This window comes from Massilia sp. Bi118, from assembly GCF_918697865.1.
GTDB lineage: Bacteria > Pseudomonadota > Gammaproteobacteria > Burkholderiales > Burkholderiaceae_D > Telluria.
Genome location: NZ_CAKKMV010000002.1, coordinates 394,317 through 449,641, shown reverse-complemented (window position 1 = coordinate 449,641; position 55,325 = coordinate 394,317). Strand labels below are relative to the sequence as shown.

The window sequence follows — 55,325 nt, the reverse complement described above, 5'->3', positions numbered from 1 at the left end:
GGCCGAAGGCGTGGTCGCGCTGCGCGTCGGCCTGTCGGCCCTGCTGCTGGCGGCCTTCACCCGGCCCTGGCGCACCCTGCCCTCGCGCGCCGACCTGCCCTGGCTGCTGCTCTACGGCCTGGCGCTGGGCAGCATGAACCTGCTGATCTATCGCGCCTTCGCGCGCATCCCGATCGGCATCGCGGTATCGATCGAGGTCATGGGACCGCTGGCCGTGGTGCTGCTGTCCTCGCGCCGCGCGCGCGACTTCGTGTGGGTGGCCTGCGCGGCTTTTGGCCTGTGGCTGCTGCTGCCGCTCAAATCCGGGACCGGCGCGCTCGACCCGCTGGGTGTCGCCTGCGCCGCCGGCGCCGCCCTGTGCTGGGCGCTGTACATCGTGTTCGGCAAGCGCGCATCGACGGCGGCGGGTTCCGGCACCGTGGCCTGGGGCATGCTGGCGGCCAGCGTCTTCATCGTGCCGATCGGCGCCCGCTACGCCGGCGGCGCCCTGCTCTCGCCCGCCGTGCTGGCGGCCGGCCTGGCGGTGGCCATCCTGTCCTCGGCCGCGCCCTACACGCTGGAGATGATCGCCCTGCGCAAGCTGCCGCGGCGGGTGTTCGGCATCCTGGTCAGCGCCTCGCCGGCAGTGGCGGCCCTGGCCGGCTTCATGGTGCTGGGCGAACGTCTGTCAGGGGTGCAGTGGCTGGGGATCGCGCTGGTGATCCTGGCCTGCGGGGCGACCGCGGCGAGCGCCGGAAGCGCGGAATAAAAGCGCAGAATAAAAAAAACGCCGCCCGAGGGCGGCGTTCTCATTTCACACAGTACGCGATCAGAACTCGTAACGGGCCGTGAAGCGCACCGAACGCGGGGTCTGGAAGCCGGTCGGCTTCTGGTAGTTCGCGTTCAGGGTACCTTCGGAAACGGTGTCACGCGAATAGTCGCGCTGCTCGTTCCACTCCGTGACTTGCTGGCGGTTGAACACGTTGAACACGTCGGCCTGGAGCGTCAGCTTGCCGCGGGCGATCTTCGGGATGTAGGCCACCTGCAGGTCCAGCGAGTGGGTCCACGGCGTGCGGCCGGCGGTGCCGCGGTTGTGCAGTTCCGACTGGCCCTTGTCGTTCAGGCAGTAGAACGCCGATGCCGTGGTGTAGTTGGCGGCGTCGGACGCGTCCTTGGCCCAGTCCGGCACAAAGCCGATGCAGCTGGTCGGGCGGCCAGATGCCAGGATGCCATTGAAGCCGAGGCGCCATTCGTCGGTCAGGGCGTAATTACCGTACAGCTTGAACACATGGCGGCGGTCGTTCGACAGGTAGCCGTCGTTACCGTCGGTCAGCGCGGCGAAGTCGAAGTCCTGGGTAACGCCTGCGTCTTCCTGGTTGATCACCGAGTTGACGTAGCCTTCGCCGGTGCCCTTCAGCGCCGACAGGACGTAGGATGCGCTCAGGCCCCATTTGCCGTCCCATGGACGGTCGAGGGTGAACTCGAGCGCCTTGTAGGTGCGGGTGTACTTGCTCAGGCCCAGGTAGCTGTTCGGAACGGTGGCTTTCTGGAGGGTGCCGTCATTATTCAGATCCATCATCAGCGTGATGTCGTTGCCCGGGTTGAGCAGCATGCAGCCCGCCATCGTGCTGGAATCGAAGTTCGGGTGATTGTTGTCGGCTGCCCAGCGCTCGAACGCGAGGTGCGAGCAGTAGTCGTCCATGCCGTTGTTGAGCTTGCGGTAGGTCGCCTTCATTCCCACGGTCCAGCGCGATGCCAGCGCCTTCTGGAAGCCGAGGATGACTTCATCCTGCGACATCGGCTTGAGATTCATGTCCGAGATCGTCGCCGGATTCGCCAGGCTGCCGTCGCTGACGATCTGCGGCGTGCCGATGTCCTTGGCGGACAGACCGAGCGGGCCCTGAGTGCGCGGATCGCGGCCGGTGAAGGTAAAGAAGCGCTGCTCGTAGAGTTCGCCCTGGGTGGCGCGGATATTGGTATTCGACGCCACCGGGATGTAGTAGCGGCCGACGTTGGCGAAGGCCTTGAGCGAGGAGTCGCCCATCACGTCCCACGACACGCCCAGGCGCGGCGCGACCAGGTTGTCGGCCTTGACGAAGCTGACGCCGTCGCCATTGCGGTTGTCGAAGGATTCCGAACGCAGGCCCGCGTACAGCAGCACGTTCTTGACGATCTTCCAGTTGTCTTCGATGTAGTAGGCCTTGTTCTCGACTTCGAAAGCGCCGCCGGTCGAGGTCGTTTCGCGCCGGCGGACGTACTGGCCGCCCGGCGCCACCGCATTCGGCACGCCGTTCACGGTGCCGGTCGGGCTGATGAAATAGCGATAGTAGTAGCCGCCCGAGTAGCTCGAGCTGCCGGCCTGCACCGAAGTGAACTTCTGGTTGTCCATACCGCCGCGCAGCGTGTGGCTGCCCAGCACATAGTCGATGTCGAAACGGTAGGCTTTGCGCTTGTCCTCGTCATCCGGCGCGTTCAGCGCACGCACGGAAGGTCCAGGGAAAGGCTTGGCCCAGCAGCCGATTTCGCTCGCACCATCGGTTTCGAGGACGACCGGGCAATCGAGGCCTGCCTGGCGCGCGCCTTCGGTCCTCGTCAGCTTGTCGCTCACCTTGCCGGCCAGGGCCGACAAGGTCAGGCTGTCGGTCACGTAGGCGGTGTACTTACCGATCAGCACATTGCCGCCCGAGGTCTGGGTGCTGTAGGCCGGGCTGCCCTTGTGCCAGGTCAGGTTCTTGTCTTCCGGATGCACGGACAGATCCTGGGTCCAGTCGGTGATCTCCGTTTCCTGTCGATTGTCGATCGCCGTGAACTCGAGGCGATGCATGTCGCTCGGCGTGAAGTCGACCTTGATCATGCCGTTCGGCTTGCGCGAGCGGGTGCGGACGCTGCCGGCTTCCGAGAAGCTGTCGACGGTGTCGTGGCGGCCTTCTAGGATACCGAACACGAACAGCTTGTCCTGGATGATCGGGCCGCCGGCGAACACGTCGTAGGACAGGTCGCTCGACTTGCGCGGCGCGTTGAACACGGTGTAGTTGCCGGTCGGTTTGCCGTCCACCAGGTTCAGGTCGGCCACGTTCTTGCCGGTCGAACGCAGCGACTGCGGTTCGTAGAACATCGCGCCGCCCGCCTTCCAGGTATTGGTGCCGCGCTTGGTCGCGATACTGATCACGCCGCCGAGCGAGCGGCCGTATTCGGCGCCGTAGCCGCCGCTCTTCATCTGCTGCGCGCCGATGGCGTCGAAGGGCAGGTTCGCGTACGACAGGAAGTTACGGATGTTGGTGACGTCGAAGCCGTTGATGTAGTAACCGTTCTCGGCCACCGACGCGCCGCTGAAGGACGGCAGGTTGCCGGAGCCCAGATCGGGGTCGCCGCGCACGACGCCCGGCGCCAGCTGGGCGACCATGTTGATGTCGCGCGCCACCGGCAGCGCAGCCATCTGGTCGGCGGTAAACACCGTGCTCGACTCGACGCTGGCGACGTCGATGGTGGAACGTGCGCCGCGGACGACCACGCGTGCCGTGTCCTGGACCAGGTCGACGGTACTGCCGGAACCGATGGCGACGCTCACGTCGTGCCTGACGCCGGCCGATTCGACCGTATAGGCGCCCGGCGGCAGCTTGTTGGCGGTGTACTCGCCACGCGAATCGACCGTGACCTGGCGGCTCGAGCCGTTTTCGGTGCTGGTGATGGTGACCTTCTCGCCCGGTTTGCCACGGCCGTGGATCGAACCTTCGGAACTTTGCGCATAAGCGAATGACGCGATCAGCATGCCAATCGCCGCAGTGGCGGCACGGCGCTGGAAGCGCGCGGACTGCAATTTCATACTTCCCCCTGTCGATATCGATTTGTTGTGAGGTCGTCATTGCAATTTAGCAATTCGACGGCGTACACTGGAACATATGCATATTCGGGGTGTCAATATATATTTACATCAAACCAATTGTTTATTAGTAATTGTTGCAAATTGGCCATGACAGGGACGGGTGCGCAAAATAAAAAACCCGCCGCGTTTGTACGCAGCGGGTTTTGGCGTTTACGCGCTTACCGGTATCAGAACTGGTAGCTCGCGCTCACGTAGCCGGTCTGGCCGCGCGGGTCGTACCAGGTCGGATCGTAGCCCGTCTGGAAGTAGGAACCGCCGGTGATGACTTCGGTCGGCTTGCGGTTGAACAGGTTCTTGACGCCCGCGGTCAGGGTCAGGTTCTTGAAGCCGCTGTAGGTGCCCTGCAGGTCCCAGGTCGAGAAGGCGCCGACGTGCTGGGCGATCGGCTCTTCCGCATCCGCGCGGTAGGCATCCCAATAGCCCGACTGGAAGTTGTTGGTCAGCGAGGCGCCGAACTTCTTGTACTTCCAGTCCAGGGTCAGCTGATCCTTCCAGCGGAAGATGATGCCGCCGTTGGAGACCGCGCTCAGCACGTTGCCGTCCTTGTCGATGGTCGCGGCGACGCTGCGCTGCACCGTGCCGTCGGCCAGGGTCAGGTCATACTTCGAGGTGTAGGTACCGTTCAGGCGCAGGTTGAAGTTGCCGTAGGTCGGCGACTTCAGCAGGGCCCAGCGCACGTCCAGGTCCACGCCTTCGGTCTTCACGCTGCCGGCATTGATGTTGGTGCCGACGATGTTGGTGATGTTGCCTGCCGAATCGCGGGTCACCAGGCCGGTATAGGCCGGGTTGCCGGCGGCTGCCTGGCCCAGGGTGAACGACGGCGACAGCGTGGTTACCAGGTTGTTCACGTTGATCTTCCACCAGTCGACGGCGATCGACAGGCCCTTGACCGGATCGACCACCAGGCCCAGGGAGGACTGTTCCGACTTCTCCGGCTGCAGGTTCGGGTTGCCGCCGTAGGTCTGGTTGAACTGGCCGAACTGGCCGGTGACCGGGTCGGTCAGGTTGGCGCTGGTGCCAATGGTCTGCTGGTTCATCAGCTCAGGCAGCGAAGGCTCGCGGAAGCCCTTGCCGTAGGAGCCGCGCAGCAGCACCTGCGAAACCGGCTGCCAGCGCAGGCTGACCTTCGGGTTGGTGGCGCTGGCGTTCGGGTAGCGGTCGTGACGGACGGCCAGGTCGGCTTCCAGGTGCTTCACGATCGGCACGATGGCTTCGGCGAACACCGCCGACGAATTGCGCGAGGCCGACAGCGGCAGCTGGGCGCCGCCGTAGCCGGATACGTCGCCGCTCTGGTAGGCCGCGCTCGGGTTGACCGACAGGTTCTCGTCGCTCATCGAGGCGCCGACGGCGAACTTCACCATGCCGGCCGGCAGCTGGTACAGGTCGCCCGAGATGCGTGCGTTGATGGCGTCGTTGCGCAGCACCGCGTTCATGACCGGACCGACGTAGTTGGTGCCGTAGATCTGGCGCGCCAGATCGGCCGACTGGTACTGGGCCAGCGGGTTGAAGGCGTTGTTGTTGCTCAGCAGTTTGACCAGCGCGGTCTGGTTCTGGTAACCCTGGATCGCGCGCTCGGTGACGTCGCTCGAGTTGTGGGTGTAGGCGACGTCGTAGTCATAACCCTTGACGGTGCCGCGGAAGCCCAGCGCCAGGTGCGATGCGATCGCGGTGTCCCTGGCGATGCGGTCGCCGCCGTCGAAGGCGCGGTAGCTGACGGTCAGCGGCTGGCCGGCCACGCCGTTGGCGGCTGCCAGGGCGGTCGGGTAGTAAGGGCTGGTCGGGGAAACGACGATGGCCGGGTACAGGTTCTGGGTGGCGAAGGCCGGGTCGGTCGACAGGAAGGACGCGCTGTACGGCGAAGCCTGCGCGTGCTGGGTGGTCTCGTTGCGCGAGACGAAGCCTTCCATGAACAGCTCGGTGCTGTCGTTCAGCTTGAAGCGGAAGCTGCCGCCCACGTTGGCGCGCTTGGCTTCCGGCACCAGGTTGACGTAGGGCGAGCTGTCGAAGCGGCAGGTACCCAGGTTGGCGTCCCATGCGCTGCCGTTGGCGGCGCAGTTGGCTTGCGTCAGGCCGTTGCCGATGCCGGTGCCGATCGAGTTCAGCGCATTCGGGATCACGCCGCCGGCGTTGGCGGTGGTGACCGGGTCGAAGGTGCTGTAGTTGCCGCTCGGGGTCGCGCTCGAATCGCGGAAGCCGTTGTTGTTCCAGCCGTTCTTCGCGTAGTCGCGCTGGCGGCCGAAGATGGCCTTGTCCTTGCTGACGTCGGCCGACAGCGTGATGTTGTAGCGGTCCGCATCGAAATCGCCCCAGCCGGCCAGGATGCTGGCCTTGTTGGCCTGGCCGCCGCCGCCGCGGCTGACGCTGGTGTAGCCGTTCAGTTCCACGCCCTGGTAGTTCTGGCGGGTGATGAAGTTGATGACGCCGCCGATCGCATCGGAGCCGTACACGCCGGAGGCGCCGTCCTTCAGCACTTCCACGTGGTCGATCGAAGCCAGCGGGATCGAGTTGACGTCGACGGCGGTGCCGTCGGTGGCGTAGTTGCCGAGGCGGCGGCCGTTGACCAGCACCAGGGTCTTGCTCGAGCCCAGGCCGCGCAGGCTGGCGCTGGACAGGCCATAGGTCGACAGGCCCGCGCCTTCAGCCTGGTTGCTGGCGCCGGCCATGGCGTTCGCGGTCAGGGTGGTCAGCAGTTCGGCGGTGTTGGTGGCGCCGCTGCGCTTGATGTCCGCGGCGCTGACCATCTGCACCGGCAGTGCGCCTTCGATGTCGGCGCGCTTGATCGAGGAGCCGGTCACTTCGACGCGGGCAATCGGCTTGTCCGATTCCTGCGCCAGGGCCTGGCCCATCAGGCCGACGCCCACGGCGCCGGCGAACATGACGCGCACGGCGCGCGACAAGGTTTTTTCTTTGAACATGAATTTTCCCAAACGATAATGTTGTCGCTGGCTTGGGAAGATCGGGTCGCCCAAGTCGGCGGGCTGAATAATGATCGCCGGGTTGAGCATTGGTCAATATTTACACCGTGAAAATCTCGTTTACGCAACATAACATTTCGTAACAAATCATAATTTGCTGAACAAGCGACGGCGCGATCTATTTGCTGCAATGCAATATAAAAAAAGCACGCCAAAGCGTGCTTTGTCTATGAAGAGGACGCCGTCTACAGCCAGCCGGCCTTGCGGAATTTCCGATACAAATAGAAACACACTGCAAACATGGCGCCAATGGCCATCGGATAGCCCCACTTCCAGTCCAGCTCCGGCATGTACTTGAAGTTCATGCCCCACACCCCGGCGAAGGCAGTGAACACGGCGAAGATCGCGGCCCAGGCGGCCAGCTGCTTGTTCACTTCGCTCTCGTCGATCGAGACCATCGCCAGGTTCACCTGGATCGCGGTGGCGATGGTGTCGCGGATGGTATCGAGGCGGCCGCCGATGCGGATCAGGTGGTCGTGCACGTCGCGAAAATAGTCCTGCACCCCGGTCGCCATGGTCGGCGCGCGGCCGCCCAGCAGGCGCCCGACGGCGTCCATCAGCGGAATCACCGCGTGGCGCAGCTCTAGGCCCTTGCGCTTGAGCTGGTACAGGCGCTCGACGTTCTGGCGCTGGGCGCCGTGGGTGAAGATGCGGTCCTCGATGGTTTCCAGCTCGGATTCGAGCTTGTCGACGATGGGGAAATAGCGGTCGACCACGGCGTCCATCAGCGCGTACATCACGAAGGACGAGCCCATGCTGAGCAGGTGCGGCTCGCGCTCGGCGCGGGCGCGCACGCCCAGGAAACCCTTGGCGGCATCGCGCCGCACCGACAGCACGTAATTGGGGCCGGCAAAGATCGCGAGTTCGCCGGTGGCCAGCGCATCGCCTTCGAGATCGACGGTGTGCACGACGGTGAACAGGCAGTCGCCGTATTCCTCGATCTTCGGCCGCTGGTGGCCGCGCGCGGCATCCTCGACCGCCAGTTCGTGCAGGTTGAACTCTTCCTGCATCTGGCGCATCTCGGCATCGGTGGCATCGCGCAGCGCGACCCAGACGAAGCAGCCGGGACGTTCGAGATAGTCGCTGATGTCCTCGACGGGGATGTCGGAGAGTTTTTTACCTTCCTGGTAGGCGACGCAGTTGATTAGCATGGCGAAAGTCTACACTACCGCGTCATCCCCGCGCACGCGGGAATCCATGCTGAGCGTTGGGACTCGGAAAGTACGCTGAAACGCTGACCCGACTGACTTCGGCACTTCAGCATGGGTTCCCGCTTTCGCGGGAACGACGGGGTGTGGCGGGAACGACGGGGTGCGGCGGGAACGACGTGGCGCTTATTCGTCCTTTGCTCCGTCGATTCCCAATTCCGCAATCTTCCGCGTAATCGTATTCCGCCCTATCCCCAGCCTGATCGCCGCATCGTTCTTGCGCCCATGCGTATGCTTGAGCGCCGTGCGGATCAGGGCCGTTTCGAACTGCTTGCCCAGCACGTCCATCACCTCGACCTGGCCGTCCGACAGCATGCGCGCGGCCTGCAGTTCGAGCAGGCCGATCCAGCCGTCGGCGCCCGTCGGCACGGCCGCGCTCATAGCCGGCAGCGCGCCGGCGGCGTCGAGACCGCCCTGCAGCGGTCCGGCGGCCGGCGCCGGCATCGCCACCGGCGCGGTGACGGGCGGGGCGGCGAAGGCGAACGCGGGCTGGGCCTGGGTCAGCTCGCGCGGCAGGTCCTTGACCTCGACGGTCTGGCCCGGCGCCATTACGGTGATCCAGTTGCACAGGTTTTCCAGCTGGCGCACATTGCCCGGCAGGTCGAGGGCCGCAAGGCAGCGCTGCGCCTCCTCGCTCAGCCGCTTGGGCTCGACGCCCAACTGGCGTGCGCTCTGCACCAGGAAGTGGCGCACCAGGAGGGGGATGTCCTCGCGCCGCTCGCGCAAGGAAGGCAGGCGCAGCCGGATCACGTTCAGGCGGTGATACAGGTCTTCGCGGAACAGGCCGTCGCGCACGCGCTGTTCCAGGTTCTGGTGGGTGGCGGCGATCACGCGCACATTGGCCTTCACGGGCTGGTGCCCGCCCACGCGGTAGAAGTGGCCGTCGGACAGCACCCGCAGCAACCTCGTCTGCAAGTCGAACGGCATGTCGCCGATCTCGTCGAGGAAGAGCGTGCCGTTCTCGGCCTGCTCGAAGCGGCCGCGCCGCATCGCCTGGGCGCCGGTGAAGGCGCCGCGCTCGTGGCCGAACAGTTCGGATTCCAGCAGGTCCTTCGGGATCGCCGCCGTGTTCAGCGCGATGAAAGGCTGCGCGGCGCGCGGGCTGTGCTTGTGCAGGGCGCGCGCCACCAACTCCTTGCCGGTGCCGCTCTCCCCCGTGATCAGGACCGTCACATTGGATTGCGACAGGCGGCCGATGGCGCGGAAGACTTCCTGCATGGCCGGCGCCTGGCCCAGGATCTCGGGCGCTTCAAGGGGGGCGGTCTCGACGCTGGCCTCGCGCAGGCTCTCTTCCAGCGCGCGCCGGATCAGCGCCACCGCCTTGTCGATGTCGAAGGGCTTGGCCAGGTATTCGAAGGCGCCGCCCTGGAAGGAGGCGACGGCCGAATCGAGGTCGGAGAAGGCGGTGATGACGATGACCGGCAGGCCGGGATGCTTTTCCTTGACGGCCGCCAGCAGGTCCAGGCCGGACTCGCCCGGCATGCGGATGTCCGAGACCAGCACCTGCGGGCTGTCGTTCTCGAAGGCGGCCAGCGCCTCGCGTCCGCTGGCGAAGCTCCGGGTTGCCAGGTTCTCGCGCGCCAGGGCCTTTTCCAGCACCCAGCGGATCGATGCATCGTCGTCGACAATCCAGATTGGTTTCATTAGTTCAGTGCTTCCCGCGATGGTTCAATGTTTGGACCGCGGCCGCACCGTCCCGGCGCTTATGGCAGCGGGATCAGGATGCGGAAATCCGTCAGTCCAGGCCGGCTTTCGCACTCGATCAGCCCCAGGTGCTGCTGCACGAAGGTCTGCGCCAGCGTCAGCCCGAGTCCGCTGCCGCCCTCCCGTCCGGAGACGAGCGGATAGAAGATGCGGTCGCGGATATCGGGGGCGATGCCCGGTCCATTGTCGATGATATGCAAGTCTAATGCCAGCCCGTAACGCACCTTGGCCAGGGTGACCTGGCGCGCCACCCGGGTGCGCAGGACGATCTCGGCTTCGCCCGCGGCAATGCGCGCGCGCAGGGCCTGGGCGGCATTGTGGACGATGTTCAGCACGGCCTGGATCAGCTGTTCCTTGTCGCCGCGGAATTCGGGAATCGAGGCGTCGTAGTCGCGTTTGATGCGCAAGCCGGACGGGAATTCGGCCAGCACCAGGCTGCGCACGCGCTCGCAGACTTCGTGGATGTTGACGTCGCCGACAATGTGCGGGCGGCGGTGCGGCGCCAGCAGGCGGTCGACCAGGGTCTGCAGGCGGTCGGCTTCCTTGATGATCACCTGGGTGTACTCGCGCAGGGACGCATCCGGCAGCTCGAGCTCCAGCAGCTGCGCCGCGCCGCGGATGCCGCCCAGCGGGTTCTTGATTTCGTGCGCCAGGTTGCGGACCAGCTCCTTGTTGGCCTGGCTCTGGTCGAGGATGCGCTCCTCGCGATCCAGCTTCAACTGCTGCACGTTCTCGCGCAGCTCGACTACCACCTCGTCCTCGCCGGCCGCGCTGACCATGACGTGCACGTGCAGCGGCTCGCGGCCCGGGCGCTGCAGGGTCAGGTCCTGGCGCAGGTCGGCATAGCGGTGCGCCAGCGCCTGCGCGCACAGGGCGCCCAGCTCCTCGCCGTTGGCGAACAGGCCGGCCAGCTTCTGGCGCGACAGCGACTTGACCGACACCTCGAGCAGGTGCTCGGCGGCCGGATTCGCATAGCGCACCAGGCCGGCGGCATCGGCCACCAGCACGCTGGCGGCCAGCAGGTCCAGGCCGGCAAAGCGCTCGCGGGGCAGGCTCTCGGTTGGGATCATGTCAGCGGATATTCGCGATCTCGCGCTTGAGCGCTTCGACGTTCTTCTCGGCGCGGCCGATGTCCTCGCGGCTGCCGGCGTCGCGCCGCAGGTCGGCCAGCTTCTTCTCTTCGGCGCGCAGTTCCTCGTCGAGGATGGCGCGGCGGTCGTCGTCGCGGGCGCGCTGGGCGGCGCCGTCCACGCGCGGGAAACTGGCGGGGCTGGGCACCGGGCTGGCGGCCGGACGCGCCCCGCCCTGGCGCATGCTGACGGCAGGCCGGCGGCTGGAGGCAGGCGGCGCCGAGATGGCGCCGGAATTGCCCGCATCGATCATCTTGCAGTTGCCCGCGTTCGTATCGGTGTAGAGCACGCGGCCTTCCTTGTCCACGCAGCGGTAGACGGCCTGGGCGGAAGCCGGCGCGGCCAGCGCGACAGCCACGGACATGGCGGCCAGGTGCAAAGCGGTGCTTGTCATTCGCATCAGCTTGGTCGGCACGATGTGCCTGGTTGGGGAATCCAAGGAATATACCCCATCCGAATTCGAAAAAAGAAAAACGCGGGGCAGCCGGCTGGCTTTCCCCGCGTTTTGTTACCGCACGGCTACACTTACGACGAATAGTACATGTCGAATTCGGCCGGGTGCGGGGTCATGCGCAGACGCTGCACTTCACCCATCTTCAGCTCGATGTAGGCGTCGATCATGCTGTCGCTGAACACGCCGCCGCGGGTCAGGAAGTCGCGGTCCTTGTTCAGGGCTTCCAGCGCTTCTTCCAGCGATGCGCACACCGTCGGAATCAGTTTGTCTTCTTCCGGCGGCAGGTGGTACAGGTCCTTGGTCGCGGCTTCGCCCGGGTGGATCTTGTTCTGGATGCCGTCCAGGCCGGCCATCAGCAGCGCGGCAAAGCACAGGTAGACGTTGGCCAGCGGATCCGGGAAGCGGGTCTCGATGCGGCGGCCTTTCGGGTTCGCCACGTGCGGGATGCGGATCGATGCCGAACGGTTCTTGGCCGAGTAGGCCAGCTTGACCGGGGCTTCGTAGCCCGGCACCAGGCGCTTGTACGAGTTGGTGCCCGGGTTGGTGATCGCGTTCAGGGCCTTGGCGTGCTTGATGATGCCGCCGATGTAGTACAGGGCGGTTTCCGACAGGCCGGCATAGCCGTCGCCGGCGAACAGGTTCTTGCCATCCTTCCAGATCGACTGGTGCACGTGCATGCCCGAGCCGTTGTCGCCGTTCATCGGCTTCGGCATGAAGGTCGCGGTCTTGCCGTAGCTGTGGGCGACATTCCAGATCACGTACTTCATGTTCTGGGTCCAGTCGGCGCGCTCGACCAGGGTCGAGAACTTGGTGCCGATTTCGTTCTGGCCGGCGCCGGCCACTTCATGGTGGTGCACTTCGACCGGGATGCCCAGGGCTTCGAGGATCAGGCACATTTCCGAACGCATGTCCTGGAAGCTGTCGACCGGCGGGACCGGGAAGTAGCCGCCCTTGACGGTCGGACGGTGGCCGCTGTTGCCGCCTTCGAATTCCTTGTCGGTCGACCAGGAAGCTTCTTCCGAGCTGATCTTGACCATCGAGCCGGACATGTCGATTTTCCAGTGGACCGAGTCGAAGATGAAGAATTCCGGCTCCGGGCCGAAGAAGGCGGTGTCGCCGATGCCCGAGGATTTCAGGTAGGCTTCGGCGCGCTTGGCGATCGAGCGCGGGTCGCGGTCATAGCCCTTGCCGTCCGACGGTTCGATCACGTCGCACTGCATGAACATGGTGGTCTCTTCCATGAACGGGTCGATGTTCGCGGTGTTCGGGTCCGGGATCAGCAGCATGTCGGATGCTTCGATGCCTTTCCAGCCGGCGATCGAGGAGCCGTCGAAGGCGTGGCCGGATTCGAACTTGTCTTCGTCAAAGTGCGAGATAGGAACGGTCACGTGCTGCTCTTTGCCGCGGGTATCGGCGAAACGCAAATCGACGAACTTGACTTCGTTATCCTTCAGCAACTGCATCACATCTGCGGCGGTCCTTGCCATTCGAATTCTCCTGAGTGAAAAAAATGCACACTTCACTTAAAGCAGAAACTGTGCCAGCACTTGACTATGAGCAAATAAACAATCTGTCCTTGGAGTGCTTGCCTTCTGCCCCTTAAAATCGGTCACACGGTGCGGTGCACAAGTTTGATGCATGCCTGGCGCGAGCTCAGCCATACGCACCAGCTTGGTGCAAGTGCGGCAGTATGCACCAACTTGAGGCGGGTTGCACTATTTAGGAGAACAGCATGACCACCACCGACGAAATCCTGAACAAGGCCCGCGAGCGCGCCCCCGGCCAGCCCTATGCCGGCGCCGTCACGCCGCAGGAAGCCTATGCCCTGCTCCAGTCCGACCCGCGCGTGAAGCTGGTCGACGTGCGCACGAATGCGGAGCGCGACTGGATCGGCCGCCCCGCCATTCCCGAGGCCCAGCACGGTGCGGTGCAGTGGACCCTGTATCCGGGCGGTGCGCCGAACCCGGACTTTGCGACCCAGTTGCAGCAAACCGCGGACAAGGAAGACGTGCTGCTGTTCCTGTGCCGCTCCGGCGTGCGCTCGCGCCATGCCGCGCGCGTGGCAACCGAGCTCGGCTACGCGGATGCCTTCGACATCCTGGAAGGTTTCGAAGGCGACCGCGACGCCGAAGGCCACCGCAAGACGGTGGGCGGCTGGTGCAAGGCCGGCCTGCCCTGGACGGGGGCCTGAGCGCCTGGTGCGGCCCTTCAGCGGGCGTGCTAGCATGCCGAAAACACAATAATCGGAGGCCGCCATGTCGACAAAAATAGCACGATCGTTCGCAGCGGGTTTGCTGGCAACGCTGCTGGCGGCCCTGTGCGCTGCCTGCGGCGGCGGTGGCGGCAGCGCGGGCACGACCGGCCCCGGCGCAGCCAGCCCGTCCCCGCGCGTGGCCACCCTGGCGCTGGTGGCCGGCAGCGCCATGGAAGCCGGCAACATCGACGCCAGCGGCGCCGCGGCGCGCTTCGGCCATCCGGCCGGGATCGCGGCGGACAGCGCCGGCAACCTTTACCTGGCCGACCGCGACAACTGCAGCATCCGCAAGATCGCCGCCTCGGGCGCCGTCAGCACCATCGCCGGCTCGCCCCTGCGCTGCCAGAGCATCGATGGTGCTGCCGGGGTCGCGGGCTTCGGCTTCCTGACCGCCATCGCCGCCTCGTCCGACGGCAGGCTGTACGCCACCGATGGCTTGTCCGTGCGTGAAATCGACCCGGCGGGCAATGTGCGCACCATCGCCACGCTGGACACCGCCACCGTCGTCGGCGTCAGCGACATTCCTTATTTCTACGGCAGCGGCATTGCGGTGGACGGCTTCGCCAATGTGGTCGTGGCCAACGCGGTCGGCATCCGCAAGATCTCGGCCACCGGCGCCATCACCATGCTGGACGGCGTGGCGAGGCTGGACAATATCGCCACCGTGCTGGGCAGCCACGCCTTCCAGCAGCGCGGCCTGGCCGCCGCGAAGGACGGCACGGTCTACGCGGGCGAATTCGCCAGCACGGTCAGCCGCGTCGAGCCGTCCGGCACGAAGATCGCGCTGGCCGGCCTGTCGGGCGGCGCCGGCTACGCCGACGGCCTCGCGGGCGCGGCCCGCTTCGACCACGTCATCGCGCTGACGCTCGACGCCGGCGGCAACCTGTATGCCGTCGACGCCGGGAACAACCTGATACGGAAAATCACGCCGGACCGGGTGGTATCGACGGTGGCCGGCACGATAGGCGCGGCGGCGCTGCAGCTGGGGAACGGGCCCGGCGCCCTGCCCGCGCTGGGCGGGCTGACGGGCGACGGCAAGGGAACGCTGTACGCGATTTCCGGCAATGCGATCGTGAAGATCACCCTGCCGTAGGATTTTTCAGGGTGCCGCGCACGCGCTGGCGCACGAAGTTGATATGGCTGCGCAAGCCGTACAGCGCGTCGGCATAGGACAGCGGGATCGAGATGTGGTTCACGCGCGTCTCGATGTCGTCGAGACGGCGCAGCAGCTCGGCGCGCACCTCGTCGCAGTTGGCCGGATCGGCATTCTCCAGCGCCTGCTCGACCGCGCGCAGCTGGCCGTACCAGCGGTAGACGCGCGAGCGGATACGCCACACGTACAGCGGCGGCACGATCTTCGACAGCGGAATCACCAGCGCCGCCAGCGCCACCACCACGACCCACAGGCGGTCGAACAGATTGGCCAGCCAGAACGACAGGTAGCGCTGCAGGAAAGGCGGGCCGTCGCGGTAGTACTTGGCGGCTTCGCGCGAGACCGGGATCTCGGTGTACTTCGGCGACGGGAACTGGCCCTGCTGCGAGAACCAGCCGGCGCCGCCGTGGATCTCGGTGGCGGACTTCACGAACTCGTCGACCAGGGCCGGATGCAGGCCTTCGCGCGCGACCAGGGTGGCGGTCGGCGCGATCAAATGGAAATCCTGGGCCGGGATGTCGCGCCCGAGGTCGACGATCCCGCGCGGCAGGACGACGTGGGTCAGGAAAGGCAGGCGCCGCGTATAGGCTTCGGCCTGGCGGAAGTCGAACAGGCGGATGCCCGGGGTCTGCAGCAGCATCTGGATCAGCGGCGCTTCGGGCGCGGAGCTGAACACCAGGCCGTCGATATGGCCGGCCAGCAGCTCGACCGTGGCCGGCGTGTTCTCCAGCGAGGAAATGGTCAATTGGCTCGGCTCGACGCCGTTGACCGCCAGCACCTGCCGGAACAGTTTGGGAACGCCCGTGCCTTCCGGGCCGAGGTTGATGCGCAAACCTTTTAATTGGGTCAGGCTGTGGATGTCGAGCTTGCGGCGCTTGTCGCCTTCGCGCAGGAACAGCCACACCGGCTCGGTGAACAGGCTGCCCAGCGACATCAGCTCGCCGCGCTCGGCCTGGGCTTCGCTGGTCGAGCCGCTCTGGACAAAGGCGATGTCGGCCTTGCCGGCCAGGAGGCGCTGCAGGTTGTCTTCGGAGCCGAGGGAGCGCTGCAGCTCGACCTTGATGCCGTCGCGCGCCAGCAGGGCCGCGTACTTGCGGCCGAATTCCTCGTAGGCGCTGTTTTCCTGGCCGGTGGCCAGGATGACGTGGCGCGGCGGGGCCGGGTCGACCACCACATAGGCCACCACGCAGGCGGCCAGCACCAGCAGGATGGTGGGCAGCGACGCGACCAGCAGGTCGCGCAGCGACACCAGGCTGAACTTGCCGAGCTTGGGCCGCTTCACGCGGCCCTCGTGCAGTCAGGCGTGCCGCTCAATGCAGCACTTCCTCCACCGCGGCCGGCTTCGAGCGTACCGGCTTTGGCTTCGGCTCATCCGAAGGCTCGGCGCGGGGCTTGACCGGCTTCACGGGCTTCGCGCGGAGTGCGTCGACCGCTTTCGGATGGCTGCCCTCGGCCGCCGCTTTGGCGCGGGCAGCGTCGGTGGCGGGTTTCGGATGCGGCGTGTCGGCGGATTTCACGGCGGCCGGCTTGTGGTGCGGTGCTTCGTCGCCGGCCGCTTTGGCGTGCGCCGGTGCTGCCGGCGTCACCGGCCTGGCGGCTGCCGGCTTGGCCGGCGGCGCCTCCACCTCTTCCGCCCCGGTGTCGTCCGGCGCCGGCTTCACGGTGGCGACGTCGTCGTTGACCGGGCCGGCGGCAGCCGCGGCGGCGGCGGCTTTCTCGGCCGGCGTCACCACGTGCAGGCCCGGCACGATGACGGTGTCCTGCTTCTCGATCATCGGCATCAGGCTCGGCGCCAGCGTCACCAGCAGCTGCACCGGCAGCGCGCTGGTGAAGTCGTAGTGGGCCGAGTCCGGACCGTGCACATAGGCGGTCATGCTGCCGAAGAAGCGTTCGCCGATGTTGAACACAAACGTGGCCGAGCGGTTCACGTAGCGCGACTCGATCAGGCGGTGGCCGGCGCCGTAGACGTCGAAGCGCTGGTCGCCGGTGCCGGTCTTGCCGCCCATCGCGATCACGCTGCCATCCTGCTTGTAGAAGGCCTGCTTGACGCGCTTGGCGGTGCCTTCCATCGCGACGCCGTGGATGGCGTTCGCCACCGCGCGCGCCACCTGCGGGTTCAGCACCTGCTCGCCCTTGCCTTCCTGGCTGCGCTTGACCAGGGTTTCGTACGGCGTGTCCTTGGCAAAGTGCAGCGAGTCGATGCGCTGGGTCGGCTTGCGCACGCCGCCGTTGATGATGATGCCCATCAGCTCGGCCAGCGCGATCGGACGGTCGGCCGAGGCGCCCAGCGTGGTCGCATACGAGGGCACCAGCGAATCGAAGGGATAGCCCATCTTCTTCCACTGCGCGTGGATCTTCAGGAAGGCTTCGACCTCGATCAGGCCGGCGATGCGCTTGTCCTGGGCGTGCTTGCGGTGGGTCTTGAACAGCCAGGAATAGACTTCCTGGCGCTCCTTCACCGAAGCATTGGTCACCTCGTCCCAGCCCGCTTTCGGGTGGGTGCGCAGGTAGCCGGCCAGCCACAGCTCGAGCGGGTGCACCGAGGCCACGTAGCCGCGGTCGGCCAGCGACATGTTCGCCGTCGAGTACTGGTCGTACATCCTGGCGATGCGCTCCTCGTCCACTTCGCGGTCGTCCGGCAGGTGGGTATGAATGAACTTGCTGAACTCGGCCAGCGAGGCATCCGGCATGATGGTGCGGTGGACCGCCGCCAGCTTCGACGCGGCCGGGCGCACGCCCTGCATTAGCGCGGCCTCGACTTCGGGCCACTCCATGCCGCGGTACTTGTTCCAGAAGCGCGCCAGGAAATCCTTGCCTTCGCGGTCGGCGAAGCGCGACAGGTATTCGGCGCGGCGCGGATCGTCGGCGTCGGCCAGCAGCTGGGCCGAGGAACCCGGCAGCTGGAACATGTAGTAGCGCACCACGTCGCGCATCAGGCGCACGAACACCAGGTTGGTCGAGTTCTGCAGCGCCTGCTGGACGGTGAGGATGCGGCTGTCATCCAGCTTGCTGAAGTTGCCGAAGGTGTGCAGGCCGCCGCCGGTGAAGAAGGCTTCGCCCGGGTTGCCCGAATACTTGCGCTCCATGGCCGCGGCCAGCATCGGCTGCAGTCCGCGGTCGGCGCCGGCCGGCAGGGTCATGAAGTACTCGACGCCCCACTGGCTCAGGCGGTCCTTCGGATCGACCTTGACCGCCGCCAGTTCGGCTTTGCTCATCGGCTCGTAGCGCTGGTGCAGCTGGTCGACGATGTCCATGTAGGTGACCAGGGTGCGCAGCTTGGCGGTCGAGCCCAGGTCCAGCTTCGCGCCTTCGTTGATGTCCAGCGGCTGGTCGTAGTTGTCGGTCTGGACGCGCAGGTAGTTGACCTTGTCGCCGCGCTCCATCAGCGTGAAGCTGTACACGACCTTGGACGGGTCGCCGTTGCCGAGCATGCCCTTGCCGGTCAGGCCGGCGGCTGCCGCCGCTTCGTTGTCGGTCAGGCGGCGCAGCGCCGCGGTGACGGCCTTCTGCGCTTCCGAATTCAGGGTCGTCACCACCGACAGGTCGAGGCGGTCGAGGTTGTACAGGCGCGAATCGCCCAGCAGGTTGGCCAGGTGGTTGCGCACCGCGTTGGCGGCCTTGCGGGTGACGAAGGTGTTGGCCGGTGGCGGCGCCACGCCGGAGCCGAGCGCCGGATGCAGGGTCGTGCCGATCGCCGCGTCGCGCAGCTGCGGCGAGATCACGCCGGCCTGCGCCAGCACGCGCAGGTGGCTGTTGGTCAGCAGTTCGAGGTCCTTCTCGCCGGCGCCCAGGTAATAGGCGGGGCGGCGCTGCGCGATCATCAGCGACAGCGCTTCCTTGTAGACGAGTGCGAAGTCGGGCGTGATGGTCTTGCTGGACAGGATGCGGTTGACTTCCGCGAAATCGCGGCCGTACCAGACCCACATGCCGTCGCCGATGCCGTTCACTTCGCCGTAGCCCAGCTTGGCCGACAGCGGCACGGTGTTCAGGTATTCGAGCACGATGCGGCGCCGGGTGGCGCTGGTATCCTCGCCGTCCTGGTAGGAGCGCAGCATGGCCGACGCCATCTGGCGCAGCTTGTCGCCCAGCGAGGCGGTGCGGCCTTCCGGCGAATGGCGGTACTTCTCGATCTGGGTCGCCAGCGTGGAGCCGCCGGCCACGCGGCCGCCGCCGCCCAGGCCCACCGCATGCAGGGACTTGTCGAATACCGCTTTCGAGAAGCGGTCCCACTCGACTGCCGGGTTGCGCTTCGGGTAGGTGGTGTCGAGCAGTTCGCGGTTCTCGATAAACAGCAGGCTTTGCACCATCAGCGAAGGCGCGGCGTCGAACTGCTCGTACAGGCGCTCCGGGAAGCGCGCCGAGAACAGCGGCACGCCGCTGTAGTCGAGGATGTCGAGGCCGGCGCGGGTCTTCTCGTGATAGGTTGCGAACAGGCCTTTGTCCGCCAGTTCCACCATCTTCGGCGACATGCGCGCCTGCGCTTCGACCACGTAGTCGCGCGTCTTCAGCTTGGCCAGGTAGTTCGGCAGGTTCGAGTAGCCGAGGCGTTCGTCGTAGGGGCTGGCGGCCGGGAAGCGGATCGCGTCGCTCGGGCCTTTCTCGACCCGGTAGCTGATCTTCTTTGCCAGGCCGGCGAAGAACTTGGCCTGCATGCTTGACGTGCGGCTTTCGTAGACCGCGAACGCGGATCCGGCGGCCACCGCGATCAGCAGCAGCACCAGGAAGGCGCGTTTGACCATGCGCCAGCGGCGCCTGGGTTTCGCAGGCGGCGCGGATGGCGGCTCGGCGCCCATGCCGGCGCCGGCGTCGGTATCGAGGTCGACCTCATGGGCCGGCGGTACGGCCGAGGTGTCGAGCACGGGTTCGAGGCGCGACGGCGTGTCGCGCAAGGGGATGTCCTGCACAGCGGCCATGGCCGGCACGCCGGCGATTGCCGCCTGGCCCGGCAATACGAGCTTGCGGATTCGGCGCAGCATGCGGGCGGGGATGTTACGTTCCATATGGTTCAACCGGTTCTAATGTCCTGCATTTCCCGTCAACCGGCGCGCCCATTACTGCAAGGTCGGAGCGAGTGATCCAGTTTGTCGAGAAGTTCACAATTCAGGCGCGACCTCACTCCAGATCGCACTGCCTACAGACATCATTCCACCACATCAATGTGACACACAGGAACCGCTCACGCAGATTTTTGACTTCACCCGACTATTTTCGCAAAAAAACAACGGCTCAGTTTGCGGGACCGTACCAGCGTTGCAACGGCCAGGCGAAATGCTAGTTCTGCACTTGATATTCGGCGGCCATGCGTGTCAGTTCCACGCACATCTCGTCGAAGGCGGCATCGACCTGGAGCGGGTCGCCTTTCACGCCCAACTCGATATGACGGCGGGTCCTGCTATCACCAACGCTGGGCAGGCTGAACACGTTGACACCCGGGTGCGCAGCCTCCAGGCGTTCCATCAACGGCGTCAGCACGGCTTCCGCCTGCCCGTACACCAGCAGCGCGCGCTCGGCGCGGGCCTCGCGGTGGAACAGCTCGCGGTAATGGGTGTCGAGCACCCAGGCGATCATCGGCCAGGCCATGACCGGAAAGCCGGGCACGAAGTGATGGCGGGCGACGGTAAAGCCGGGGACGCGGTTGTAGGGATTGGGGATCAGCGTGGCGCCCTGCGGGAATTCGGCCAGCTTGAGGCGCTGCAGGTTCTCGGGCGCGTCGAGGTCCGCCTCGGCGCCGCGCATTTTTCCTTCCTGGCGTGCGGACTCGCGGATGCGCTCCTGGACCAGCAGCTTGCCCTCCGGGTGCAGTGCGAGCGGCACGCCGAGGGCCGCCGCCGCGCACTGGCGCGTGTGGTCGTCCGGGGTCGCGCCGATGCCGCCGCAGGAGAACACGATGTCCGGCCCGGCGAAGGAACGTTCGAGCAGCGCGGTGATGCGCGACCGGTCGTCGCCGACGATCTCCGCCCAGGCCAGCTGCAGCCCGCGCTCGGCCAGCAGCTCGATCACCTTGGGGAGGTGCTTGTCGCTGCGTTTGCCGGACAGGATTTCGTCGCCGATGATGATCAGGCCGAATGCCATCGCCTGCTGCTCCAGGTTGTTCGGATGGCTACAGTGTGCCATGAACGGCGAAACGGTCGCGCGCCGCTGCGCAACGCTACATTTGCCGACAAGCCGCCGACAATCTCCCGACAATCCCACGCAAGACCGCCGCCCTGCCGCGCCCTAGAATCGGCGCGGTATCCCTAGTGAGGAATAGGAATCCCATGATCCAACATCGTTCAGGCGCGGCCTTTGCCGCCGCTTCCCTTTTGCTCGCCGGTTGCGGCGCCGGCTCCATCGAGTCCGCGCCGGCGAACCCGGTAACGAAGATCGAGGTGCTGGCCACCAGCACGCGCGGCATCGGCAATGTGGTCTACAAGGACGGCGCGGCCTGGGCCACGCTGTCGAATTCGGCGCAGGACGGCAGCGCCGTGATGAAAACCCCGCTGCCGCTGCAGGCCGCGTCGCGCTGGTCCGACGTGCCGCTCGGCGCCTGCGCCCTGCCGAAGCATGAAGCCGGCGGCATGGCGCGCACGCCGATGCTGCGCGCCCTCGGATCGAACCTGTGGCTGTTCCAGCAGGCCCAGGAAACCCAGAAAGGCAAGCTTGGCGAGCATAGTCTGTGCACGCTCGAAGCCTCTGGCACGTTTGCCGGCCGCGACCAGCCGCTCGAGAGCTGCATCGGCGAATGGTGCGCGCCGCTGGCGATGGACGAGCTGAAGCTGGTCGGGAACCGCCTCTACACGAATGCCGGCGGCGGCCAGAACCTGTTCGTCTCGGATAATGCGGCGGCCAACTGGCGCGTGGTACTGGGTCAGTTCGATTCGATGATCTGCACCCACCAGGCCTTCCAGGTGGTCGGCGACCGCCTGCTGGTGGGCGGCGAATGCCCGCTCGATGCGGCTTACGTGCGCGCCTGGCGCCTCGGCGCCGATGGCCGCCTGGCCGCCGACGCCGAGCTGCCGGTATCCCTGCCGACGCTGGAAAACCGCAACGTGCAGTTCATCGAGCAGGTGGCGAATACCCAGCGCGTGTTCGCCGGCGTCGAAGGCGGCCTGCTGCGCAGCGAGGATGGCGGCCAGTCCTTCAAGTTCGTCATCCAGCAGCCGGTCGAAGGCGGCAAGACCTATCCCTACGTCCGCTCCTTCCTGGCGCTGTCGGGCAAGCCGGACACCATGGTCGTGGGCGGCTTCGACAAGGCGAACGCCCTTCCTTATCTGGCATGGTCGGCGGACGGCGGAACGACGTGGACCGATATTTCGTCCCTGCTGCCGGGCTATGCGCGCGCCGCGGGCGATACCGCGTATGCGGAAGTGACGTCGCTGAGCCAGGATCCACAGGGCCGCGTCATCGTTACGATGAATCTGAAGAGTGGGACCGAAGGCCGGGTGCTGCTGCTTACGCTGGGCCGACCGAGCGTCTAACAAACCCGCAGGGCAAGGCGCATCGCCGCAGTGGCGGACCACGAAGACAGTACGCTAGTACGGCGAGACGATGCAACGCCGCCATGTGGGCTTTGTTAGGCGCTCGGGGCGCGCAGGTCGGCCAGGGCCTGCAGGCAGTAGTACTGGAACCACAGCCCGGTGAAGATGAAGATGATCAGGTAAAGCCAGATCGACAGCACCGCCAGCACCGGGAACAGCACCACCGACAGTAGCGCGCCGCCGATCCAGGCCACGCCGGGCAAGGCGCCCAGCAGGCCGGAGACGGTGCCGATCAGGAGCAGCTGGCGGCGGCGGGTGGCGACGATGATGCGGCGCTCTTCCAGGCTGGCGTGGATGGACAGCGCGTCGTAGCTCATCACGCGCGCCGTCAGCCAGCCCCACAGCACGGCCTGTACCAGCAGCGCGATCGGCGCCAGCGCGTACAAAGGCAGGGTCACGATCCACAGCAGCGCAAACACCACGATGCCGGACAGGTTCACGCCCAGGCTGCCGAGGAAGCTGCCGCCCTCCTTCCGTTCCAGATCGGGAAACTGCACGCGGCTGACATGGCGCGCGATGGCCGGCATGGCCCCGACGCCGATGAACAGCAGCGAGGTGATGATCATCAGCGGCAGCAGCGCCAGCATGGCCGCGAGCGGCACGACCAGGGTCTTGAGGAAGCCCAGGCCCAGCGTGGAGAGGATGCTGCCGCTGGTCTCGAACAATCCATACTCACGGAAGCTATCCTGCAGCCAGTCGTACAGCGGCTGCATGCCGGCGTACAGCAGGCTCCCCCACAGCGCCAGCGACAGCAGCAGCGGCACCACCGACAACAGCAGCATGCGGCTCGAGAACTGCGAGCGCAGCGCGCGGCCGTAGGCGATCGCGATCGGGCGCACCATCAGGCCGTGCCTCTTGGCCGGCGCGAGATCGATTCAGCCAGGCGCACGATGCCCAGCCACTGCTGGCGCCAGAAGCCGCGGCCGTAGTCGCGCGCCGGCTTCAGGCTGCCGTCGGCGTCCACGCGCTCGAACTGGTCGCGCACCCCGGTGCCGCGGAAGCCGGTGGCGAAGTTGGCGGTCCTGAACAGCAGATCCCAGACCGGCAGCAGCACGCCGAAATTGCAGCCGCCCAGCTCGCGGCCCTTCGACTCGTGGCCGATGCCGACCGCATGGTGGGTGCGGTGGAAGCGCGGCGACACCAGCAGGCGCTCGCCGAGCCAGCCGAAGTGCAGGCGCACGTTCGCATGCTGCAGCGATTGCAGGGCGCGCGAGACCGACACCAGCAGCACGTACTGCGAAGGCGCCACGCCGATCGCCAGCGCGATGAACGCGAGGTAGACGTCGCGCAGCAGGTCGTCCAGCAAGTGGTTGCGGTCGTCGCTCCACAGGTTCATGTTCTGCTGGCTGTGGTGCAGGCTGTGCAGGGCCCACCACCAGCGGAACTTGTGCTGGCCCCGGTGGAACCAGTAATCGAAGAAGTCCAGCACCACCAGGTAGACCAGGAAGCTGGCCAGCGGGCTCATGCCGGTCACCAGCGATTCCAGGTTGAACGGGTGCACGCCCTCCATGCGCAGCGCGCCGGCCACGTGGTCCATGATGGGGTCGAGGGTGAAGAATACCGCCATCGTGAAGAAACCCAGGCGGTGGATCAGGGTGTAGACGAAGTCGTTCCAGCGCGCGTGGCGGTCGCTCATCTTCTGCGCCGGGATCAGGGATTCCAGCGGCCGCAGGACCAGGAACAGGGCCGCCACCTCGCAGGCCCCGGCCAGGAACCACTCGACGCCCTCGAAGGCGTCCTCGGCGTATTCACCGAAGCCGGTATAGAACAGCAGGGGCTCGACCACGGACTCGAACAGCCAGCCCTGGAGGAATGCGAACCAATCGACGAAGTGCTGAATCATTTTTTGAAGTGGGAAGCGTAATCCGGGTGCTCACGCAGTGTAGCGAAACAGAAGCCTTTCTGCTCGAGACCTGCGATCAAAGGTTCCAGGTTGGCCGGCGCCCATGGGTCCTTGCGCGACCAGATGCCCATATGGGCCATGAAGATGTCGCCGTCCTTCAGATTGTCCAGCGCGCGCTTGAGCAGCAGCGCGTTGGGGAAAACCTCGCTGGAGGTCTCGTCGCCCGAGAAGCCGGCCCTGGCCCAGCCGACGTGGCTGTAGCCGCAGCTTCTGGCGGCAGCCAGCAGGTTCGGCGAGGTATGGCCGCCCGGCGCGCGGAAGATCGGGTCCAGGCCGCGTCCAGTCAGCTCGCGGAAGCGCGCGTCGACGCGGCGCAGTTCGCCGCAATACTGCTCGGCGGTCCAGGTCTGCTGCTTGCCGGCGTGGGCGCCGAACTGGGGCTTGACGGCGATCCGTCCGCCCGCTTCATCGCGCTTCCAGTAGACGTGGTCGAAGGTGTGGCTGCCGAAGGCATGGCCTTCCGCCACCCTCGCCTTCCAGTAGGCGGCCCAGCTGGGGTCCAGCGACCAGTCGCCGCGCACCGTCTTCTCGTTGGCGAGGAAGAAGGTGGCCTTGATGTGGTGCCTGTTGAGCGTGTCGGCGATCAGCCCGGCCTGCGACTGGCTGCCGGTGTCGAAGGTGAGGTAAATCCTGCCCTTGCAAGCGTCCGCGGCGGATGCCGCTTGCATCGCGGGGAGAATGGTGGCCGCCAGCAGCAGCGCCGCGGCGGCCCTGGATGGCCGCCCGTGCATTACATCCTCGGCGCCGAATTGGCGAAGAACACGCCGTGCGGCGAACGGCCGACCGGAATCATCTTGATCACCTTGCGGCTGGCGACGTCGATCACCGCCACCTTCTTGATCCAGCGCTGGGTCACCCACAGGGTCTTGCCGTCGGCGGACAGCTCCATGCAGTCCGGGCCGCCCGGCACCGGGATCATGCCGACGTTCTCCAGCGTGACCTGGTCGATGATGTTGATCGAGTTCTGCACGCGGTTCGAGACGAACACGTGGCGCTTGTCGCCGACCGCGCGGAAGTTGTGGGCGCCGTTGCCGGTCTTGATGCGCTTGACCGACTTCGCCGTGCGCCAGTCGATCACCTCGACGTAGTCGCTGCCCATGATCCCGACCAGCAGGTACTTGTCGTCCGGGGTCATGGTAATGCCGGCCGGGAGCTTGCCGACCGCGAGGGTCCACTTGACGACGCCGGTCTTCAGGTCGATCGCGCTGACCTGGTCGCTGCCCTGGCGCGTGATGAAGGCCGTGGTGCTGGCGGCATCGAAGGCGATGTGGCTGGGCATGCGCGGCAGCGGCACGCGGCGGCTCAGCACGAAGTTACCGTTCACGTACTGGTAGATGTCCACGCGGTCCAGGCGCAGCGCGGTCGAGACGAACCACTTCTGGTCCGGCGAGAAGCCGATCTGGTAGGGGTCGAGCACGTCGGTCACGCGGCGCTGCACCTTGCCGTTGATCGGGTCCAGGAAGATCAGCTCGTTGCCCACCGAGCTGGCGACGATCACGGACTTGTTGTCCGGCGTGGCCATCAGGTGGTGCGGTTCCTTGCCCACGGCGAAGGTGCCGTTGTCGGCGCCGGTTTTCTGGTCGAGCAGCTGGACCGTGGCGTCACGCGAATTCAGGACGACGACGACGTTCGCCTGAGCGGCCTGGACGGCGCTCAACAGGCAAAGGCCAGTGACAAAAAGCTTACGGAGACGACGCAGCATGGGAGGACGACAGCCCGGAGGTGGAAGAAGTTCTTATTCTACGGGGAAACGTCTGTATTCGAAGGGCGGTTGACAGGTTTCGTGAAGAATTCGGCGCGCCCTCGCAACACAGTGGAAAAGGCGTCAACAGAAGCGCCGTAGCAGATCGACAGGTACATGGACTACAATCGTGATTTACACCTGAACAAGAGGACAAGACCATGCCCATCACCACCACGAATTCCGGCCTGCAATACGAAGACACCGTCGTCGGCGACGGCCCGGAAGCCACGGCCGGCCAGTACGTGACCGTGCACTACACCGGCTGGCTGCGCAACGACGACGGCAGCCAGGGCGCCAAGTTCGACTCCAGCAAGGACCGCAACGACCCCTTCCAGTTCCCGCTGGGCGCCGGCCATGTGATCAAGGGCTGGGACGAAGGCGTGCAGGGCATGAAGGTAGGCGGTGCGCGCCGCCTGACCATCCCGGCCGCGCTGGGCTATGGCGCGCGCGGCGCCGGCGGCGTGATTCCGCCGAACGCGACCCTGATTTTCGACGTCGAACTGCTGGGCGTGTAATTGATTCGTAGGGTGGGGTCATTGAGGCCGGGGCCTCAATGACGTGCCCACCTGAGCAATTCCTCTAAAATCGTTAAAGATCAACAGTGATTCCGCACGCGATGCGCTAAGATGGCCGAAGTATTGCCATTTTATTCAAGGAGTCACCATGAGTTTGCAAGAACAGTTCGCCCAGGCACAAATCGATTCGAAGAACCTGCCCGAGCGTCCGGACAACATGACCCTGCTGAAGATCTACGCCCTGTACAAGCAGGGCTCGAGCGGCGACGCCCTGGGTGAGCGCCCGGGCTTCACCGACATGATCGGCCGCGCCAAGTTCGACGCCTGGGCCGCCCTGCAGGGCACCTCGCAGGACGACGCGATGCAGCAATACGTCGACCTGATCGAAGACCTCAAGGCTTAAGCAAACACCTTGCGCATGCTTTCCGCCACCTTCGCCTCGATGGTGGAGCGGAAAGCGCCCATCAGCATGCCCAGCCTGATGCGCAGCGCGGCCTGGCTCTCGCCCAGCGCCAGCGTGCCTTCCACGCCGCTGCGTTCGAAACGCAACACGTCGCCCTCCCACCTGCATTGCAGGCCGTATTCCCCCGCCAGCTTGTCCGCCACCTTCTGGGCCGCCGCGCGCGCCGCGTCCGCGCTGAGCTGATGTTGCTGGGTGATGCTGATATCCGCCATCCTGGCCATCCTTCCTGAATCGAAAACAACAGAGCCCGTTATGATGCCAGCTGAGCTCGGCATTGACCACTATCAATATCCGATTCGAAGGCCGGGCGACCATTTCCTTTGCAGTCTGCCTGTCGCAGCCTGCTCCACCGGAGGAAGTGATCATGACGTCAAGAGACAGCCTGCCCGACCCTGCCCAGCCCCCGATCGGCTACGTGCCGATGCCGACCGCGCCCTATCGCCAGCACCGCAAGGCCGCCCAGCTGCTCGACCAGCCCGGCCGTCCGCGCCCGCTGGGTGGTACGGCATCCCAGGGGCCGGGCCCCGGAACGCCGGGCCGCGCCGGCGCCGCTGAAAACGGCGGACAGGAAGACGTCCCCCTGCCCTACGCCTTCGGCGCGCGCGTGCTGATGTGGAAGCAGGATCCCTCGGTGGCCGAGATCGGCACCCGCAAGGTGTTCCTGCCGGGCGTGGTGCTGGCCGGCCCGCGCGACGCCCGCATCGCCATCGCCGCCGACGGCGATCTCCCGGCGGTCGAGCCGAACGCCTTCGGCGACTTCGTCACCATGCCCGACACCCCGCAGTTCGACGCCGTCCACACCTACGCCGTGGTGCGCCAGACGCTCACCATGTACCAGCGCGCCCTGTCCAGCGCCGGCGCCGCCATGCCCCTGCCCTGGCAATGGAACAGCAGCGTCGACACCTCGCCGCTCCAGGTCCACCCCTACGGCCTGCCGAACGTGATGAACGCCTATTACAGCCGGACCCAGTCCTGCCTGAAGTTCGGCGACTTCGTCCCGCCCGGCGAGACCGCGCGCCTGTACACCTGCCGCTCCTTCGACATCGTCTCGCACGAGACCGGCCACGCAGTGCTGGACGGCCTCAAGCCGCAATGGCTGATGGCGGACAACCCGCCGCAGACCGGCGGCCTGCACGAATCCTTCGGCGACCTGACCGCGATCTTCCTGGCCTTGTCCCAGCTCGACCAGTGCGAGGCGGTGGTGGCCCAGACCAAGGCGCACCTGCATGACAAGACTTTCCTGGCCGACATCGCCGAGCAGTTCGGCCTCGCGCTGGGCAGCACCAATGGCCTGCGCAATGCCGACAACGACCTGACCCTGAGCGAAGCCGGCACCGAAGTCCACGCCATCTCCCAAGTGTTCACCGGCGCGGTGTACGACATCCTGGCCGACATCTTCGCCTTCGAGCGCAATCCGGAGCTGGAGGATTGCGCCAGCGTGCTGCACCGGGTCGCCGCCTGGCTGCGCGGACTGCTGCTGCGCGCCCTGATCGCCGCGCCCGACATGGCCGCCACCTATGCCGACGTCGCCAACGAAATGCTGCGCCTCACCCTCGAAGACGGCAAACCGGCCGACTACACCACATTCATCCGCAACCGCTTCGCCCAGCGCGAAGTGGTCGACGTGCCGGCCACCCTCACCGGTCCGCATCCGGCCGGGCTGCGCCTGGCGGCCTGCGTGCAGGATGCGCCCGGCGCCAAGCAGGACCGGCGCGCCTGCTGCGGCACCATGAACCTGGCCGAGTACTACAACGTGGAGCGCATCCTCGATGCCGAGGCCCAGGCGCTGGCGCGCTGGTGCGCGGAGCACGGCCGCTTCGGCCCGGCCGGCGAAGAGCAGGCGGCGACCGAAGCCGAGGCCGCGGTGGCGGCGGTCAGGGTCGGCGCGGACGGGGTGACGGCGGTGAGAGTGCTCGAGACGCAGCGATGAAAATCACGGCCCGCGCCAGCGGCGGCTTTGCAGGCCGCGACGAGCGCTTCGAGCTCGACACCGGCTGTCACCGCGACGGCCGGGCGATCGAATCCCTGGTCGACAGCCTCGACTTCTTCCACGCCGCCCCCGGTTCGCCGCTGGGCGCGGACCTGATTCATTGGGAAATCACGGCCGACGACGGCAGCCGCTGCCGCACCGTAACCCTGTTCGACGATGGCAGTGCTGCGCCAGGCTGGCAGGCCCTCATTGAACACTTGCGTGGGAGCCGTTGATTATTCGGCAATTTCCCCGGCAAGAAGAACATTTGCTTATGTGTATTGTGTATAAGCCTGATTTGTCGTAAAGGCCGAATTGCCCTAAAATACAGTGCTTTGCCGCGTCCGGCGAGCTCCCCTGTATCCAACACGCCGCCGCTTCCACTGATTAAGGACTGTTATGACCCACGTTGTCACCGAATCGTGCATCCAATGTCGCTATACCGACTGCGTGGATGTATGCCCGGTAGATTGTTTCCGGGAAGGCCCGAACTTCCTCGCCATTGACCCGGACGAGTGCATCGACTGCGCCGTGTGCGTGGCGGAATGCCCGGTCAACGCGATCTACGCGGAAGAAGACGTGCCGTCGGACCAGCAGCAATTCATCAAGATCAACGCCGACCTGTCGCGCCACTGGCCGTCGATCACCAAGACCAAGCCCGCCTTGCCCGACGCGGACAAGTGGAAGGACGTCAAGGAAAAGCTGGACCAACTGGCCCGCTAAGACGCGTCCGCCGAACCACATCAACAGGATATACGCATGACTATCAGTGCTGCCCCGGAAGTGGGCACCATCGCTCCCAACAGCTCTTTTGCCGGCGCCATCGAAGCCGATGCCGTGATCATCGGCGCGGGCCCGGTCGGCCTGTTCCAGGTGTTCGAACTGGGCCTGCTGGAGATCAAAGCCCACGTGATCGATTCGCTGCCGGCCGTCGGCGGCCAGTGCGTGGAACTGTACCCGGACAAGCCGATCTACGACATCCCTGCCGTGCCCGTCTGCACCGGCCAGGAACTGACCGACAACCTGCTCAAGCAGATCGAGCCCTTCGACCCGACCTTCCACCTGGGCCAGGAAGTCACCACCGTCCAGCGCCGTGAAGACCAGCGCTTCAACGTCGAGACTTCGACCGGCACCCGCTTCATCACCAAGACCATCTTCATCGCTGCCGGTGTCGGTTCCTTCCAGGCGCGCACGATCAAGGTCGACGGCATCGAGAAGTTCGAAGGCACCCAGCTGCACTACCGCGTCAAGGATCCGAGCCTGTTCGAAGGCAAGAACCTGGTCATCTGCGGCGGCGGCGACTCCGCCCTGGACTGGGCCCTGAACTTTGTCGGCAAGGCCGAGTCGGTCGTGCTGGTGCACCGCCGCGAAGACTTCCGCGCCGCCCCGGCCTCGGTCGCCAAGATGAAGCAGCTGTGCGACGAGTATGAGATGCAGCTGATCACCGGCCAGGTCACCGGCTTCGACGAAAAGGACGGCCAGCTGTCTGAAGTCAAAGTCACCGGCGCCGACGGCGTTACCCGCCGCGTCCCGCTGGACATGCTGATGGTGTTCTTCGGCCTGTCGCCGAAGCTGGGCCCGATCGCCGAATGGGGCCTGGACATCGAGCGCAAGCAGCTGAAGGTGATGGACACCGAGAAGTTCGAAACCAATGTGCCGGGCATCTTCGCCGTGGGTGACATCAACACCTACCCGGGCAAGAAGAAGCTGATCCTGTCGGGCTTCCACGAAGCCGCGCTGGCCGCCTTCGGCGCCGCGCCGTACATCTTCCCGGACAAGAAGATCCACATGCAGTACACGACGACCTCGCCGAAACTGCACAAGATCCTCGGCGTCGAGACCCCGGTATTCGACTAAACGTTCCGTTACCGACGCACGACAAAAAATGCCCCGCCTTTGCGGGGCATTTTTCTTATGTAGGGCACCTAACCGAAGGCACCGGGGGAACTGTGATACTAATGTTGCATTGCACTATTTTTTAAATGGCGGTCATTATCCCATGTTGCCCCACGCCAAACTAATTGGCCTATAATTGATGAATCTGCTGCGCAACCATTCTGTAAGCAGAGCAATGTGAAGGAAATAACATGCTTTACCAACTGCACGAGATGCAACGATCCTTCCTGAACCCGCTGATGCAGTGGGCCGATGCCTCTGCCAAACTGTTCTCGAACCCCGTTTCGCCATTCGCCCACACCCCGTTCTCCCAGCGTATCGCCGCGGGCTATGAACTGATGTACCGCCTGGGCAAGGACTACGAGAAGCCAGGCTTCGACCTGAACTCGACCACGATCGACGGCCAGACCGTCGGTATCATGGAACGCACCGCGGTCTGCAAGCCCTTCTGCAAGCTGTTGCATTTCAAGAAAGACATGCCAGACGCGCAATTCGCCGCGCTCAAGCAGCCCACCGTGCTGGTGGTCGCTCCATTGTCGGGGCACCACGCCACGCTGCTGCGCGATACCGTGCGCGCCCTGCTGCCGAACCAGGACGTCTTCATTACCGACTGGGTCGACGCCCGCATGGTGCCGATGGCGGACGGCCCGTTCCACCTCGACGACTATATCTATTACGTGCAGGACTTCATCCGCCATCTCGGCCCGGACGTGCACGTGATCTCGGTCTGCCAGCCGACCGTGCCGGTGCTGGCCGCGATCTCGCTGATGGCCACCAACAAGGACCCGAAACTGCCGAAATCGATGGTCATGATGGGCGGCCCGATCGACCCGCGCAAGTCGCCGACCGCGGTCAACGACCTGGCCACCGAAAAGCCCTTCTCGTGGTTCGAAAACACCGTGATCTACGCTGTGCCGGGCAATTACCCGGGCTTCGGCCGCAAGGTCTATCCGGGCTTCCTGCAGCACGCCGGCTTCATCGCCATGAACCCGGGCCGCCACGCCCAGAGCCACCGCGAGTTCTACCAGCACCTGGTGCGCGGCGACGACGACTCGGCGGAAGCCCACCGCAAGTTCTACGACGAGTACAACGCCGTGCTGGACATGCCGGCCGAGTACTACCTCGAGACCATCAAGACCGTGTTCCAGGACTTCGCCCTGCCGAAAGGCACCTGGAAAGTCGGCGGCCAGCTGGTGCGTCCGCAGGACATCGAAAGCGTGGCGCTGTTCACCATCGAAGGCGAGCTGGACGACATCTCCGGCGCCGGCCAGACCCAGGCCGCGCATGAGCTGTGCACCGGCATCCCGCTCGAGAAGCACCAGCACTTCACGGCGCCGAAATGCGGCCACTACGGCATCTTCTCGGGCCGCCGCTGGCGCGAGATCATCTGTCCGATGATTGGGGAGTTCATTCGCAAGAATGCCTGATCGTTCAGGCGGGCCCATGAAAAATGCCGCGGAATTCCGCGGCATTTTTTATTGCTGACGCCGTTCGCTCAACTGATCAGGCGCCGGCCGGCTTCGATCGTCCAGTGCAGGCCGAAGCGGTCGACCACCGTGGCGTACTGCTCGACCCAGGTCGTCGCGCGCAGCGGGAACTTGATGCTGCCGCCTTCGGCCAGGGTCTCGAGCAGGCGCCGCGCCTGGTCGTGGTCGCCGCAGACCAGCGCCAGCGAAAAGCCCTGGAAAGCCGGGCCATCGGCGCCATGGCCATCGGCCAGGTGAAAAACGCTGCCGCCGATGCGCAGCCCTGCCCGCATGATCCTCTCGCCCGTGCCGGGCTTGATGGATTGCGGATCGACCACATCGCTTACTTTGAAGCGGAACAGCAGCTCGGCGCCAAGCGCGTCGCAGTAATAGGAAAGGGCTTCGTCACAATTGCCCTGGAAGTGAATGGTTGGTATCGCTTGCATGCGAGTCGCCTTTGAAAGGTGGAATGCTCGGGTGAAGTGAGAAAAACACGGACTCCTCCTTTCCAGACGTTGATGAGATGGCCAGTCTAGCCTACTTCTGCGCGGCCCGATAGCGGGCCAGCTCGCCGTTCAGCCATTGCGCGCTGGTGATCGGCTGCGCATTGCCGCAACGGACCTGGTAGGCCTTGTGGCTGAAGCTGCTTTCCGAGGCCGCGCGTTCGATGAAGGCCTGGGTAGTCGGCACCAGACTGCGGCGCTGCAGGTACTCGTATTTGTCCTGCAAATGGTCGCGCGCCGCCTTGCTGTCGTGCCAGCTGCCGTTGCGGTTGAACTGGCAGCCGGACTGGGCAACGAAGTCCAGCAGATGCGCGATTTCCTGGCGTGCGTGCGGGTCCTGCTGGGCCCATGCCGGCGTGCTCGCGCACAGGGCGGCGACAGTGGACAAGACGATCAGTGGCCGGTGCATTCATCCTCCTCACAACAAATTGCCGCAGTACCATGGCGTGCATGGCAATGCGGCTTCTGGATCACCTACCGGGGCCGCCCCATCGGGCAGCCCTCGGGGTCAGTGATTGATGATCAGGTCTGCGATGATGCCGGTGGCAATCGCCGCCAGCACGTAGTCGCCGCCTGTCTGCACCCAGTGGTAACCCCGCGGCGGTGGCCGCAGATGGTGTTCCCGATAGTTGTTCACAACGTACTGGTGGTTGCGGTAGCGCTCAGGCAGCCGCTGGCCGCGGCGGAAGCTGTGATCCGGGCCCGCGCCGTCCCAGCGGCGCTGCTCGCCCCAGCCTTCGTTGCCGGCGCGGCCGCCGCCGCGTGCCTGGTAGCCGTCGCGGCGATCGTCGCGGCGGTCGTCATGACGGTCGTAGTTGCGGTTGTTGTCGCGGTCGCGCTGGCTGTAGCGGGAGCCGTCGTTACGGTCGCTGCGGTCGCGGTCGCCGTGATAGCGGTCCTGGGCGAAACTCGGGGCGCTGGCGCCCATCAGTGCGGCAACCAGTGCCGGAATAATGAGGTGCTTCTTTTCCATAAGACCCTCCTGTCGGTTTATTGCCTGGGTCCAGTAGACCACCAGGCGACCTCTGCACTCCGTACGTTGCATCACCTAAGGATGTAGGACTCCGCCGCTTCAGCCCATTTAGCGGATAATGATGGTTTAGCGAATCGCCAAGTTTATTTACATATCGCTCGACCCATCGTGACAAAAACCCTCGCCGACCAAATCGAAGACCTGTTGCCGCAGACGCAGTGTACGAAGTGCGGCTATCCCGCCTGCCGCCCGTACGCGGAAGCGATCGCCAGCGGCGAGGCCGACATCAACCGCTGCCCGCCAGGCGGCATGGAGGGCGTCGCGCGGCTGTCCAGCGTCACCGGCCGCCCCGTCATCCCGATCAATCCGGCCAATGGCCTGGAACGCCCGCGCCCGGTCGCCTTCATCGACGAAAGCCTGTGCATCGGCTGCACCCTGTGCATCCAGGCCTGCCCGGTCGACGCCATCCTCGGCGCGCCCAAGCAGATGCACACCATCCTGCCCAGCCTGTGCACCGGCTGCGACCTGTGCGTGGCGCCCTGCCCGGTCGACTGCATCAGCATGGTCCCGGTGACAGGAGAACGTACCGGCTGGGACGCGTGGTCCTCGGCGCAGGCCGACGCCGCCCGCGCACGCCATGATTTCCGCAGCGAGCGCCTGAAGCGCGAGAAAGAAGAGAACGATGCGCGCCTGGCCGCCAAGGCCCTGGAAAAAATGCGCGCGGTGACGGCCGAAGAAACCAATACCGCCGAAGAGCTGGCGGAGAAGGAGCGCAAGCGCGCGATCATCGCCGCCGCCATCGAGCGCGCACGCCAGAAGGCCGCAGGAAAGCCCGAATGAATCCCGCCAAACGCTACGAGATCTTCACGCGCTTCCGCGAAGCGAATCCCCATCCGACCACCGAACTCGAATACAGCACGCCGTTCGAGCTGCTGATCGCGGTGCTGCTGTCGGCGCAGTCGACCGACGTCGGCGTCAACAAGGCCACGCGCCGGCTCTACCCGGTGGCGAATACGCCGCAAGCCATCCTCGACCTCGGCCTGGATGAACTGAAGACCTATATCTCGACCATCGGCCTGTACAACAACAAGGCCAGGAACGTCATCGCTACCTGCGAGATCCTGGTGAACCAGTACGGCGGCGAAGTGCCGCGCGAGCGCGAGGCGCTGGAATCCCTGCCGGGCGTGGGGCGCAAGACCGCCAACGTGGTGCTCAACACGGCCTTCGGCGAAGCGGCGATGGCGGTCGACACCCACATCTTCCGGGTCTCGAACCGCACCAGGATCGCACCGGGCAAGAACGTCGACGTGGTCGAGCAGAAGCTGCTGAAATTCGTGCCGAAGGAATTCCTGCAGGACGCCCACCACTGGCTGATCCTGCACGGCCGCTACACCTGCGTGGCGCGCACGCCCAAGTGCTGGAACTGCATCATCGCCGACCTGTGCGAGTACAAGGACAAGACGCCGGCGCCGAAGAAGGTCTTGCCGCCGTCCGTGCCTTCGCTTACGGATTAAGTAGCGTCATCGCCCCCGGCGCGAACGAAGCGCGCCGGATGCGTCCATCGATCACCTCATAAATGCACAGCATCTCGAGCGTGCCCACGCCTTCCGGGAAGTTGCGGGTGATGAGTTCGAGGTCGGTCACGAAATTTCCCATCACGGTGCGAGACAGCAGGCGCGCGTGCAGGTCCGGCTCCGTGAAGCGCGCCACATAGCGCGGGCGGATCTCGCCTTCCCCTTTGGCCAGGCGCTCGCCGTGCAGTGCGAACTGCTCGGCATCCGGTGCGTAGGCGCGCATCAGCGCATCGATATCCCTGGCGTTGAAGGCGTCGAGCTGGGCCTGGACGACGGCGAGGGGCGAGGTGGTTTCCATTCTGGTGCTGGTCCTTTCGGGTTCGGGGGTTTCATTCTAATCACTTCGTCAGCACCAGCGAAAAAAACAGGGAGCCCAATCCGTTCGACAGCTTGAAGAACAGCTTGTTGCGGCCCTGCCTCAAGTGCACGACACGCTTGCCTTCGCTGAAGTTGTAATCGCGGCCATGGGGATTGTCCGTGGCCTTGACCTCGCTGTAGAACGGCCCCTTGGCCACATTCCTGCCGCGCCAGACCAGCCTGTCGTTGAGCCACAGCTGCGCGTCGTCGTTGGCGCCGACCCAGATCGTCAGGTCCTGTTCCTTGTCGACCATCAGCTCGGTATAGCCGTAATACACGGCCTCTTCGGCGGGCTGGGGCGGAACCAGGGGATAGTTTGACGAGTCGACGTATTCCCACTTGAGCAGGCGGCCGTCCTTGCCGCGATAGGCGGCATCCAGTACCACGGCCTGCTCGGGCGGATCGGGCAAAAGCCACGCCTCGCCGTGCTTGCGCTCGAAGGGGCCGATCAGGTACCAGCGATTGACGTAGACGCGGTCGGCATAAGGCCCGCCGGGTGCGATGATGCGCCCCGTGCCCTTGACCCTGGCGCCGGCGGGGACCTCCGGAATGCGCACGATGGTTCGATCGACGTCGTCGTGATTGCCCGCCACGATATTGCCTTCAATGCCACGGCCCGCCCGGTCGGCATTCATGAATGTATCGATCGTCCGGAACACCGACGACATGGACAGGCCGCCGGGGCTTCCCGTGCCCGGCGAGCTGCCGCCAACTTGCGCGCCTGGCCCGCCCTGCCGCGCAGCGTTGCCGCTGCGTAATTCGCCTGCCGCCATGCGCGTGCCGTCCTGCTGTTGCTCCCGTTGCAGGCCACGCCGGGCCAGAGCGTCGCGTGCCTTTGCCTCGAGCTGCTCGATCTTCGCTGCGGCATCGGCCGGCTTGCCGGGCTCGGCGGCGGCCGGCTCTTCCGGCTTGCGCGTCTGCGCGACCTTTTCCAGCGCTTTTTGCCTCGGGATGTGGAGCAGCTTCGCCAGTTGTGCGGCGCGCTCGTCACGCTCGATCTCGTCGATCTTGCGCGACAGCTCCCTGGCTTCCTTGAGCAGTTCTTCCGGCGTCCTGGGCCGCGCGCTGAACTGCACCTCGTCGTCCTTGTCAGCTGCCCCCGATTCGAGGTGCGACTTGATCCGCGCCATGTCACGCACGCGCTTCTCCAGGCGCGCCCGTTCCATCAGCTGCTTGCCGGCGTCGACCAATGACTGTTCCCGGCTGCGCTGGATGCGCTGCTGGTCGGGTTCGACGCGATAAAGCACACCGAGCAGCGCTGCATGCGCCACAAGCGACAACAGCAGGAATGGGTATCGGCGGAGCTGGATCACTTTGACAGCACCACCGAATAAAACATCAGGTCCACGCCGTTGTACAACTTGAGCAGGATGCTGTTGCGTCCCTTGTTGAAGTGCAGCCGGCGCTGGCCTTCGTTTAGGTTCAGGGTTTGCACCTCGGGCAGCGTCATGAAAGGCTGGCGGTACCAGGGCTTGTCGACGTTATCGCCGCTGAGCCAGACCAGGCGGTCGTTGAGCCACATCTTGGTGTCGTCGTCGCCGCCGATCCACAGCCACAGGTCCATGTCGCGGTCGACCTCGACCTCGGTCCAGGCGTAATACACGGCGTTCTCGGCGCGCGGCAGCGGGATCGATGGGTAGTGCGCGTTCTGCTGGAAGGTCCAGCGCACCGGCAGGTCGTTCTTGCCGTAATAGACCGCGTCGAGGTCGACGCCGCGCTCGGGTGGATAGACCGCGTTCTGGCTGTCGTGGCCGGCGCCTTCGAAGGGACCGATCACATACCAGGTATCGAGGAAGATGCGGTTGGCGTAGGCGCCGCCGGCGCCGATCGTGCGGCCGCGGCCGGTGCGCATGCTTGCGGCGTCGACCGGCGGCGCTTCCAGGAACGCGCCGAAGCTGCGGGAGTCGCTGAAGGCATTGCTCGACATGTCGATGCTGCTGCCAGTGATCGCGCCGGGCGCTCCCAGCGCCAGGCCGCTGGCCAGGGCCTCGACCCTGCTGTCGCGCCTGGCCGGGTTCTGCGCGATGCCGCTCCCGCCTGGCCGTCCACCCTGGCCGCCCTGGCCGCTCGTCTGGCCCTTGCCTTGTCCCTGCCCACCCTGGCCGGCCGACTTGCCGCTGCCCGGTCCCTGGCCGGCTTTGCCCCCTTGCGGCCGGCCTGGCTTCAGCTCGCCGGCCTCCGGCTTGATGGCGACGCCCTGCTGCTCCGCCAGCACTTGCGCGCGGCGCTGCACCAGGGCGGCCCTGGCCTGTTGCGCCAACTGGGCTACCTGGACTTCCGGCGATGCGTGCTTCGGTGGCGCGGGCCTGGGTTTGCGCGCCTCGTCGCGCTGCACGCGCTTGAGGGCCTCGGCCTCGGGGATGCGCAACACGCGCGCCAACTCGGTGGCGCGGATCTTCTGCTGCACCTGTTCGATCTGCCGGGCCAGTTCACGCGCCCGCGCGGCGGGGTCTGGCGACCTGGCGGCGTCCTTGCCGCCCTTGCCCTCGCTGCCGGCTTCGCCCGCGCTTTCCGCCAGCGCATCGCGGATCTCCTCCATCGTGCGCAGCTCGCGCCGCATCTGGCGCTGCCCGGTATGCTGCAGCGACTGCGCGACCTGCGCGCGCAAGCCGTCGTCGCGCTTGACGGCGACGTGCACCGGGCCGGCCGTGTACAGGCCGGCCGCCAGCACGCCGTGCGCCGCCAGCGATGCGATCAGCCAGGGATGGCGGCGCCACGGCTCGGCCATGCTCGAGCCGTCCAGCCGGAAAGTCGCGTCAGCATTCATTTACTGCCGGCGCGCGCGCATCGCGATATTGGTCAGGCCTTCGAACTGGCACAGGTCGAGCACATGGACGATGGACTGGTAAGAAGCGTTGCCATCGCCCTCGATACGCACCGGCCGGCCCGGATGCGCACGGGCCTCGCCCGACAGGCGTTCGTGCAGGGCCTCGATCGACAGCTTGTCGTCGCCGATCGCCACCTGGCCCGCGCGGTCGACACGGATCACCAGCGGATCGGGCGCGGCATCAAGCAGGTCGAGCGTGGCGGAAGAGCGCGGCAGCGTGATCGGGATGGCCTTGTCCTTCTGCTGCGTCTCCTTCTGCTTGAACGAGGTCGCGACCATGAAGAACATCAGCAGGAAGAAGATGCAGTCGATCAGCGCGATCAGGCCGATCTCGGGCTGTTCGTCGTCGCCGAGCTCAATACGCATGGCTGCGCTCCTGCTCATGTTTCCGCGCGTGTTCACGCGACCGGCTTTCGTCCAGCAGCCGTCCCAGCTGGCGCTCCAGCGTGATGCCGATGTTGACCATGCGGTTGCGGAAGAAGTGGTGCATGGCCAGCGAGGGCAGCGCCACCGACAGGCCGGCCGCCGTGTTCACCAGCGCCTTCGAGATGCCGCCCGCCAGCAGGGTCGGATCGCCCATGCCGTTGAAGGCGATCACGTGGAAGGCTTCGATCATGCCGACCACGGTGCCCAGCAGGCCGACGATGGGCGCGATGGTGGCGACCACGTTCAGTGCATAGGCCTTCTGCTGCTGCAGGCGCAGCTCCGTCGATGCGATCTCGGCCGCGCGCGCCGACAGGGTCTCGATGGGCAGGCGCGGATGGCCGGCCAGGAATTCCAGCACGCGCGCCAGGCTGCTGCGGTCTTCCCCGGCGCGCGCGGCGAGGGCTTGGTAATCGCCGGCCCGCCACAGGCCGAGCGCCTCGTCGGCAAGGGCCTGGGGCGCCACCCTGCTCGTCCGGAAGTTGGCCAGGCGCTCGAAGGACACGGCAAGCGCCAGCACCGACAGTGCGCCGATCACGACGACGCCCGTGCCGCCCTCCATCAGCTGGGAGGCAAGGTTGAGTTCCTGCATGACGGTCCTTTCGATGAATGTTCGTGATTTCCAGTTAATGTAGCACGAATCATCACATCATGCGCAACTGTGATTTCCATTTGCTAGCAATTTAATTGCACGCAGAACGCAGACATGAACACCAAAGGCTGCCGGACGTGCAACAATCCGCGCACATTCGGCACATCGAAACTGTTAGTCTTGTCGCATGTTTTCCATGAGTGAAGTGAATGATGACCATGAACGATTTATCCCGCTCCGCCCTGCTGCTTGCCTGCCTGAGCCTGGCCTGCCCCTGGAGCAAGGCGGATCCCGGGCAAGACGCCGCCCGTAACATCGAAAACGCCCGCCGCGACGCCGAAACCGTACAACGTACGCTGGCCAAGCTGTCCCCCGCGTGCATCGTCGGGACCGCCGCACAGGTGCGGGGTAAATGGCTGGTTGCGCCCAAGGCTGCTCCCGAGCCTGGCCAGCCTTACACGATGGTCCAGCAGTTCGATTCGGCGGCCATGACCGGCGCCGTGCGCGCGGGCCTCAACCGCGCTGCGGTGCGTGCCCTCGACAAGGTCGAGATCCGCGATGCGCAGGGCAAGTGGACGGACGCCGGGCCGGTGACCGTGCACGAGACGCCGCGCGGCTGCGACTACGTGTGGCTGCAGCAGGACCTGGGCGGCCTGCGGCAGGTCGGGGCGCTGCGCTATACCTTCCGCCGCAGCGACGATCCGGTGACCCTGGCCAACGGCGCCGTATTCCAATCCAATTGACGAGAACACCATGCCCGCATCGACCCTGAACCGCCTGCACGCCGCCTTCACGCTGGCGCTGATCAGTCTCTCCTGCACCGCCGCGGCACAGGACACTCCCGGCGGCATCAGCTACGGCAGCGCGCCCGTGCTGGACTGCAGGGAGGTCAGCAAGATTGCGGCGCGGGGCAACTGGGCGGAAGCGAACGGCGTCGGCACCGAATTCGGCGCAGTGCGCCGGGCCAATCTGCGCTTCAGCGATCCAATCGCTACCGACACCTTCCATGCGACGATGAACGGCGCCGGCGCGCGCGCACTGGCGCTGGTCGAGATCCAGGATACGAAGGGAGCGTGGCACAAGGCCTGGGAGGGCAAGATGCAGCCGCCGGCGCCCGGCTTCGAACAGACCTGTTTCGAGCAGAAGCTGCCGCAGAAGCAGGTGGTGCAGGGACTGCGCTTCACCTTCCGTTCAGCGCCGGGCCAGGTCGAGATCAACCACGCGGCGCTGCTGCGCCGCTGACGGCCGCCTGGAACCTGCTTAGAGCAGGACCAGGTTATCCCGGTGCACCAGCTCCGGGCCTTCGACGTAGCCGAGGATGGCTTCGATCTCGTTGGAAGAATGACGCATGATGCGCTTGACCTCGGACGCGGTGTAGTTGGTCAGGCCGCGCGCGATTTCGCGGCCGTCTTCCGCCACGCAGGACACCAGCGCGCCGCGCCCGAACTCGCCGCGCGTAGCCAGCACGCCGATCGGCAGCAGCGACTTACCCTCTTTCGCCAGTTTCTGCACGGCGCCGGCATCGAGCACCAGCTCGCCCGCCGTGTGCAGGTGGTCGACCATCCACTGGCGGCGCGCGGTCAGGCGCGCGGTCGGCGCCAGCAGCTGGGTGCCGATCGCTTCGCCGCCGGCCAGGCGCACCAGCACATTGTCTTCCCTGCCCCAGGCGATCACGGTATGCGCGCCCGAGCGTGCGGCGCGCTTGGCGGCCAGCACCTTGGTCAGCATGCCGCCGCTGCCGATATTGCTGCCGGCGCCGCCGGCCATGGCCTCGAGCGAGGTATCGCCGGCTTCGGCTTCGGCGATCAGACGCGCCGACGGATCCTTGCGCGGATCGGCCGAGTACAGGCCCTTCTGGTCGGTCAGGATCACCAGCGCATCGGCTTCGATCAGGTTCGCCACAAGGGCGCCGAGGGTGTCGTTGTCGCCGAACTTGATTTCATCGGTGACCACGGTGTCGTTCTCGTTGATGATGGGGACCACGCCCAGGCGCAGCAAAGTGGTCAGCGTCGAGCGCGCGTTCAGGTAGCGTTCGCGGTCGGCCAGGTCGGCGTGGGTCAGCAGCACCTGGGCGGTTTTCACGCCATGGGTGGCGAAGCTGGTTTCGTAGATCTGGGCCAGGCCCATCTGGCCGCAGGCAGCGCAGGCCTGCAGTTCGTGGATGTCGGTCGGACGGCTGGTGAAGCCGAGGCGCAGCATGCCTTCGGCGATCGCGCCGGAAGACACCAGCACGACTTCCTTGCCGAGCGTGCGCAGGGACGCGATCTGGGCGGCCCAGCGCGCGATGGCGGCGTGATCGAGGCCGCGGCCTTCATTGGTGACGAGCGAGGAGCCGACCTTGACGATGATGCGGCTGGATTGCTGGATGACGGAGGAGGCGGAGTTCATGATTCGGGCTGTGGCGAAAAGAGCGGTCCCCGCGGGCGAAGCAGCAGCAGCGCCAGGCCGGCCAGCAGTTCGATCCCGCTAACGACGAACAATAAACCCTGGGGCAGGCCGATCGCAAACGAAGCGACGATGCGGCCGAGCGGCTGCGCCAGGAGGAATAGTGCTGCGAGGTCGCCGAGGATGGGCTGGTCGCCCTGCCTGGCCGCCAACAGAGCCAGCCCCGCGGTGGCGAGGCGCACTCCGACATAGATGGCGTAGAACTGGCTGTAGCCGTTCACGCCGACGAGAAACAGTCCCATCGCGGCCGCCGTGCGGTCGGGATCCAGCATGGCCGACAGCGCGGCCAGCGAATTGACCGTGGCGATCGCCTGCAGCAGCTGGCTGCGCAGGCCTTGGCGGCGCGATGGGGATAGAGCCAAATCAGTCTTCGAGGATCTTGAAACGGGGGTCGTCCGGATCGATCGAGGAGATGCCGCGCGCTTCCTCGGTCATCTGCGTTTCTTCCGAGCGCTGCTCGGCATGGCGCTTCTCTTCCAGGTACTTGTAGATCGCGTGGACCAGGTCTTCGCAGCCTTCGCGGTTCAGCGCGGAGATCTCGAAGACCGGGCCCTTCCAGGCCATCTTCTTGACGAAGTCCTTGACGACTTTCTTGCGCTCGTCTTCCGGCACCACGTCCAGCTTGTTCAATACCAGCCAGCGCGGCTTGTTGAGCAGTTCCTCGTCGTACTTCTCGAGTTCCTTGACCAGGGCCTTGGCTTCCTTGACCGGATCGGTCTTGTCGTCCATCGGCGCGACGTCGACGATGTGCAGCAGCAGGCCGGTGCGGCTCAGGTGGCGCAGGAACTGGTGGCCCAGGCCGGCGCCTTCCGCCGCGCCTTCGATCAGGCCCGGGATGTCGGCGATCACGAAGCTCTTCTCGTGCGAGACGCGCACCACACCCAGGTTCGGATGCAGGGTCGTGAACGGATAGTCGGCGACCTTCGGACGCGCGTTCGAGATGGCCGTGACGAAGGTCGACTTGCCGGCGTTCGGCATGCCCAGCAGGCCGACGTCGGCCAGCACCTTCAGCTCCAGGCGCAGCGCGCGGCGCTCGCCTTCCTTGCCTTCGGTCTTCTGGCGCGGCGCGCGGTTGGTCGAGGTCTTGAAGTGGATGTTGCCCCAGCCGCCTTCGCCGCCGCGTGCCAGCAGTTCGGTCTGGCCGTGCTCGGTCAGGTCGGCAATGATCTCGCCATTGTTGTCATCGATGATGATGGTGCCGACCGGCATGCGCATGGTGACGTCTTCGGCGCCCTTGCCGTAGCAGTCGGAGCCGCGGCCCGGTTCGCCGTTCTTCGCCGTGTGCACCTTGGAGAAGCGGAAGTCGACCAGCGTGTTGATATTGCGGTCGGCCACGACCCAGATCGAGCCGCCGCGGCCGCCGTCGCCGCCGTCAGGGCCGCCGAAGGGGCGGAACTTCTCGCGGCGGAACGAGGCGCAGCCGTTGCCGCCGTCGCCGGCGATGACTTCGATTCTTGCTTCGTCGATAAACTTCATGATGGACCACCAAAACTGAGGGCTATGTCACTGTTAAATGTGCCACAAGATGGGCCCATGGATACGCACTTAACGGTGACAGCGCCGGAAATTAAAAAGGCCCTACCTATGGGCAGAGCCTATCGATTCGCGGAACCCGCCGAAGCAGGGTTCCGCTGCACTGCTTATGAATTAAGCAGCGACTGCTTCAGCAGCAACGACGGTCACGTACTGCTTCGAACCGACGCCTTGCTTGACGAACTTGACGTTGCCGTCGACCAGCGCGAACAGGGTGTGATCCTTGCCCATGCCGACGTTGGTGCCCGGACGCACGGTGGTGCCGCGCTGACGCACGATGATGCCGCCTGCGTTGATAGACTGGCCGCCGTAGACTTTCACGCCAAGGCGTTTGCTTTCTGAGTCACGGCCGTTGCGGGTAGTACCGCCGCCTTTTTTGTGTGCCATTTAGATGCTCCTTGATGACTGTTGAGGACGCGCGGCAATTAGCCGTTGATCGCAACCACTTGGATTTCGGTGTAGTTCTGGCGATGGCCCTGACGCTTCTGGTAGTGCTTACGACGACGCATCTTGAAGATACGCACTTTGTCGTGGCGACCCTGCGAAATAACAGTCACGCGAACCGAAGCACCTTCCACCAGCGGAGCACCAAACTTGATGCTCTCGCCCTCGCCTACTGCGAGAACCTGATCGATAGTGAGTTCGGAACCAATGTCTGCCGGTATCTGTTCGATTTTGAGTTTTTCGCCAGCGACAACTTTATACTGCTTGCCACCGGTTTTTATGACCGCGTACATGATTTGAAACCTCATTGTGTGTTTGAAGAAATTCCGACGAATCCGGCGGTACAGCATGCTCGGGATTCGGGGAACAGAGGATTATACATAAATTGGTGCAGGGCGTCAAAGCTATCCCTGCTCATGTGAAAAAGCGCGAGTTTTGCTTGCTTATCGTATAATCGCGCCACTTAACACATCCACATCGCTCTCAACGTAAGCAGGTCCGCCTTGTCCGCCGCCACCAACACCGCACAACAGAACCCCCTCACCCGAACGATCGCCACCGACATGGAGGCCGTCAACGGCGTGATCCGACAGCGGCTGCAATCGGACGTCGCGCTGGTGAACCAGATCGCCGAATACATCATCGGCGCCGGCGGCAAGCGGATCCGCCCGGTGCTGGTGCTGCTGCTGGCGAACGCCTACGGCTACAAGGGCGCCGGCCACCACGAACTGGCGGCCGTCGTCGAGTTCATCCACACCGCCACCCTGCTGCACGACGACGTGGTCGACGAATCCTCGATGCGCCGCGGCCGCCAGACCGCCAACGCGATGTTCGGCAACGCGGCCTCGGTGCTGGTCGGCGACTACCTGTACTCGCGCGCCTTCGAGATGATGACCAGCCTGGACAACATGCGCGTGATGGAAATCCTGTCGCGCGCCACCACCGTCATCGCCGAGGGCGAAGTCCTGCAGCTGCTGAACATGCACGATCCGGACGTCACCCAGGAAAGCTACCTGACCGTGATCCGCTCGAAGACCGCCAAGCTGTTCGAAGCCGCCGCCCAGCTCGGCGCGCTGGTGGCCGGCGCGAACGACGCCCAGATCGACGCCGCCGGCGAATACGGCCGCTCGCTGGGCACCGCGTTCCAGCTGATCGACGACGTGCTCGACTATGCCGGCGACGCCAGCGAGATCGGCAAGAACGTCGGCGACGACCTGCGCGAAGGCAAGCCCACCCTGCCCCTGATCTACGTGATGGAAAACGGCAGTCCCGAGCAGCGCGAACTGATCCGCAGCTGCATCGAACAGGGCGACGAGACCCATTTCGACGCCGTGCTGTCGGCCGTCACCACCAGCGGCGCGCTCGACTTTACGCGCCGCGAAGCCGAGGCGGCAGCCCGTCGCGCGGCCGGCGCCATCGCCGACCTGCCGGAGAGCGAATACAAGCAAAGCCTGCTCCAGCTGTGCAGCTTCGCAGTTGACAGGAACCACTGAGGCAACTATAGTAACGGCTTCCCGAGATTCGGCAACGAGTCTCAAACCAGTCGGGGTGTAGCTTAGCCCGGTAGAGCGCTACGTTCGGGACGTAGAGGCCGGAGGTTCGAATCCTCTCACCCCGACCATCTGTTTTTCTCCCTCAGCAGTACCAATACCAGTCGGGGTGTAGCTTAGCCCGGTAGAGCGCTACGTTCGGGACGTAGAGGCCGGAGGTTCGAATCCTCTCACCCCGACCACCTTCATTTCCTCACGTTTTCCTGTAATTTTCGTCTCGTTTTCGTCGATTGACGCGTCCGTCCGCGCGGCAGCATCATGTAAATACCTTTACTGATCCGCACGGAGCATGTCATGCCCCATTCGATCGGCACACCCGGCCTCTACGCATCTTTCACGGTGCTCGTCATCGTTCTGCTGGCCGTCGATTTCTTCATGCTCAAGAAGGAAGGCGCGCACACGGTCAGCACCGGCGAAGCCGCCGGCTGGTCGCTGGTGTGGGTCACGATCGCACTCAGCTTCGGCGCGCTGTTCTGGTGGTACCTCGACGGCACCATCGGCGAAGACGCCGCCCGCGCCAGGGCGCTCGAATACTTCACCGGCTACCTGATCGAGAAGTCGCTGGCGGTCGACAACGTCTTCGTCTGGATCACCCTGTTTCAGTACTTCGCGGTGCCGGCCGCGCTGCAGAAGCGCGTGCTGCTGTACGGCGTGCTGGGCGCGATCCTCATGCGCGCCGTCCTGATCTACCTTGGCGCCATCCTGCTGGCGCACTTCCACTGGATCCTCTACCTGTTCGGCCTCCTGCTGCTGGCGACGGGCGTGAAGATGCTGCTGTTCGCCGGCCACGAACCCGCTCTCGCGAAGAACCCCGTGCTGCGCTGGATGCGCGGCCACCTGCGCGTGTCCGAGCACTACCACGGCGAGCGCTTCTTCGTGGTGCTGGAGGGCCTGCGCCATGCGACGCCGCTGTTCCTGGTGCTGGTGCTGGTCGAGGTCACGGACCTGATCTTCGCGGTGGATTCGATCCCGGCCATCTTCGCCGTCACTGGCGATCCCTTCATCGTGTTCACCTCGAACATCTTCGCCATCCTCGGCCTGCGCGCGATGTACTTCCTGCTGGCCGACATGGCGCAGCGCTTCCACCTGCTGAAGTACGGGCTGGCCGGCATCCTCATCTTCATCGGCGCGAAGATGCTGCTGCTGGATGTCTACAAGATCCCGGTCGGCGTGGCGCTGGGGGTGGTGGGGCTGATCCTGGCGGTGGCGGTGGCGGCGAGCCTGCTCACTTCGAAGCCGGCGCGCAGGCCCTGATTGCCGGCTGGGCCATTCGCGGGTAGTCTCATGCCATCGACCAGGGAGGACCTTCCATGACCATCACCATCACCGCCTTCGAACGCTCGCCCGACGGCGGCAAGGGCCTGGCGCGCGACACGCGGGTACGCTGGGCGCTCGAGGAAGCCAGCCTGCCTTACGAAGTGCGCCTGGTGTCCTTCGGCGCGATGAAGGAAGCGCCGCACCTGGCGCTGCATCCCTTCGGCCAGATCCCGACCTATGAAGAAGGCGACCTTGTCCTGTTCGAGACCGGCGCCATCATCCTGCACATCGCCCAGAGCCATCCCGGCCTGCTGCAGCCTGACGCGAATGCCCGGGCGCGTGCCGTTGCATGGATGTTCGCCGCGGTGAATACGATGGAGCCGCCCATCCTCGATATCGTCGTGGCCAGGTTCTTCGAGGCCGACAAGCCCTGGGCCGCGGAGCGCCTGCCGCTGGTCCTGGACCGCGTGCGGGCCCGCTTCCGCCAGCTGTCGGCCCGCCTGGGCGAGGCCGCATGGCTGGACGGCGAATTCAGTGCGGGCGACCTGATGATGGTGCACGTGCTGCTCCGGGCAAGACCCTCGGGCATCCTGGACGAGTTCCCGAACCTGGCCGCCTATGTGGCGCGCGGCGAGGCGCGGCCGGCCTACCAGCGGGCCTTCGCCGCGCAACTGGCCGTCAACGCCCCTGCGGCCTGATTACTTCGCGTTCAAGCGCACCAGCAACGCGCAGCCCGAGGCGACGGTCGCCAGCAGCACCACGCCGGTCCAGCCCCAGCTTGCGAGGGCCTGGGCGCCGAGCAGGCCGCCCAGCGCCATGCCGATGAACATGCAGGTCATCAGGACCGCGTTCAGGCGGCTGCGCGCTTCCGGCGCGATGCCGAAGACGATGGTCTGGTGCGAGATCAGGCTGGATTGCACGCCCAGGTCGAAGCCGAGGGTGGCGAGAGCGAGCAGCGCCAGCTGGCCCTGCACCGCTAGCCACGGCATCAGCAGCATCGACGCAAAGGACACCGCGGCGACGCCGCAGGAAATACGCAGCACCCAGGCCGGGCCATGGCGGTCCGCCAGGCGGCCGGCGTAGGGCGCGGCCAGCGCACCGGCGGCGCCGGCCAGGCCGAAGGCGCCGGCGGCGGCCGAGCCCAGATGGAAAGGCGCTTCGTGCAGCATCACGGCGAGGGTCGACCAGAAGGCCGAGAAGCCGAGCGCCAGCAGGCCCTGGGCCAGCGCGGCCTGGCGCAGCTTCGGATACTCGACCCACAGGTGCAGCAGCGATTTCAGGAGCTGCGGATACGGCTGGCTGGTGGTCGGCGCAAAGCGCGGCAGGCCGCGCGACAGCACCACCGCCAGTACGGCGACGCTGGCGGCGGCCGCGACGAACACCGAGCGCCAGCCGAAGTTTTCGGCGACGAAGCCGCTCACCACCCGCGACAGCAGGATGCCCATCAACAGGCCGGTCATCACCGTGCCGACCGCCTTGCCGCGCTCATGGGCCGGCGCCAGCGTGGCCGCGGCGGGAACGATGTCCTGGGCCACGGTGGCGAACAGGCCGACCAGCAGGCTCGCCACCAGCAGCACGCCCAGGCCCGGCGCGAAGCCGGTCAGCAGCAGCGCCGCGCACAGGATCGCCGCCTTCAGCAGGATGATGTTGCGGCGGTCGAAGCGGTCGCCGAGAGGCGCGAGCAGAAGCAGGCCGAGCGCGTAGCCGAGCTGGGTGAGCGTCGGAATCCAGCCGATCTGGCGCGAGCTGGCGTGGAGGTCGCCGGCCAGCACGCCGAGGGTCGGCTGGCTGTAATAGAGCGCGGCGACCGTGAGGCCGGTGCCGCCGGCGAGCAGGAAGGTCAGCGATGTCGATAAATGGGGCTGGGCGGGTTTCACGCTTGTCGATGCGGTGTTCATGGCAGTGTTGGCTGGATTGACGATGATGCCATTATCTTTGCTACGCTCCACGTATGGTAGACGCGCGGAACGTCGAACTGTTATACGATGAGCGTATGAACCTCGACCTCAATGGCGTTGTTTCCACCGCCGACCGTATGATGCTTGTGGAGACTTTTGTGCGCATCGTCGATGCCGGCAGCCTGTCGGCGGCGGCGCGCCTGCTGGAGACGACGCAGCCGACCATCAGCCGGCGCCTGAAGACCCTGGAGAAATCGCTGGGCGTGCGCCTGCTGCAGCGCTCGACCCACGCGATGAAGCTGACCGACGACGGCATGCGCTGCTACACGCGCGCGAAGGAGCTGCTCGCCGGCTGGCAGGAATTCGAGAGCGAGATCCGCGGCGCCGGCGAGGAGCCGGTCGGGCTGCTGCGCGTGATCGCGCCGCACGCCTTCGGCCAGCAGCAGCTGGTGGCGCCGCTGGCCGAATACCTGGCGCGCTATCCGAAAATGGCGGTCGACTGGACCCTGCACGACCGCACCCCGGACTTCATCGCCGAGGGCATCGACTGCGCGCTGCGGGTCGGCGACATTCCCGATCCGTCGGTGGTGGCGATCCGCCTGGGCGAAGTGCCGCGCATCGTGGTCTGCGCGCCCGCCGTGCTGGCAGGCCGCGAGCCGCCCACGCATCCGGAGCAGCTGGCCGCCCTGCCGTGGATCGCGGTGTCGAGCTTCTACCGCAACGAGGTCGCGCTGACCCACCGCCAGAGCGGCGAGACGCTACGCTTTGCCATCCAGCCGCGCATGTACACCGACAACCTGTACGCGATGCGCAGCGCTGCCCTGCTGGGCGTGGGCGCGGCAATCGGCTCGTCCTGGGCCGTGCGCGAGGAGCTCGACGCCGGGCGCCTGGTGCAGCTGATGCCGGACTGGGAAGCGGCGCCGCTGCCCATCCAGCTGATCTATCCGCCGGCGCGCTTCTATCCTGCGCGGCTGCGGCGCTTCATCGACATCATGAAGGTGGCGGTGCCGCAGGCTTTCGGTATCCTGCCACCGCCTTGAAAAACCTTATTCGCCGGCGTCTACCGAGCCGATGCCGGAAGCCTTCTTGTTGACCGTGCGCGGCTTGCCGTAATAGGTCAGGCTGCCCATGCCCTGCACCACGGCGTCGAGCCGGTTCCTGGCGTAGACGCTGACGTCGCCGACGCCGCGGAAGCGGATGTCCACGTCGTTCGCGAGCAGGCGCTTGGCATCGACTTCGCCCACGCCTTCGGCCTTCATGCTGAAGGTCTTCACTTCGCCGTTGATATCCATCTTGCCCGCGCCCCGATAGGTGACGTCGAGGCGCTCGCCGCGGATGCGATTGAGGTTGATCTCGCCCGCGCCTTCGACCTCGAGCGCGCGCAGCGCCGGCATGCCGATGACGACCAGCGGGTCGCCCTTCCAGGACTTGTGGCTGTAATCCTTGTCACGCAGGCGCAGACGCAATTCGCCGTCCACCACTTCACTGGTCAGCTCCTTGATGAAGCGCGGGTCGCCGCGCACGGTCAGCGACTGCGCCTTGCCCGCATCCACGGTGACGCTGAAAGGACCCTGTACGCTGATCGCCGTGAAGGCCGGCGCGTTGCGGACCTGCTCGTCCGCGTGGGCGGCGCCGGCAAGGGAAAGGGTGGCGGCAAGGGCAAGGGTGATCGGGCGCATCGCAGTCTCTCGGTTGATTGATGATGAAACCATTCTAGGCAGGGAATGCCCGCCGGGCCGAGAATTTGAGACGAACTGCAAAAATCGCCGGATGGCCTGCGCTTATTGCGCCTTGATGGAGGCCTCGCCGAGCAGCGCGCGTATCTCCGGCACGCAGGAACCGCAATTACCGCCCGCCTTGACGCAAGCCGTGACCGCGGCCGCATCCGTCAAGCCGTGCTTCTCGATGGCGATCCGGATCGTGTTGCGGCCGACGCCGAAGCAGGAGCAGACGGTCGGTCCCGGATCGGCCCCTTGCTCGCGCGCGCGGCCGGACAGCAGGCCGATGCGGTCCTGCGGGCTCAGGCTCTCCTGGCCGAACATCTGCGCCAGCCAGGCCCGCGCCGGCAGATCCTGGCGCTGGGAGACGAACAGGCAGGCCTCGATGCGGCCGTCGACCAGGTGGGCGGCGCGGTAGATGCCGCCGTTGCGGTCCTCGAGCTCGATCCAGTCGGCGTCTTCATCTTCGACCTGCAACAGCTTGCGCGCCCAGCCGGCGGCATCGGCAAAAGGCTTGCGTCCCGCCAGCTCGTAGCGCACGACATCCCTGCCCTGGATGCGGGTCCAGTTGGCCGCTTCCTGCAGCGGCAGCGCCGCGCGGCTGAGTATGAAGCCATACCAGTGCACGCCGAAAGGCTCGACGCGCACCGGCGTGTGCTTGAATTCCGGCTCGCCCGAGACCGGGTCCACCGCCGGGTTCACCATCGCGCCCACGCACGCATCGGAGGCCGTCTGGCCGCTCCAGTGGATGGGTATGAACACGCTGCCGCGCGCGATGCCGCCGCCGTGCTGGACGCGCGCCACCACCGCGCCCCAGCTGCTGCTCACGCGCGCCAGTTCGCCGGCCTTCACGCCGCACAGCAGCGCATCCTGCGGGTGCAGGTCGACGAAGGGTTCCGGCAGGTGCTCGGCCAGCTTGACCGAGCGGCCGGTGCGCGTCATCGTGTGCCACTGGTCGCGCACGCGGCCGGTGTTCAGTACTAGCGGAAATTCAGCGTCGGGCAGATGCGCGGGCAGGCGCGCGCGGGTGGCAACGAAGCGCGCCTTGCCGTCCGGGTAAGCGAACTGGCCGTCGCCGAACAGGCGTTGCGTGGCCTCGCCCTGGCGGCGGACCGGCCACTGCACCGGTTCCAGCGCATCGTATTCGGCGCGGCTGAGACCAGCGAGGCCGCCGATATCGAACACGCGGCGGCGCTGGCTGCCGGCGCCGTTCTGCCAGCTGGACAGGCGCGCATGCTCGTCGAAGATCTGCTGGGGCGCCGTGAAATCGAAACCGCTGAAACCCATGCGGCGCGCGACCTCGCAGACGATCTCCCAGTCCGGCCTCGCCTGGCCCGGCCTTGATAAAAAGGCGCGCTGGCGCGAGATGCAACGCTCGGAATTCGTGACAGTGCCATCCTTCTCGCCCCAGCCCAGGGCCGGCAGCAGCACGTGGGCCAGCTGGTTGGTGTCGGTGCCCAGCACGATGTCCGAGGCCACCACCAGCTCGCACTTTTCCAGCGCCCGCCGCGCCTGGTCCGCATCCGGCAGGCTGACCAGCGGATTGGTGGCCATGATCCACACCGCCTTGACCTTGCCCTCCTCGATCGCGCGGAACAGCTCGACCGCTTTCAGGCCCGCCTTGTCCGTCATCCGCGGCGCATCCCAGAAGGCCCGCAGGGCGGCGCGCTGGGACGGATCGTCCAGCTCCATGTGCGCCGCCAGCATGTTCGCCAGCCCACCCACTTCACGCCCGCCCATCGCGTTCGGCTGGCCGGTCAGCGAGAACGGTCCCATGCCGGGACGGCCGATACGGCCGGTGGCGAGATGGCAGTTGATGATGGCGTTGACCTTGTCGGCGCCGCTGGACGACTGGTTCACGCCCATGGTGAAGGCGGTGACGGTTTTTTCGGTGTCCGCAAACAGCTCGTAGAAGGCCAGCAGCTGCTGCGGGTCGAGCCGGCAGGCCTTGGCCACGTCCAGCAGGCTGCCCGCTTCGCCCGCCGCGTCCAGCGCCTCGCCCAGGCCGGCGGTATGGGCCTGTACCCAGGCGCTGTCCAGCGCGCCCTGGGTGGCCAGGTAGCCCAGCAGGCCGTTGAACAGCCAGACGTCGCTGCCGATTTTAAGCGGCAGGTGCAGGTCGGCCAGGTCGCAGGTGGCGGTGCGGCGCGGGTCGATCACCACGACCTTCATCTGCGGGCGCGCTTCCTTCGCGCGGACGATGCGCTGGTACAGGGTCGGGTGGCACCAGGCCGCGTTCGAGCCCACCAGCACCACCAGGTCGGCCAGCTCGAAGTCTTCGTAGCAGCCGGGCACGAGATCTTCGCCGAAGGCCCGCTTGTGTCCCGCCACGGCGGAGGACATGCACAGGCGCGAGTTGGTGTCGATGTTCGCGCTGCCGACATAGCCCTTCATGAACTTGTTGGCGACGTAGTAGTCCTCGGTCAGCAGCTGGCCGGAGACGTAGAGGGCCACTGCATCCGGGCCGTGCTCGGCGATGATCTTCCGGAATCCGCCTGCTAGCTTATCCAGCGCCTCGGCCCACGAGGCTTCGCGCAGGCCCTCGTCGTCGCGCAGCATCGGCGCCAGCAGGCGGCCCTCGAGGCCGACGGTTTCGCCCAGCGCCGAGCCCTTTACGCACAGGCGGCCCTGGCTGGCGGGATGGGCCTCGTCGCCGGCGATGGCGATCGAGCCGTCCAGGCTCCTTTGGGCGCGCACGCCGCAGCCGACGCCGCAATAAGGACAGGTGGTACGAATCATGAAATCCCGAACAGAAGCTGGTTGCGAAGAGCGGAGATATCGGTGCGGTTCTGGATCAGGTCGAAGTACCAGGGGCCGTCGGCGACGTCGCCGTACAGCACCGCGCCGGTGAGATGACGGCCGCTGACCACCAGGCGCTTGTACACGCCGCCGCGGCGGTCGCGCAGCACCAGGTCTTCGCTCCCGTCCCCGCCGAGGATGTCGCCGGCCGAGTACAGGTCCACGCCGGTCACCTTCAGCCTGGTGGCGGTGGCCTGCTGCACGTAGCAGCGGTGGCCGCTGCCCGCCAGGTGGGCCGCACAGACCCGCGCCTGGTCCCAGATCGGCGCCACCAGGCCGAAGGTGGCGCGGCGATGCTGCACGCATTCGCCGACGGCGTAGACGCGCGGATCGTAGGTCTGCAGGGTGTCGTCGACAACGATGGCGCGCTCCACGTGCAGGCCGGCTCCTTGAGCCAGCGCGACATTGGGCCGCACGCCGGCCGCCATCACGACCAGGTCTGCCGGGATCGTCTCGCCATCCTCGAAGCGCAAGGCCTGCACGCGGCCCTCTCCCTCGATGGCGGCAGTCTGGCGGCTCAGGAGGATGCGCAGGCCGCGCCGCTCCAGCGAGGCGCGCAGCAGTTCGGCGGCGGCAGCGTCCAGCTGCTGGTTCATCAGGCTGGCCGTCACGTGCACCACCGTCACGTCCATCCCCTGGCGCAGCAGGCCGTTGGCCGCTTCCAGCCCGAGCAGGCCGCCGCCGATCACCACCGCGCGGCCGCCGGAACGTGCGGCCGCCAGCATCGCATCGACGTCGTGCAGGTCGCGGAAACCTATCACGCCCGGCAGCGCGTGGCCTGGCACCGGCACGATGAAGGGTTTCGAGCCGGTGGCGATCAGCAGGCGGTCGTAGGACACGTTCAGTCCGGACGCTGCATGGACGATGCGGCGCTGGCGGTCGATGCGCACAGCCGGGTCGCCGGCATGCAGGGTAATGCCATTCGCCGCATACCACTCGCGCGTATGGAGCATGATGTCGGCCACGGTCTTCTCGCCCGCCAGCACCGGCGAGAGCAGGATCCGGTTGTAGTTCCCGTGCGGCTCGGCGCCGAACACGGTGATGCGGTACATGTCGGGCGCCAGCTTGAGCAGCTCCTCGACCGTGCGCATGCCGGCCATGCCGTTGCCGATCACGACCAGCGCTGGCTTGTCCATGCTAGGCCCCTACCCAGACCTGGCCGTCCTGGACCCGCACCGGATAGCTGGACACCGAGTTGTGCGGCGCCTCCAGGCACTCGCCGGTGCGCAGGTCGAAGTGCTGCTTGTAGATGGGCGAGGCCACCACCACGCGCTCGCCGATGCTGCCGACCAGCCCGCGCGACAGGACAGCCGCATGCGAATTCGGGTCGTAGTTATCGATGGCGAACAGGTCGGGGGATTCGGCGCCGAGGCGGAACACGGCCACCTGGCGGCCATTCAGCAGCGCGCAGACGCCGGTATCCGGCACGATGCGGTCGAGGGGGCAGATGACGTTCCATTGGTTGAGCTGAATATCGCGGTGCATGTCGTTCTCCTGAAAATGTATCAAGCGCTGCGGGTGATGGGAATGACGCGGCGCTCGTCCAGCCTGGCCGGCCTCAGCTGGCCGCGTTCCGGCATGAAGACCACGTTGTCGTCGACGCTCTCGCTGTTGACGAAGCTGCGGAAGCGCGCACGCACGGCCGGGTCCTCGACCGCGTTCTTCCACTCGTCGGCATAGCTGTCGACCACGCGCTGCATGTCGGCTTCCAGTTCGGCGCCGATGCCGAGGCTGTCCTCGACCACCACCTGCTTCAGGTAGTCCAGGCCACCCTCAAGACTTTCGCGCCAGGTGCTGGTGCGCTGCAGGCGGTCGCCGGTGCGCACGTAGAACATCAGGAAGCGGTCGACCAGCTTGACGACCGTCTCTTCGTCCAGGTTCGACGCCAGCAGCTCGGCATGGCGCGGCTTCATGCCGCCGTTGCCGCACACGTAGAGGTTCCAGCCTTTATCGGTGGCGATCAGGCCGACGTCCTTGCCCTGGGCTTCGGCGCACTCGCGGGTGCAGCCGGACACGCCGAACTTGATCTTGTGCGGCGCGCGCAGGCCCTTGTAGCGCTTTTCCAGCCGGACGCCAAAGCCGATGCTGTCGCCGACGCCGTAGCGGCACCAGGTCGAGCCGACGCAGGACTTCACGGTGCGCAGCGACTTGCCGTAGGCGTGGCCGGATTCGAAGCCGGCCGCAATCAGCTCTTCCCAGATCGCCGGCAGCTGATCCAC

Annotated in this window: 53 protein-coding genes and 2 tRNA genes (2 of these 55 cut by a window edge); 21 read left to right on the top strand and 34 right to left on the bottom strand. The window is 65.9% G+C overall.

All coding sequences use genetic code 11. The features are described 5' to 3' along the window. On the top strand, positions 1-748 hold the 3' portion of the coding sequence (locus LQV39_RS04670) for an EamA family transporter (protein WP_230020575.1). It extends 125 nt beyond the left edge of the window; 748 of the gene's 873 nt are visible here — the last part of the coding sequence; its start codon lies off the left edge, out of view; the stop codon is at positions 746-748. Positions 749-808: 60 nt separating this feature from the next. Here the strand turns inward: LQV39_RS04670 and LQV39_RS04665 are convergent, their stop codons facing one another. The 7 genes from LQV39_RS04665 to glnA form a co-directional block, all read right to left on the bottom strand. After that, positions 809-3,802: a TonB-dependent receptor gene (locus LQV39_RS04665; protein WP_230020574.1), complete on the bottom strand. Its 2,994-nt coding sequence runs from the start codon at positions 3,800-3,802 to the stop codon at positions 809-811. A 227-nt stretch (positions 3,803-4,029) separates the two neighbouring features. Continuing rightward, positions 4,030-6,777 (bottom strand): TonB-dependent receptor, encoded by a 2,748-nt coding sequence (locus LQV39_RS04660; RefSeq protein WP_230020573.1) that lies wholly within the window; start codon positions 6,775-6,777, stop codon positions 4,030-4,032. A 245-nt stretch (positions 6,778-7,022) separates the two neighbouring features. After that, positions 7,023-7,988 (bottom strand): magnesium/cobalt transporter CorA, encoded by a 966-nt coding sequence (corA, locus tag LQV39_RS04655; protein ID WP_230020572.1) that lies wholly within the window; start codon positions 7,986-7,988, stop codon positions 7,023-7,025. Between the two features lie 183 nt (positions 7,989-8,171). Beyond that, the gene (ntrC, locus tag LQV39_RS04650) at positions 8,172-9,689 is read right to left on the bottom strand and encodes a nitrogen regulation protein NR(I) (protein ID WP_230020571.1); all 1,518 of its coding nucleotides are present in this window, start codon (positions 9,687-9,689) and stop codon (positions 8,172-8,174) included. Positions 9,690-9,748: 59 nt separating this feature from the next. Further along, positions 9,749-10,819, bottom strand: coding sequence for a nitrogen regulation protein NR(II) (gene glnL / locus LQV39_RS04645; protein WP_230020570.1), 1,071 nt, complete (start codon positions 10,817-10,819; stop codon positions 9,749-9,751). A 1-nt stretch (position 10,820) separates the two neighbouring features. Then, on the bottom strand, positions 10,821-11,273 hold the full coding sequence (locus LQV39_RS04640) for a DUF4124 domain-containing protein (RefSeq protein ID WP_230020569.1): 453 nt from the start codon (positions 11,271-11,273) through the stop codon (positions 10,821-10,823). 131 nt (positions 11,274-11,404) lie between these two features. Beyond that, positions 11,405-12,820: a type I glutamate--ammonia ligase gene (gene glnA / locus LQV39_RS04635; protein ID WP_230020568.1), complete on the bottom strand. Its 1,416-nt coding sequence runs from the start codon at positions 12,818-12,820 to the stop codon at positions 11,405-11,407. 245 nt (positions 12,821-13,065) lie between these two features. Here glnA and LQV39_RS04630 point away from each other — a divergent pair, with 245 nt between their 5' ends. After that, the gene (locus tag LQV39_RS04630) at positions 13,066-13,524 is read left to right on the top strand and encodes a rhodanese-like domain-containing protein (protein WP_230020567.1); all 459 of its coding nucleotides are present in this window, start codon (positions 13,066-13,068) and stop codon (positions 13,522-13,524) included. A 64-nt stretch (positions 13,525-13,588) separates the two neighbouring features. Further along, on the top strand, positions 13,589-14,680 hold the full coding sequence (locus LQV39_RS04625) for a hypothetical protein (protein ID WP_230020566.1): 1,092 nt from the start codon (positions 13,589-13,591) through the stop codon (positions 14,678-14,680). Here the strand turns inward: LQV39_RS04625 and LQV39_RS04620 are convergent. The 3 genes from LQV39_RS04620 to LQV39_RS04610 form a co-directional block, all read right to left on the bottom strand. Next, positions 14,667-16,022, bottom strand: coding sequence for a TAXI family TRAP transporter solute-binding subunit (locus tag LQV39_RS04620; RefSeq protein ID WP_230020565.1), 1,356 nt, complete (start codon positions 16,020-16,022; stop codon positions 14,667-14,669). The two genes, LQV39_RS04625 and LQV39_RS04620, sit on opposite strands and share 14 nt — an antisense overlap. A gap of 28 nt (positions 16,023-16,050) precedes the next feature. Beyond that, positions 16,051-19,533: a transglycosylase domain-containing protein gene (locus tag LQV39_RS04615; RefSeq protein ID WP_374199402.1), complete on the bottom strand. Its 3,483-nt coding sequence runs from the start codon at positions 19,531-19,533 to the stop codon at positions 16,051-16,053. 478 nt (positions 19,534-20,011) lie between these two features. Then, a complete protein-coding gene (locus LQV39_RS04610) occupies positions 20,012-20,812 on the bottom strand; it encodes a molybdopterin-binding protein (RefSeq protein WP_230020614.1) in 801 nt (266 codons plus the stop codon). 185 nt (positions 20,813-20,997) lie between these two features. On the opposite strand from LQV39_RS04610, the gene LQV39_RS04605 reads away from it, so the two are divergent. Further along, entirely contained in the window at positions 20,998-22,197 is a 1,200-nt protein-coding gene (locus LQV39_RS04605) for a hypothetical protein (RefSeq protein ID WP_230020564.1), read from the top strand. Positions 22,198-22,292: 95 nt separating this feature from the next. On the opposite strand, the gene LQV39_RS04600 is transcribed toward LQV39_RS04605, so the two are convergent. The 4 genes from LQV39_RS04600 to LQV39_RS04585 are packed head-to-tail and all read right to left on the bottom strand — an operon-like array spanning position 22,293 to position 25,862. Further along, the gene (locus LQV39_RS04600) at positions 22,293-23,099 is read right to left on the bottom strand and encodes an EI24 domain-containing protein (RefSeq protein WP_230020563.1); all 807 of its coding nucleotides are present in this window, start codon (positions 23,097-23,099) and stop codon (positions 22,293-22,295) included. Then, positions 23,099-24,100, bottom strand: a complete 1,002-nt coding sequence (locus LQV39_RS04595; protein ID WP_230020562.1) for a sterol desaturase family protein — start codon at positions 24,098-24,100, stop codon at positions 23,099-23,101. Before LQV39_RS04595 ends, LQV39_RS04600 begins: the two co-directional genes overlap by 1 nt. Further along, the gene (locus LQV39_RS04590) at positions 24,097-24,891 is read right to left on the bottom strand and encodes a polysaccharide deacetylase family protein (RefSeq protein WP_230020561.1); all 795 of its coding nucleotides are present in this window, start codon (positions 24,889-24,891) and stop codon (positions 24,097-24,099) included. Before LQV39_RS04590 ends, LQV39_RS04595 begins: the two co-directional genes overlap by 4 nt. Further along, the gene (locus LQV39_RS04585; RefSeq protein ID WP_230020560.1) at positions 24,891-25,862 is read right to left on the bottom strand and encodes a YncE family protein; all 972 of its coding nucleotides are present in this window, start codon (positions 25,860-25,862) and stop codon (positions 24,891-24,893) included. Before LQV39_RS04585 ends, LQV39_RS04590 begins: the two co-directional genes overlap by 1 nt. A gap of 200 nt (positions 25,863-26,062) precedes the next feature. Between LQV39_RS04585 and LQV39_RS04580 the strand changes: the two genes are divergently transcribed. Together LQV39_RS04580 and LQV39_RS04575 are read left to right on the top strand one after the other, a co-directional pair. Continuing rightward, complete coding sequence (locus LQV39_RS04580; RefSeq protein ID WP_230020559.1) at positions 26,063-26,419, top strand: FKBP-type peptidyl-prolyl cis-trans isomerase; 357 nt, start codon at positions 26,063-26,065, stop codon at positions 26,417-26,419. Positions 26,420-26,567: 148 nt separating this feature from the next. Further along, positions 26,568-26,822: an acyl-CoA-binding protein gene (locus LQV39_RS04575; protein ID WP_230020558.1), complete on the top strand. Its 255-nt coding sequence runs from the start codon at positions 26,568-26,570 to the stop codon at positions 26,820-26,822. Here LQV39_RS04575 and LQV39_RS04570 read toward each other — a convergent pair. After that, positions 26,819-27,094 carry a polyhydroxyalkanoic acid system family protein gene (locus tag LQV39_RS04570; protein ID WP_230020557.1) on the bottom strand — a complete coding sequence of 92 codons (276 nt, stop codon included), beginning with the start codon at positions 27,092-27,094 and terminating at the stop codon, positions 26,819-26,821. The genes LQV39_RS04575 and LQV39_RS04570 overlap by 4 nt on opposite strands. A 152-nt stretch (positions 27,095-27,246) precedes the next feature. Between LQV39_RS04570 and LQV39_RS04565 the strand changes: the two genes are divergently transcribed. The 5 genes from LQV39_RS04565 (at position 27,247) to LQV39_RS04545 (ending at position 32,174) form a co-directional block, all read left to right on the top strand. After that, on the top strand, positions 27,247-28,812 hold the full coding sequence (locus LQV39_RS04565) for a hypothetical protein (protein WP_230020556.1): 1,566 nt from the start codon (positions 27,247-27,249) through the stop codon (positions 28,810-28,812). Continuing rightward, positions 28,809-29,087 carry a protealysin inhibitor emfourin gene (locus tag LQV39_RS04560; protein WP_230020555.1) on the top strand — a complete coding sequence of 93 codons (279 nt, stop codon included), beginning with the start codon at positions 28,809-28,811 and terminating at the stop codon, positions 29,085-29,087. Before LQV39_RS04565 ends, LQV39_RS04560 begins: the two co-directional genes overlap by 4 nt. A 163-nt stretch (positions 29,088-29,250) precedes the next feature. Next, positions 29,251-29,574: a ferredoxin FdxA gene (gene fdxA, locus LQV39_RS04555; RefSeq protein ID WP_230020554.1), complete on the top strand. Its 324-nt coding sequence runs from the start codon at positions 29,251-29,253 to the stop codon at positions 29,572-29,574. 36 nt (positions 29,575-29,610) lie between these two features. Beyond that, a complete protein-coding gene (locus LQV39_RS04550; RefSeq protein WP_230020553.1) occupies positions 29,611-30,708 on the top strand; it encodes an NAD(P)/FAD-dependent oxidoreductase in 1,098 nt (365 codons plus the stop codon). A gap of 230 nt (positions 30,709-30,938) precedes the next feature. Then, a complete protein-coding gene (locus tag LQV39_RS04545; protein WP_230020552.1) occupies positions 30,939-32,174 on the top strand; it encodes a polyhydroxyalkanoate depolymerase in 1,236 nt (411 codons plus the stop codon). 68 nt (positions 32,175-32,242) lie between these two features. Here LQV39_RS04545 and LQV39_RS04540 read toward each other — a convergent pair whose 3' ends face one another. The 3 genes from LQV39_RS04540 to LQV39_RS04530 all read right to left on the bottom strand — a co-directional run bounded on the left by LQV39_RS04540 (position 32,243) and on the right by LQV39_RS04530 (position 33,689). Continuing rightward, positions 32,243-32,659 (bottom strand): VOC family protein, encoded by a 417-nt coding sequence (locus LQV39_RS04540; protein WP_230020551.1) that lies wholly within the window; start codon positions 32,657-32,659, stop codon positions 32,243-32,245. A gap of 91 nt (positions 32,660-32,750) precedes the next feature. After that, a complete protein-coding gene (locus LQV39_RS04535; RefSeq protein WP_230020550.1) occupies positions 32,751-33,125 on the bottom strand; it encodes a DUF5329 domain-containing protein in 375 nt (124 codons plus the stop codon). Between the two features lie 99 nt (positions 33,126-33,224). After that, a complete protein-coding gene (locus LQV39_RS04530) occupies positions 33,225-33,689 on the bottom strand; it encodes an RcnB family protein (protein WP_230020549.1) in 465 nt (154 codons plus the stop codon). Positions 33,690-33,857: 168 nt separating this feature from the next. Between LQV39_RS04530 and rsxB the strand changes: the two genes are divergently transcribed. Next, a complete protein-coding gene (rsxB, locus tag LQV39_RS04525; RefSeq protein WP_230020548.1) occupies positions 33,858-34,529 on the top strand; it encodes an electron transport complex subunit RsxB in 672 nt (223 codons plus the stop codon). Further along, positions 34,526-35,203 (top strand): endonuclease III, encoded by a 678-nt coding sequence (gene nth / locus LQV39_RS04520; RefSeq protein ID WP_230020547.1) that lies wholly within the window; start codon positions 34,526-34,528, stop codon positions 35,201-35,203. The genes rsxB and nth overlap by 4 nt, the downstream gene beginning before the upstream one ends. Here the strand turns inward: nth and LQV39_RS04515 are convergent. Genes LQV39_RS04515 through LQV39_RS04495 form a run of 5 tightly spaced genes read right to left on the bottom strand, consistent with a single transcriptional unit; the run spans position 35,193 to position 39,462 of the window. Beyond that, positions 35,193-35,561: a nuclear transport factor 2 family protein gene (locus tag LQV39_RS04515; RefSeq protein WP_230020546.1), complete on the bottom strand. Its 369-nt coding sequence runs from the start codon at positions 35,559-35,561 to the stop codon at positions 35,193-35,195. The genes nth and LQV39_RS04515 overlap by 11 nt on opposite strands. A 40-nt stretch (positions 35,562-35,601) precedes the next feature. Next, positions 35,602-36,933, bottom strand: coding sequence for a hypothetical protein (locus LQV39_RS04510; RefSeq protein ID WP_230020545.1), 1,332 nt, complete (start codon positions 36,931-36,933; stop codon positions 35,602-35,604). Beyond that, positions 36,930-38,387: a hypothetical protein gene (locus tag LQV39_RS04505; RefSeq protein WP_230020544.1), complete on the bottom strand. Its 1,458-nt coding sequence runs from the start codon at positions 38,385-38,387 to the stop codon at positions 36,930-36,932. Before LQV39_RS04505 ends, LQV39_RS04510 begins: the two co-directional genes overlap by 4 nt. Beyond that, entirely contained in the window at positions 38,388-38,813 is a 426-nt protein-coding gene (locus LQV39_RS04500) for a biopolymer transporter ExbD (RefSeq protein WP_230020543.1), read from the bottom strand. Further along, the gene (locus tag LQV39_RS04495) at positions 38,803-39,462 is read right to left on the bottom strand and encodes a MotA/TolQ/ExbB proton channel family protein (RefSeq protein ID WP_230020542.1); all 660 of its coding nucleotides are present in this window, start codon (positions 39,460-39,462) and stop codon (positions 38,803-38,805) included. Before LQV39_RS04495 ends, LQV39_RS04500 begins: the two co-directional genes overlap by 11 nt. 218 nt (positions 39,463-39,680) lie before the next feature. On the opposite strand from LQV39_RS04495, the gene LQV39_RS04490 reads away from it, so the two are divergent. Together LQV39_RS04490 and LQV39_RS04485 are read left to right on the top strand one after the other, a co-directional pair. Further along, positions 39,681-40,205 carry a hypothetical protein gene (locus LQV39_RS04490; RefSeq protein WP_230020541.1) on the top strand — a complete coding sequence of 175 codons (525 nt, stop codon included), beginning with the start codon at positions 39,681-39,683 and terminating at the stop codon, positions 40,203-40,205. A gap of 10 nt (positions 40,206-40,215) precedes the next feature. Beyond that, positions 40,216-40,704, top strand: coding sequence for a hypothetical protein (locus tag LQV39_RS04485; RefSeq protein ID WP_230020540.1), 489 nt, complete (start codon positions 40,216-40,218; stop codon positions 40,702-40,704). A gap of 18 nt (positions 40,705-40,722) precedes the next feature. Here LQV39_RS04485 and proB read toward each other — a convergent pair whose 3' ends face one another. From proB to rplU, 5 genes are all read right to left on the bottom strand, one after another. After that, positions 40,723-41,850: a glutamate 5-kinase gene (gene proB, locus LQV39_RS04480; protein WP_230020539.1), complete on the bottom strand. Its 1,128-nt coding sequence runs from the start codon at positions 41,848-41,850 to the stop codon at positions 40,723-40,725. After that, positions 41,847-42,269: a hypothetical protein gene (locus tag LQV39_RS04475; RefSeq protein ID WP_230020538.1), complete on the bottom strand. Its 423-nt coding sequence runs from the start codon at positions 42,267-42,269 to the stop codon at positions 41,847-41,849. Before LQV39_RS04475 ends, proB begins: the two co-directional genes overlap by 4 nt. 1 nt (position 42,270) lies before the next feature. Then, positions 42,271-43,383 carry an Obg family GTPase CgtA gene (gene cgtA, locus LQV39_RS04470; RefSeq protein WP_230020537.1) on the bottom strand — a complete coding sequence of 371 codons (1,113 nt, stop codon included), beginning with the start codon at positions 43,381-43,383 and terminating at the stop codon, positions 42,271-42,273. Positions 43,384-43,554: 171 nt separating this feature from the next. Then, entirely contained in the window at positions 43,555-43,827 is a 273-nt protein-coding gene (gene rpmA / locus LQV39_RS04465) for a 50S ribosomal protein L27 (RefSeq protein ID WP_230020536.1), read from the bottom strand. Positions 43,828-43,865: 38 nt separating this feature from the next. Further along, entirely contained in the window at positions 43,866-44,177 is a 312-nt protein-coding gene (rplU, locus tag LQV39_RS04460) for a 50S ribosomal protein L21 (protein WP_230020535.1), read from the bottom strand. Positions 44,178-44,387: 210 nt separating this feature from the next. On the opposite strand from rplU, the gene ispB reads away from it, so the two are divergent. The 5 genes from ispB (at position 44,388) to LQV39_RS04435 (ending at position 47,389) form a co-directional block, all read left to right on the top strand. Beyond that, positions 44,388-45,377, top strand: coding sequence for an octaprenyl diphosphate synthase (gene ispB, locus LQV39_RS04455; RefSeq protein WP_290368549.1), 990 nt, complete (start codon positions 44,388-44,390; stop codon positions 45,375-45,377). Positions 45,378-45,428: 51 nt separating this feature from the next. Beyond that, a tRNA-Pro gene (locus tag LQV39_RS04450) sits at positions 45,429-45,505 on the top strand. Between the two features lie 34 nt (positions 45,506-45,539). Continuing rightward, a tRNA-Pro gene (locus tag LQV39_RS04445) sits at positions 45,540-45,616 on the top strand. A 112-nt stretch (positions 45,617-45,728) separates the two neighbouring features. Beyond that, the gene (locus LQV39_RS04440; protein ID WP_230020534.1) at positions 45,729-46,688 is read left to right on the top strand and encodes a TerC family protein; all 960 of its coding nucleotides are present in this window, start codon (positions 45,729-45,731) and stop codon (positions 46,686-46,688) included. A gap of 56 nt (positions 46,689-46,744) precedes the next feature. Beyond that, positions 46,745-47,389, top strand: a complete 645-nt coding sequence (locus tag LQV39_RS04435) for a glutathione S-transferase family protein (protein WP_230020533.1) — start codon at positions 46,745-46,747, stop codon at positions 47,387-47,389. On the opposite strand, the gene LQV39_RS04430 is transcribed toward LQV39_RS04435, so the two are convergent. Continuing rightward, positions 47,390-48,589: an MFS transporter gene (locus LQV39_RS04430; RefSeq protein ID WP_230020532.1), complete on the bottom strand. Its 1,200-nt coding sequence runs from the start codon at positions 48,587-48,589 to the stop codon at positions 47,390-47,392. Positions 48,590-48,684: 95 nt separating this feature from the next. Here LQV39_RS04430 and LQV39_RS04425 point away from each other — a divergent pair, with 95 nt between their 5' ends. Continuing rightward, complete coding sequence (locus tag LQV39_RS04425; RefSeq protein WP_230020531.1) at positions 48,685-49,629, top strand: LysR family transcriptional regulator; 945 nt, start codon at positions 48,685-48,687, stop codon at positions 49,627-49,629. 6 nt (positions 49,630-49,635) lie between these two features. On the opposite strand, the gene LQV39_RS04420 is transcribed toward LQV39_RS04425, so the two are convergent. From LQV39_RS04420 to nirB, 5 genes are all read right to left on the bottom strand, one after another. Beyond that, positions 49,636-50,268 carry a head GIN domain-containing protein gene (locus LQV39_RS04420; RefSeq protein WP_230020530.1) on the bottom strand — a complete coding sequence of 211 codons (633 nt, stop codon included), beginning with the start codon at positions 50,266-50,268 and terminating at the stop codon, positions 49,636-49,638. 102 nt (positions 50,269-50,370) lie between these two features. Beyond that, positions 50,371-53,046 (bottom strand): nitrate reductase, encoded by a 2,676-nt coding sequence (locus tag LQV39_RS04415; protein ID WP_230020529.1) that lies wholly within the window; start codon positions 53,044-53,046, stop codon positions 50,371-50,373. After that, positions 53,043-54,242 carry an NAD(P)/FAD-dependent oxidoreductase gene (locus LQV39_RS04410; protein ID WP_230020528.1) on the bottom strand — a complete coding sequence of 400 codons (1,200 nt, stop codon included), beginning with the start codon at positions 54,240-54,242 and terminating at the stop codon, positions 53,043-53,045. Before LQV39_RS04410 ends, LQV39_RS04415 begins: the two co-directional genes overlap by 4 nt. 1 nt (position 54,243) lies before the next feature. Beyond that, on the bottom strand, positions 54,244-54,591 hold the full coding sequence (nirD, locus tag LQV39_RS04405; RefSeq protein ID WP_230020527.1) for a nitrite reductase small subunit NirD: 348 nt from the start codon (positions 54,589-54,591) through the stop codon (positions 54,244-54,246). A 20-nt stretch (positions 54,592-54,611) separates the two neighbouring features. Further along, positions 54,612-55,325: the 3' end of a nitrite reductase large subunit NirB gene (gene nirB, locus LQV39_RS04400; RefSeq protein ID WP_230020526.1), read on the bottom strand. Its footprint extends 1,830 nt past the window's final position; 714 of the gene's 2,544 nt are visible here — the last part of the coding sequence; the start codon falls outside the window, past its right edge; it ends in the stop codon at positions 54,612-54,614.

What these genes read in the sequence shown, in the direction of transcription:
- LQV39_RS04665 (WP_230020574.1), bottom strand. Translation starts at nt 3,802, where the DNA reads ATGAAATTGCAGTCCGCGCGCTTCCAGCGCCGTGCCGCCACTGCGGCG.
- LQV39_RS04660 (WP_230020573.1), bottom strand. Translation starts at nt 6,777, where the DNA reads ATGTTCAAAGAAAAAACCTTGTCGCGCGCCGTGCGCGTCATGTTCGCC.
- corA (WP_230020572.1), bottom strand. Translation starts at nt 7,988, where the DNA reads ATGCTAATCAACTGCGTCGCCTACCAGGAAGGTAAAAAACTCTCCGAC.
- ntrC (WP_230020571.1), bottom strand. Translation starts at nt 9,689, where the DNA reads ATGAAACCAATCTGGATTGTCGACGACGATGCATCGATCCGCTGGGTG.
- glnL (WP_230020570.1), bottom strand. Translation starts at nt 10,819, where the DNA reads ATGATCCCAACCGAGAGCCTGCCCCGCGAGCGCTTTGCCGGCCTGGAC.
- LQV39_RS04640 (WP_230020569.1), bottom strand. Translation starts at nt 11,273, where the DNA reads ATGACAAGCACCGCTTTGCACCTGGCCGCCATGTCCGTGGCTGTCGCG.
- glnA (WP_230020568.1), bottom strand. Translation starts at nt 12,820, where the DNA reads ATGGCAAGGACCGCCGCAGATGTGATGCAGTTGCTGAAGGATAACGAA.
- LQV39_RS04630 (WP_230020567.1), top strand. Translation starts at nt 13,066, where the DNA reads ATGACCACCACCGACGAAATCCTGAACAAGGCCCGCGAGCGCGCCCCC.
- LQV39_RS04625 (WP_230020566.1), top strand. Translation starts at nt 13,589, where the DNA reads ATGTCGACAAAAATAGCACGATCGTTCGCAGCGGGTTTGCTGGCAACG.
- LQV39_RS04615 (WP_374199402.1), bottom strand. Translation starts at nt 19,533, where the DNA reads ATGGGCGCCGAGCCGCCATCCGCGCCGCCTGCGAAACCCAGGCGCCGC.
- LQV39_RS04610 (WP_230020614.1), bottom strand. Translation starts at nt 20,812, where the DNA reads ATGGCATTCGGCCTGATCATCATCGGCGACGAAATCCTGTCCGGCAAA.
- LQV39_RS04605 (WP_230020564.1), top strand. Translation starts at nt 20,998, where the DNA reads ATGATCCAACATCGTTCAGGCGCGGCCTTTGCCGCCGCTTCCCTTTTG.
- LQV39_RS04600 (WP_230020563.1), bottom strand. Translation starts at nt 23,099, where the DNA reads ATGGTGCGCCCGATCGCGATCGCCTACGGCCGCGCGCTGCGCTCGCAG.
- LQV39_RS04595 (WP_230020562.1), bottom strand. Translation starts at nt 24,100, where the DNA reads ATGATTCAGCACTTCGTCGATTGGTTCGCATTCCTCCAGGGCTGGCTG.
- LQV39_RS04590 (WP_230020561.1), bottom strand. Translation starts at nt 24,891, where the DNA reads ATGCACGGGCGGCCATCCAGGGCCGCCGCGGCGCTGCTGCTGGCGGCC.
- LQV39_RS04585 (WP_230020560.1), bottom strand. Translation starts at nt 25,862, where the DNA reads ATGCTGCGTCGTCTCCGTAAGCTTTTTGTCACTGGCCTTTGCCTGTTG.
- LQV39_RS04580 (WP_230020559.1), top strand. Translation starts at nt 26,063, where the DNA reads ATGCCCATCACCACCACGAATTCCGGCCTGCAATACGAAGACACCGTC.
- LQV39_RS04575 (WP_230020558.1), top strand. Translation starts at nt 26,568, where the DNA reads ATGAGTTTGCAAGAACAGTTCGCCCAGGCACAAATCGATTCGAAGAAC.
- LQV39_RS04570 (WP_230020557.1), bottom strand. Translation starts at nt 27,094, where the DNA reads ATGGCGGATATCAGCATCACCCAGCAACATCAGCTCAGCGCGGACGCG.
- LQV39_RS04565 (WP_230020556.1), top strand. Translation starts at nt 27,247, where the DNA reads ATGACGTCAAGAGACAGCCTGCCCGACCCTGCCCAGCCCCCGATCGGC.
- LQV39_RS04560 (WP_230020555.1), top strand. Translation starts at nt 28,809, where the DNA reads ATGAAAATCACGGCCCGCGCCAGCGGCGGCTTTGCAGGCCGCGACGAG.
- fdxA (WP_230020554.1), top strand. Translation starts at nt 29,251, where the DNA reads ATGACCCACGTTGTCACCGAATCGTGCATCCAATGTCGCTATACCGAC.
- LQV39_RS04550 (WP_230020553.1), top strand. Translation starts at nt 29,611, where the DNA reads ATGACTATCAGTGCTGCCCCGGAAGTGGGCACCATCGCTCCCAACAGC.
- LQV39_RS04545 (WP_230020552.1), top strand. Translation starts at nt 30,939, where the DNA reads ATGCTTTACCAACTGCACGAGATGCAACGATCCTTCCTGAACCCGCTG.
- LQV39_RS04540 (WP_230020551.1), bottom strand. Translation starts at nt 32,659, where the DNA reads ATGCAAGCGATACCAACCATTCACTTCCAGGGCAATTGTGACGAAGCC.
- LQV39_RS04535 (WP_230020550.1), bottom strand. Translation starts at nt 33,125, where the DNA reads ATGCACCGGCCACTGATCGTCTTGTCCACTGTCGCCGCCCTGTGCGCG.
- LQV39_RS04530 (WP_230020549.1), bottom strand. Translation starts at nt 33,689, where the DNA reads ATGGAAAAGAAGCACCTCATTATTCCGGCACTGGTTGCCGCACTGATG.
- nth (WP_230020547.1), top strand. Translation starts at nt 34,526, where the DNA reads ATGAATCCCGCCAAACGCTACGAGATCTTCACGCGCTTCCGCGAAGCG.
- LQV39_RS04515 (WP_230020546.1), bottom strand. Translation starts at nt 35,561, where the DNA reads ATGGAAACCACCTCGCCCCTCGCCGTCGTCCAGGCCCAGCTCGACGCC.
- LQV39_RS04505 (WP_230020544.1), bottom strand. Translation starts at nt 38,387, where the DNA reads ATGAATGCTGACGCGACTTTCCGGCTGGACGGCTCGAGCATGGCCGAG.
- LQV39_RS04500 (WP_230020543.1), bottom strand. Translation starts at nt 38,813, where the DNA reads ATGCGTATTGAGCTCGGCGACGACGAACAGCCCGAGATCGGCCTGATC.
- LQV39_RS04495 (WP_230020542.1), bottom strand. Translation starts at nt 39,462, where the DNA reads ATGCAGGAACTCAACCTTGCCTCCCAGCTGATGGAGGGCGGCACGGGC.
- LQV39_RS04490 (WP_230020541.1), top strand. Translation starts at nt 39,681, where the DNA reads ATGAACGATTTATCCCGCTCCGCCCTGCTGCTTGCCTGCCTGAGCCTG.
- LQV39_RS04485 (WP_230020540.1), top strand. Translation starts at nt 40,216, where the DNA reads ATGCCCGCATCGACCCTGAACCGCCTGCACGCCGCCTTCACGCTGGCG.
- proB (WP_230020539.1), bottom strand. Translation starts at nt 41,850, where the DNA reads ATGAACTCCGCCTCCTCCGTCATCCAGCAATCCAGCCGCATCATCGTC.
- cgtA (WP_230020537.1), bottom strand. Translation starts at nt 43,383, where the DNA reads ATGAAGTTTATCGACGAAGCAAGAATCGAAGTCATCGCCGGCGACGGC.
- rpmA (WP_230020536.1), bottom strand. Translation starts at nt 43,827, where the DNA reads ATGGCACACAAAAAAGGCGGCGGTACTACCCGCAACGGCCGTGACTCA.
- rplU (WP_230020535.1), bottom strand. Translation starts at nt 44,177, where the DNA reads ATGTACGCGGTCATAAAAACCGGTGGCAAGCAGTATAAAGTTGTCGCT.
- LQV39_RS04440 (WP_230020534.1), top strand. Translation starts at nt 45,729, where the DNA reads ATGCCCCATTCGATCGGCACACCCGGCCTCTACGCATCTTTCACGGTG.
- LQV39_RS04435 (WP_230020533.1), top strand. Translation starts at nt 46,745, where the DNA reads ATGACCATCACCATCACCGCCTTCGAACGCTCGCCCGACGGCGGCAAG.
- LQV39_RS04430 (WP_230020532.1), bottom strand. Translation starts at nt 48,589, where the DNA reads ATGAACACCGCATCGACAAGCGTGAAACCCGCCCAGCCCCATTTATCG.
- LQV39_RS04425 (WP_230020531.1), top strand. Translation starts at nt 48,685, where the DNA reads ATGAACCTCGACCTCAATGGCGTTGTTTCCACCGCCGACCGTATGATG.
- LQV39_RS04420 (WP_230020530.1), bottom strand. Translation starts at nt 50,268, where the DNA reads ATGCGCCCGATCACCCTTGCCCTTGCCGCCACCCTTTCCCTTGCCGGC.
- LQV39_RS04415 (WP_230020529.1), bottom strand. Translation starts at nt 53,046, where the DNA reads ATGATTCGTACCACCTGTCCTTATTGCGGCGTCGGCTGCGGCGTGCGC.
- LQV39_RS04410 (WP_230020528.1), bottom strand. Translation starts at nt 54,242, where the DNA reads ATGGACAAGCCAGCGCTGGTCGTGATCGGCAACGGCATGGCCGGCATG.
- nirD (WP_230020527.1), bottom strand. Translation starts at nt 54,591, where the DNA reads ATGCACCGCGATATTCAGCTCAACCAATGGAACGTCATCTGCCCCCTC.